This window comes from Mycobacterium adipatum (assembly GCF_001644575.1).
Lineage (GTDB): Bacteria > Actinomycetota > Actinomycetes > Mycobacteriales > Mycobacteriaceae > Mycobacterium > Mycobacterium adipatum.
The window spans coordinates 283,827-341,497 of the sequence record NZ_CP015596.1; the positions used below are offsets into that span (position 1 = coordinate 283,827).

53 protein-coding genes (2 of these 53 cut by a window edge) are annotated in these 57,671 nt (G+C 67.8%); 18 read left to right on the forward strand and 35 right to left on the reverse strand.

Going from position 1 to position 57,671, the window contains the following annotated elements:
• The 3 genes from A7U43_RS01270 to A7U43_RS01280 form a co-directional block, all read right to left on the reverse strand.
• Positions 1–301, reverse strand: the beginning of a protein-coding gene (locus tag A7U43_RS01270) for a phosphoenolpyruvate carboxykinase (GTP) (RefSeq protein ID WP_067990235.1). 1,529 nt of this gene lie to the left of the window's left edge; the window shows 301 of its 1,830 coding nt (coding positions 1–301); its start codon is at positions 299–301; its stop codon lies off the left edge, out of view.
• 175 nt (positions 302–476) lie between these two features.
• Entirely contained in the window at positions 477–1,904 is a 1,428-nt protein-coding gene (locus A7U43_RS01275; protein ID WP_156525808.1) for a hypothetical protein, read from the reverse strand.
• Between the two features lie 11 nt (positions 1,905–1,915).
• A complete protein-coding gene (locus tag A7U43_RS01280) occupies positions 1,916–2,842 on the reverse strand; it encodes a hypothetical protein (protein WP_231963495.1) in 927 nt (308 codons plus the stop codon).
• Positions 2,843–3,009: 167 nt separating this feature from the next.
• Here A7U43_RS01280 and trmB point away from each other — a divergent pair, with 167 nt between their 5' ends.
• From trmB to mmpL3, 3 genes are all read left to right on the forward strand, one after another.
• Positions 3,010–3,804: a tRNA (guanosine(46)-N7)-methyltransferase TrmB gene (trmB, locus tag A7U43_RS01285; RefSeq protein ID WP_067990238.1), complete on the forward strand. Its 795-nt coding sequence runs from the start codon at positions 3,010–3,012 to the stop codon at positions 3,802–3,804.
• The gene (locus A7U43_RS01290) at positions 3,801–4,505 is read left to right on the forward strand and encodes an NYN domain-containing protein (protein ID WP_067990242.1); all 705 of its coding nucleotides are present in this window, start codon (positions 3,801–3,803) and stop codon (positions 4,503–4,505) included. The genes trmB and A7U43_RS01290 overlap by 4 nt, the downstream gene beginning before the upstream one ends.
• A gap of 63 nt (positions 4,506–4,568) precedes the next feature.
• Positions 4,569–7,457 (forward strand): trehalose monomycolate exporter MmpL3, encoded by a 2,889-nt coding sequence (gene mmpL3 / locus A7U43_RS01295; protein ID WP_067990245.1) that lies wholly within the window; start codon positions 4,569–4,571, stop codon positions 7,455–7,457.
• On the opposite strand, the gene A7U43_RS01300 is transcribed toward mmpL3, so the two are convergent.
• Entirely contained in the window at positions 7,417–8,559 is a 1,143-nt protein-coding gene (locus A7U43_RS01300; protein ID WP_067990248.1) for an AI-2E family transporter, read from the reverse strand. The two genes, mmpL3 and A7U43_RS01300, sit on opposite strands and share 41 nt — an antisense overlap.
• Positions 8,560–8,639: 80 nt before the next feature.
• Here A7U43_RS01300 and A7U43_RS01305 point away from each other — a divergent pair, with 80 nt between their 5' ends.
• The 3 genes from A7U43_RS01305 to A7U43_RS01315 are packed head-to-tail and all read left to right on the forward strand — an operon-like array spanning position 8,640 to position 11,333.
• Positions 8,640–9,707, forward strand: coding sequence for a lysylphosphatidylglycerol synthase transmembrane domain-containing protein (locus A7U43_RS01305; protein WP_067990250.1), 1,068 nt, complete (start codon positions 8,640–8,642; stop codon positions 9,705–9,707).
• Positions 9,704–10,978 carry a M23 family metallopeptidase gene (locus tag A7U43_RS01310; RefSeq protein ID WP_067990253.1) on the forward strand — a complete coding sequence of 425 codons (1,275 nt, stop codon included), beginning with the start codon at positions 9,704–9,706 and terminating at the stop codon, positions 10,976–10,978. Before A7U43_RS01305 ends, A7U43_RS01310 begins: the two co-directional genes overlap by 4 nt.
• Complete coding sequence (locus A7U43_RS01315; protein ID WP_067990258.1) at positions 10,971–11,333, forward strand: DUF3054 domain-containing protein; 363 nt, start codon at positions 10,971–10,973, stop codon at positions 11,331–11,333. Before A7U43_RS01310 ends, A7U43_RS01315 begins: the two co-directional genes overlap by 8 nt.
• Here A7U43_RS01315 and A7U43_RS01320 read toward each other — a convergent pair.
• The 3 genes from A7U43_RS01320 to A7U43_RS01330 form a co-directional block, all read right to left on the reverse strand.
• Positions 11,272–12,705 (reverse strand): sensor histidine kinase, encoded by a 1,434-nt coding sequence (locus tag A7U43_RS01320; RefSeq protein WP_082901978.1) that lies wholly within the window; start codon positions 12,703–12,705, stop codon positions 11,272–11,274. The two genes, A7U43_RS01315 and A7U43_RS01320, sit on opposite strands and share 62 nt — an antisense overlap.
• A gap of 16 nt (positions 12,706–12,721) precedes the next feature.
• Positions 12,722–13,390, reverse strand: a complete 669-nt coding sequence (locus tag A7U43_RS01325; RefSeq protein ID WP_082902348.1) for a response regulator transcription factor — start codon at positions 13,388–13,390, stop codon at positions 12,722–12,724.
• A 78-nt stretch (positions 13,391–13,468) separates the two neighbouring features.
• The gene (locus A7U43_RS01330; protein ID WP_068001682.1) at positions 13,469–14,008 is read right to left on the reverse strand and encodes a hemophore; all 540 of its coding nucleotides are present in this window, start codon (positions 14,006–14,008) and stop codon (positions 13,469–13,471) included.
• 298 nt (positions 14,009–14,306) lie between these two features.
• On the opposite strand from A7U43_RS01330, the gene A7U43_RS01335 reads away from it, so the two are divergent.
• On the forward strand, positions 14,307–17,159 hold the full coding sequence (locus tag A7U43_RS01335; RefSeq protein WP_067990264.1) for an MMPL family transporter: 2,853 nt from the start codon (positions 14,307–14,309) through the stop codon (positions 17,157–17,159).
• A complete protein-coding gene (locus A7U43_RS01340; protein WP_067990266.1) occupies positions 17,156–17,644 on the forward strand; it encodes a hypothetical protein in 489 nt (162 codons plus the stop codon). Before A7U43_RS01335 ends, A7U43_RS01340 begins: the two co-directional genes overlap by 4 nt.
• Positions 17,645–17,656: 12 nt before the next feature.
• On the opposite strand, the gene A7U43_RS01345 is transcribed toward A7U43_RS01340, so the two are convergent.
• Both A7U43_RS01345 and A7U43_RS01350 read right to left on the reverse strand, forming a co-directional pair.
• The gene (locus A7U43_RS01345) at positions 17,657–18,346 is read right to left on the reverse strand and encodes a hypothetical protein (RefSeq protein ID WP_067990268.1); all 690 of its coding nucleotides are present in this window, start codon (positions 18,344–18,346) and stop codon (positions 17,657–17,659) included.
• A complete protein-coding gene (locus A7U43_RS01350) occupies positions 18,343–18,912 on the reverse strand; it encodes a hypothetical protein (protein WP_067990271.1) in 570 nt (189 codons plus the stop codon). Before A7U43_RS01350 ends, A7U43_RS01345 begins: the two co-directional genes overlap by 4 nt.
• 50 nt (positions 18,913–18,962) lie before the next feature.
• Between A7U43_RS01350 and A7U43_RS01355 the strand changes: the two genes are divergently transcribed.
• On the forward strand, positions 18,963–20,930 hold the full coding sequence (locus tag A7U43_RS01355) for a M13 family metallopeptidase (RefSeq protein WP_067990275.1): 1,968 nt from the start codon (positions 18,963–18,965) through the stop codon (positions 20,928–20,930).
• A 63-nt stretch (positions 20,931–20,993) separates the two neighbouring features.
• Here the strand turns inward: A7U43_RS01355 and A7U43_RS01360 are convergent, their stop codons facing one another.
• The 3 genes from A7U43_RS01360 to A7U43_RS01370 form a co-directional block, all read right to left on the reverse strand.
• Positions 20,994–21,959: a L,D-transpeptidase gene (locus A7U43_RS01360; protein ID WP_067990278.1), complete on the reverse strand. Its 966-nt coding sequence runs from the start codon at positions 21,957–21,959 to the stop codon at positions 20,994–20,996.
• A gap of 173 nt (positions 21,960–22,132) precedes the next feature.
• Positions 22,133–22,429: a copper-sensing transcriptional repressor RicR gene (gene ricR, locus A7U43_RS01365; protein ID WP_067990280.1), complete on the reverse strand. Its 297-nt coding sequence runs from the start codon at positions 22,427–22,429 to the stop codon at positions 22,133–22,135.
• Positions 22,426–23,013 (reverse strand): DUF305 domain-containing protein, encoded by a 588-nt coding sequence (locus tag A7U43_RS01370; RefSeq protein ID WP_067990282.1) that lies wholly within the window; start codon positions 23,011–23,013, stop codon positions 22,426–22,428. Before A7U43_RS01370 ends, ricR begins: the two co-directional genes overlap by 4 nt.
• An 81-nt stretch (positions 23,014–23,094) precedes the next feature.
• Between A7U43_RS01370 and ilvD the strand changes: the two genes are divergently transcribed.
• Complete coding sequence (gene ilvD / locus A7U43_RS01375) at positions 23,095–24,819, forward strand: dihydroxy-acid dehydratase (RefSeq protein ID WP_067990285.1); 1,725 nt, start codon at positions 23,095–23,097, stop codon at positions 24,817–24,819.
• A gap of 16 nt (positions 24,820–24,835) precedes the next feature.
• Here ilvD and A7U43_RS01380 read toward each other — a convergent pair whose 3' ends face one another.
• The 5 genes from A7U43_RS01380 to A7U43_RS01400 form a co-directional block, all read right to left on the reverse strand.
• The gene (locus A7U43_RS01380; RefSeq protein ID WP_067990288.1) at positions 24,836–27,409 is read right to left on the reverse strand and encodes a diguanylate cyclase domain-containing protein; all 2,574 of its coding nucleotides are present in this window, start codon (positions 27,407–27,409) and stop codon (positions 24,836–24,838) included.
• Between the two features lie 93 nt (positions 27,410–27,502).
• A complete protein-coding gene (locus tag A7U43_RS01385) occupies positions 27,503–27,892 on the reverse strand; it encodes an SRPBCC family protein (protein ID WP_082902349.1) in 390 nt (129 codons plus the stop codon).
• A 57-nt stretch (positions 27,893–27,949) separates the two neighbouring features.
• Positions 27,950–28,456 carry an MBOE_33420 family protein gene (locus A7U43_RS01390; RefSeq protein ID WP_068001685.1) on the reverse strand — a complete coding sequence of 169 codons (507 nt, stop codon included), beginning with the start codon at positions 28,454–28,456 and terminating at the stop codon, positions 27,950–27,952.
• A gap of 193 nt (positions 28,457–28,649) precedes the next feature.
• Positions 28,650–29,438: a DAPG hydrolase family protein gene (locus A7U43_RS01395; RefSeq protein WP_067990292.1), complete on the reverse strand. Its 789-nt coding sequence runs from the start codon at positions 29,436–29,438 to the stop codon at positions 28,650–28,652.
• Positions 29,438–30,766, reverse strand: a complete 1,329-nt coding sequence (locus A7U43_RS01400) for an FAD-binding oxidoreductase (RefSeq protein WP_067990296.1) — start codon at positions 30,764–30,766, stop codon at positions 29,438–29,440. Before A7U43_RS01400 ends, A7U43_RS01395 begins: the two co-directional genes overlap by 1 nt.
• Positions 30,767–30,838: 72 nt before the next feature.
• Between A7U43_RS01400 and A7U43_RS01405 the strand changes: the two genes are divergently transcribed.
• Positions 30,839–31,570, forward strand: a complete 732-nt coding sequence (locus tag A7U43_RS01405) for an IclR family transcriptional regulator (RefSeq protein WP_067990301.1) — start codon at positions 30,839–30,841, stop codon at positions 31,568–31,570.
• Here the strand turns inward: A7U43_RS01405 and A7U43_RS01410 are convergent.
• The 5 genes from A7U43_RS01410 to A7U43_RS01430 all read right to left on the reverse strand — a co-directional run bounded on the left by A7U43_RS01410 (position 31,563) and on the right by A7U43_RS01430 (position 35,404).
• Positions 31,563–32,210, reverse strand: a complete 648-nt coding sequence (locus A7U43_RS01410; RefSeq protein WP_067990303.1) for an O-methyltransferase — start codon at positions 32,208–32,210, stop codon at positions 31,563–31,565. The two genes, A7U43_RS01405 and A7U43_RS01410, sit on opposite strands and share 8 nt — an antisense overlap.
• The gene (locus A7U43_RS01415; RefSeq protein ID WP_067990307.1) at positions 32,207–32,686 is read right to left on the reverse strand and encodes a TIGR04338 family metallohydrolase; all 480 of its coding nucleotides are present in this window, start codon (positions 32,684–32,686) and stop codon (positions 32,207–32,209) included. Before A7U43_RS01415 ends, A7U43_RS01410 begins: the two co-directional genes overlap by 4 nt.
• Positions 32,686–33,435 (reverse strand): DUF2786 domain-containing protein, encoded by a 750-nt coding sequence (locus tag A7U43_RS01420; RefSeq protein WP_067990310.1) that lies wholly within the window; start codon positions 33,433–33,435, stop codon positions 32,686–32,688. The genes A7U43_RS01415 and A7U43_RS01420 overlap by 1 nt, the downstream gene beginning before the upstream one ends.
• Before the next feature lie 86 nt (positions 33,436–33,521).
• A complete protein-coding gene (locus tag A7U43_RS01425; RefSeq protein ID WP_067990313.1) occupies positions 33,522–34,568 on the reverse strand; it encodes an alpha/beta hydrolase family protein in 1,047 nt (348 codons plus the stop codon).
• Positions 34,565–35,404 (reverse strand): alpha/beta hydrolase, encoded by an 840-nt coding sequence (locus tag A7U43_RS01430; protein WP_067990316.1) that lies wholly within the window; start codon positions 35,402–35,404, stop codon positions 34,565–34,567. Before A7U43_RS01430 ends, A7U43_RS01425 begins: the two co-directional genes overlap by 4 nt.
• 36 nt (positions 35,405–35,440) lie before the next feature.
• Between A7U43_RS01430 and A7U43_RS01435 the strand changes: the two genes are divergently transcribed.
• Positions 35,441–36,463: a sigma-70 family RNA polymerase sigma factor gene (locus tag A7U43_RS01435; RefSeq protein WP_067990318.1), complete on the forward strand. Its 1,023-nt coding sequence runs from the start codon at positions 35,441–35,443 to the stop codon at positions 36,461–36,463.
• Here A7U43_RS01435 and A7U43_RS01440 read toward each other — a convergent pair.
• Positions 36,446–36,955, reverse strand: coding sequence for a VOC family protein (locus A7U43_RS01440; RefSeq protein WP_068001688.1), 510 nt, complete (start codon positions 36,953–36,955; stop codon positions 36,446–36,448). The two genes, A7U43_RS01435 and A7U43_RS01440, sit on opposite strands and share 18 nt — an antisense overlap.
• Positions 36,956–37,115: 160 nt before the next feature.
• Here A7U43_RS01440 and A7U43_RS01445 point away from each other — a divergent pair, with 160 nt between their 5' ends.
• A complete protein-coding gene (locus tag A7U43_RS01445) occupies positions 37,116–38,240 on the forward strand; it encodes an NDMA-dependent alcohol dehydrogenase (RefSeq protein ID WP_067990322.1) in 1,125 nt (374 codons plus the stop codon).
• 63 nt (positions 38,241–38,303) lie between these two features.
• Here A7U43_RS01445 and A7U43_RS01450 read toward each other — a convergent pair whose 3' ends face one another.
• The 7 genes from A7U43_RS01450 to A7U43_RS01480 form a co-directional block, all read right to left on the reverse strand.
• A complete protein-coding gene (locus A7U43_RS01450) occupies positions 38,304–40,862 on the reverse strand; it encodes a hypothetical protein (protein ID WP_067990325.1) in 2,559 nt (852 codons plus the stop codon).
• Positions 40,863–41,231: 369 nt separating this feature from the next.
• Entirely contained in the window at positions 41,232–42,008 is a 777-nt protein-coding gene (locus A7U43_RS01455; protein ID WP_067990328.1) for an SDR family NAD(P)-dependent oxidoreductase, read from the reverse strand.
• Between the two features lie 54 nt (positions 42,009–42,062).
• Positions 42,063–42,350, reverse strand: coding sequence for a hypothetical protein (locus tag A7U43_RS01460; RefSeq protein ID WP_067990331.1), 288 nt, complete (start codon positions 42,348–42,350; stop codon positions 42,063–42,065).
• 19 nt (positions 42,351–42,369) lie between these two features.
• The gene (locus A7U43_RS01465; protein WP_418287706.1) at positions 42,370–42,819 is read right to left on the reverse strand and encodes a DUF5078 domain-containing protein; all 450 of its coding nucleotides are present in this window, start codon (positions 42,817–42,819) and stop codon (positions 42,370–42,372) included.
• A 23-nt stretch (positions 42,820–42,842) separates the two neighbouring features.
• Complete coding sequence (locus A7U43_RS01470) at positions 42,843–43,187, reverse strand: DUF732 domain-containing protein (RefSeq protein WP_067990337.1); 345 nt, start codon at positions 43,185–43,187, stop codon at positions 42,843–42,845.
• A complete protein-coding gene (locus A7U43_RS01475; RefSeq protein ID WP_067990341.1) occupies positions 43,184–46,072 on the reverse strand; it encodes an MMPL/RND family transporter in 2,889 nt (962 codons plus the stop codon). Before A7U43_RS01475 ends, A7U43_RS01470 begins: the two co-directional genes overlap by 4 nt.
• The gene (locus tag A7U43_RS01480; RefSeq protein ID WP_067990343.1) at positions 46,069–46,494 is read right to left on the reverse strand and encodes an MmpS family transport accessory protein; all 426 of its coding nucleotides are present in this window, start codon (positions 46,492–46,494) and stop codon (positions 46,069–46,071) included. The genes A7U43_RS01475 and A7U43_RS01480 overlap by 4 nt, the downstream gene beginning before the upstream one ends.
• A gap of 201 nt (positions 46,495–46,695) precedes the next feature.
• Here A7U43_RS01480 and A7U43_RS01485 point away from each other — a divergent pair, with 201 nt between their 5' ends.
• Entirely contained in the window at positions 46,696–47,349 is a 654-nt protein-coding gene (locus A7U43_RS01485) for a TetR/AcrR family transcriptional regulator (RefSeq protein ID WP_068001691.1), read from the forward strand.
• Positions 47,350–47,357: 8 nt separating this feature from the next.
• On the opposite strand, the gene A7U43_RS01490 is transcribed toward A7U43_RS01485, so the two are convergent.
• The gene (locus A7U43_RS01490; protein WP_067990346.1) at positions 47,358–47,801 is read right to left on the reverse strand and encodes a MarR family winged helix-turn-helix transcriptional regulator; all 444 of its coding nucleotides are present in this window, start codon (positions 47,799–47,801) and stop codon (positions 47,358–47,360) included.
• Between the two features lie 68 nt (positions 47,802–47,869).
• Between A7U43_RS01490 and A7U43_RS01495 the strand changes: the two genes are divergently transcribed.
• Both A7U43_RS01495 and A7U43_RS01500 read left to right on the forward strand, forming a co-directional pair.
• Positions 47,870–48,631, forward strand: a complete 762-nt coding sequence (locus A7U43_RS01495; protein ID WP_067990349.1) for a pirin family protein — start codon at positions 47,870–47,872, stop codon at positions 48,629–48,631.
• Positions 48,612–49,904, forward strand: a complete 1,293-nt coding sequence (locus tag A7U43_RS01500) for a PQQ-dependent sugar dehydrogenase family protein (RefSeq protein ID WP_197499941.1) — start codon at positions 48,612–48,614, stop codon at positions 49,902–49,904. Before A7U43_RS01495 ends, A7U43_RS01500 begins: the two co-directional genes overlap by 20 nt.
• Before the next feature lie 5 nt (positions 49,905–49,909).
• On the opposite strand, the gene A7U43_RS01505 is transcribed toward A7U43_RS01500, so the two are convergent.
• Positions 49,910–50,188, reverse strand: coding sequence for a GlsB/YeaQ/YmgE family stress response membrane protein (locus A7U43_RS01505; RefSeq protein ID WP_067990354.1), 279 nt, complete (start codon positions 50,186–50,188; stop codon positions 49,910–49,912).
• Positions 50,189–50,358: 170 nt separating this feature from the next.
• Between A7U43_RS01505 and A7U43_RS01510 the strand changes: the two genes are divergently transcribed.
• Positions 50,359–51,435 carry a phosphodiester glycosidase family protein gene (locus A7U43_RS01510; protein ID WP_067990357.1) on the forward strand — a complete coding sequence of 359 codons (1,077 nt, stop codon included), beginning with the start codon at positions 50,359–50,361 and terminating at the stop codon, positions 51,433–51,435.
• A 333-nt stretch (positions 51,436–51,768) separates the two neighbouring features.
• Here the strand turns inward: A7U43_RS01510 and A7U43_RS01515 are convergent, their stop codons facing one another.
• Positions 51,769–52,983 carry an IS110 family RNA-guided transposase gene (locus A7U43_RS01515; protein ID WP_067990361.1) on the reverse strand — a complete coding sequence of 405 codons (1,215 nt, stop codon included), beginning with the start codon at positions 52,981–52,983 and terminating at the stop codon, positions 51,769–51,771.
• Positions 52,984–53,398: 415 nt separating this feature from the next.
• Here A7U43_RS01515 and A7U43_RS01520 point away from each other — a divergent pair, with 415 nt between their 5' ends.
• Positions 53,399–54,697 carry an HNH endonuclease signature motif containing protein gene (locus A7U43_RS01520; RefSeq protein ID WP_067990364.1) on the forward strand — a complete coding sequence of 433 codons (1,299 nt, stop codon included), beginning with the start codon at positions 53,399–53,401 and terminating at the stop codon, positions 54,695–54,697.
• A gap of 147 nt (positions 54,698–54,844) precedes the next feature.
• On the opposite strand, the gene A7U43_RS01525 is transcribed toward A7U43_RS01520, so the two are convergent.
• Both A7U43_RS01525 and A7U43_RS01530 read right to left on the reverse strand, forming a co-directional pair.
• Entirely contained in the window at positions 54,845–57,244 is a 2,400-nt protein-coding gene (locus tag A7U43_RS01525; protein ID WP_067990367.1) for a hypothetical protein, read from the reverse strand.
• Between the two features lie 125 nt (positions 57,245–57,369).
• Positions 57,370–57,671 carry the 3' end of an SDR family NAD(P)-dependent oxidoreductase gene (locus A7U43_RS01530; RefSeq protein WP_067990370.1) on the reverse strand. It continues 529 nt past the right edge of the window, so 302 of the gene's 831 nt are visible here — the last part of the coding sequence; its start codon lies beyond the right edge, outside the window; its stop codon occupies positions 57,370–57,372.

A 57,671-nucleotide genomic window follows, 5' to 3' on the forward strand; every position in this document is an offset into this window, starting at 1 on the left:
TGTTGGTGGGACCGGCGTCGACCTCACGCTCGGAGCAGATGTAGGTGCGGGATTCGACGCGCGCCACATCGGAGGGATCCGACAGCGCCAGGTAGGAGTTCGGCTGCTTCTCGTCGTTCAGCTTCTGGAAGGTGCCGGCCTCGACCAGCGCAGCCGCCAGGCGCTCGTACTCCTCCTGGGAGCCATCGGCCCACTCGACACGGTCGGGCTGGGTCAACTCGGCGACCTCGCGGACCCAGGACAGCAGCCCCTGATGCGTCGTCGGTGCGGTGTCCAGACCGGGAATGGTCGCTGAGGTCATCAAAGTCTCCTGCGTAGTTTCCGTGAACATGCCGATAACCGGCAGGTCACGATCGTCCCTAATAAGAGGTTAACGCGGGTGACTTTCGTCTGGGGAATCGGGACAATGTCCGATCACTCACAGGAACGATTCAGATAGGCATTCAGGAAACCCTACTGAACGGTAATCGAATTCATCAGATTATTAAATCGGCGCGAACCGCCTCCGCGGCCGCGCGCAGCGCCGGTAATCGGCGTTGCGCCTCGGATCGTGCACGTGCGGCGGCCACCGCGCGTTCCCGCAGTCGGGCGTCGATGTCCGCCACCCGACGGGCGGTGTCGGCGGCCGCCCGTTCGTCGGCCGCCACCGCCGCCGCGGTGAAGGCGGTCTCGGCGGCCAGCACCCGGGTCGCGACCAACGCCTCGGTGTCCTCGCGCAGCACGGCCGCGACGCGACCGACCCACCGGTCCAGCTGCGCCCGGTCGTGCAGCAGCCCCCGAAGCCGCACCACCCACACCGTGAGCAGCACGCCGAGCAGGCCCCCGGCGGTGGCGCCGGCCACCGACAACCCGGGCGCGAGCCCGGTGAACAGCCGGCCCGCCGCCAACGCGACCCCCAGACCGAAACCCGCCCCCAGCACCATCATCAACTGCGTTTCCAGCCGCCGCGACATCAGCCCGGCGGTGCCCAGTTCCGGGACTGCCGCCGCCGGCACAGCGGCCGGTGCGGTGCAGCCCAACTCCCCGGCGATATCCCGGAATTGCTCGGTGACACCGGAATCGACCTCCTCGATGACCTCGGCCGCGCGAGCGGCCACCCGGGCATGGAAATCCCGGGCCCGACGTCGCCTGCCCCAATGCAACGCACCCCAGGTGGCGGCGTCCTCGGAAAGCTCGGAGCGCACCGACGCGCACCGGTTGCGGGCGAAATGCCCCAATTGCACCCGGGCCTGCTGAATTCGGCTGCGCAACACCACGGCGCGCTCCGAACGGGACAGCCGCATATCCCGCAGCAGCTCGTCGCGCTGACGGTGTAATGCCGCGGACTCCCCGTCGGCCGCCACCGCCGCCATCTCGCCGATGTGGTCGTCGAGATGAGCTTCCCACGCCCGCAGTCGATTCCGACGCGGCAACGACTCATCGGCCAAGGCCTCCCGGAGCACCTCGACCAGAACGTCGAGGTGCGCAGCGCCGTGCGCCGGCGCGGCGGCCACCCCCACCCACGGCATGTCGTGCAGGCGCGGCGCATGCAACCCGACGGTACGGGCGTCCACACCAAGGACCGCTCGCCAGTCGCGGTGGACGTCGATCTTGGTCAGCACGCCGATCACGAGGTCGGTATGGCGCGCCGCGTCGTCGAGCACCGCGCAGTCCGATGCGCACAGCGGTGCCACCGCGGATACCGCAAACACCACGGCGGCCGGCGCGAGATCCGCTGGGAGTTCCTCGGATTCGACGAAGCACTGGTGGGGCATGCAGTGCCGCAGCGCCGCCGTCAGGCTGGTCACCCCGGCGAGCCACGGTCCGACCACCAACACCGCCGCACCGGGGCTGCGGCGCGGTGGTGCCAGCCCGGGCACCAGCGCGGACACCGCGGCGTCGACGTCACGGGGGTCCTCGCGCACCAGCCCCGCCCTCAACCAGCCCCCAGCCGCAACGCCGCGCGCGCGATATCCGCACCGCAGCGCCGGTGCAGCGCGTTGACCGGCCCCCGGCTGTAGCGCTGCCAACCCACCGGATCGGCGTCGCCGGCGTCCAGTCCGTCCGCGCGCACCACCGCCAGGGCCGCCGCCATCGCGGCCAGCACCGCGGTGTCCCCGGTCAGTACGGCGTCCAGGCGCTGGTCGGCGGTCCTGGCCGCCAACGCCCGCAGCTGGGTCATCGCCGCACACAGCCGCTGGTACCGCAGCGGCGCGGCGGCGGCACGCACACCGGCCAGCAGGTCGTCGACCGCGCTGCACCGGCGCAGCATCGCGGTCAGGGCGGTCCCGTCGGCGCCCGCCCCGACGGCGGCGACGGCCGCCGCGATCCCGTACAGGTCGAGGGTGTCGAGCAGCCGCGCCCGGGTGCCGGCGTCCACCCGGTGCGGCGCCGCGCGGAACGCATCGACGGAGCTGAGATCGGCCGGATCCTCGGCCAGTGCCCGCACGGCATCGAGCAGCGGGGCATCCAGCACGGCGGTCGCCAGCAGTGCGGACACCCCGAACACCGGCAGGCCGGTGCGGTGCCGGAGCAGCCGGACGCGCTCGGGCAGCGCGGCGCCGAGCAGATCGGCCTTGTTGAGCGCGACGACCACCGGAGCGCGGGCCGCCGCGGCGGACTGTCGATCCTCCGGTTTGGCGGTCTCCGCGATGACCAGCACCTCCACCTCGGCCCGCGCATCCGCCACCGTCAATCCGGCATCGCGCAGAGCGTCGGTCAGTGTGCGCACCCCCACCCCGACCCGTCCCGACGCGCGGACCCGCAGCGGGCGGGTGAGCCGCTCGATGATCGGGCGCAGCGCGGGGCGGGTGGCGTCATCGGCGTGAGCGGTCAGTTCCGCGACAAGGTCGTCGACAGACATCACGCTCCTTTCACTTCTGTTGCACGCTCACCATCGACCACATCAGCGGCTCACATCACATCGTCACACCCCCACGACACCCCGATGAGCAGTGTTTTCCCGCCGGATCGCCGCAAAGACAACTGTTGGGTATCAATCTGCCCCGCGATGCGGGTACACCTGTCTGGATGAGCGACGATGGACCGATGTATGCCCAGCGCGAGGACACCGGGGAGCCCGTCTCCCCGGAACGCGGCGCAGCAACCGGCGCGGACCCCTCCGGCACCCACCACATGCGTCGCGTCACCAGCTTCCGGTCCCGGCGCTCCACCCTGTCCGGCGGCCAGCAGGAGACCTGGGAACGGCTGTGGCCGCGGCTGGGCACCGAGGCCCGCGACGCCGACGGCCGGCCGACGGTGCTGGACAGCGCGGCCTGGTTCGGCCGCCACGCCCCGCTGATCCTGGAGATCGGGTGCGGCACCGGGACCTCGACGGCGGCCATGGCGCTGCAGGAGCCCGACTTCGACGTCATCGCCGTGGAGGTCTACAAGAAGGGTCTGGGCCAGCTGCTCGGCGCGCTCGACCGGGACGGCATCACCAATGTCCGGCTGGTCCGAGGTGACGGTGTGGATGTGCTCGAACACTCGTTGGCCACGGCCTCGCTCACCGGGGTGCGGGTGTTCTTCCCGGACCCGTGGCCCAAGGCCCGCCATCACAAGCGGCGGTTGCTGCAGCCCGCGACGATGGCTTTGATCGCCGACCGCCTGGTGCCCGGCGGGATCTTGCACGCGGCCACCGACCACATGGGTTACGCCGAGCACATCGCCGAGGTCGGTGACGCCGAGCCGCGCCTGCGCCGCGTCAGGCCCAGCTTCGACGGTTCCGACGACCTGCCGATATCGGTGGCCAGGCCGGAGACGAAGTACGAGCGCAAGGCGCTGGCGGGTCCGGTCGTGACCGAACTGCTCTGGGAGCGCATATGACGATGACGACCGACCCCGCCATCCCGGAGGTCCCCTCGAGTGATGCGCAGCCACCGGCCACCCAGCGGGTGCTGCTGGTCTGGGATGCGCCCAATTTGGACATGGGCCTCGGGTCGATCCTCGGCGGCCGCCCCACCGCCGCGCACCGGCCACGATTCGACGCGCTCGGCCGCTGGTTGCTGAGCCGCACCGCCGAACTGTCCAGCCGTCACGACGCCGAGACCGGGGTGCCGGCGGAGATTCACCTCGAGCCGGAAGCCACCGTCTTCACCAACATCGCCCCAGGTAGTGCCGATGTTGTCCGACCGTGGGTGGAAGCTCTGCGTAACGTGGGCTTCGCTGTCTTCGCCAAACCCAAGATCGACGACGACAGTGATGTGGACAGCGACATGCTGGAGCACATCGCCCTGCGCCGCAGCGAAGGTCTGGCCGGAGTTGTGGTGGCCTCGGCGGACGGTCAGGCATTCCGCGCACCGCTGGAAGAGATCGCCCACGAGGGCGTTCCGGTGCAGGTGCTCGGATTTCGCGAACATGCCAGTTGGGCGTTAGCGTCGGATAGCTTGGAGTTCGTCGACCTGGAGGACATCCCTGGTGTCTTCCGGGAACCGCTACCGCGAATCGGCCTTGATTCGCTGCCCGAGCAAGGTGCGTGGCTGCAGCCGTTCCGGCCGTTGTCCGCGCTGCTGACCTCGCGCGTCTGAGCAGGTCAAGTGGCATGTGCGCGCGCAGTGAATCAGATCGACAAGAACAAATAAGGAGCTGACGTGTTCGCCTGGTGGGGTCGAACGGTGTACCAATTCCGATACATAGTGATCGGGGTCATGGTTGCACTGTGCCTTGGTGGCGGCGTTTACGGGGCCAGTTTGGGGTCCCACGTCACCCAGAGTGGTTATTACGATGTGACCAGCGAATCGGTGCAGGCATCGCTGATCGGCGACGAGGTCTACGGCCGCGACCGCACCAGCCACGTCGTCGCCATCCTGACGCCGCCGGATGACAAGTTGGTCACCGACCGGGCCTGGCAGCAAAAGGTCGCCGGGGAACTGGATCAGGTGGTCAAGGATCACCCCGACCAGATCGTCGGCTGGGTCGGCTGGCTGAAGGCGCCCGACACCACCGACCCCACGGTGAATCGGATGAAGACCGAGGATCTGCGCCAGACCTTCGTCAGCATCCCGCTCAAGGGTGATGACGACGACTCCATTTTGAAGAACTACCAGACGGTGCAGCCCGATCTGGAGAAGATCAACGGCGGTGATATCAAGCTCGCCGGCCTCAATCCGCTGGCCAGCGAGCTGACCGGCACCATCGGCACCGATCAGAAACGCGCGGAACTCGTCATCGTCCCGCTGGTGGCGGTGGTGCTGTTCTTCGTGTTCGGCGGCGCCGTCGCGGCGGCGCTGCCCGCGATCATCGGCGGTCTGACCATCGCCGGCGCGCTGGGCATCCTGCGGTTCACCGCCGAGTTCATGCCGGTGCACTTCTTCGCCCAGCCCGTGGTGACGATGATGGGCTTCGGCATCGCCATCGACTACGGCCTGTTCATGGTGAGCCGATTCCGGGAGGAACTGGCCGAGGGCTACGACGTCGAGGCCGCGGTGCGGCGCTCGGTCATGACCTCCGGGCGCACCGTCGCGTTCTCCGCGGTCATCATCGTGGCGTCCTCGCTGCCGCTGCTGCTGATCCCGCTCGGCTTCCTGCAGTCGATCACCTACGCCATCATCGCCTCGGTGCTGCTGGCGGCGTTCCTGTCCATCACCGTGCTGCCCGCGGTGCTGGCCATCCTGGGGCCGAACGTCGATGCCCTTGGCGTGCGCACCCTGCTGCGGGTGCCGTTCCTGGCCAACTGGCCGTTCTCCCGCAAGATCATCGACTGGTTCATCGAGAAGACCCAGAAGACCATGACCCGCGAAGAGGTCGAGAAGGGTTTCTGGGGCAAGCTGGTCAACCAGGTGATGAAACGGCCGATCGCCTTCGCCGCACCGATCCTGGTCATCATGACGCTGCTGGTCATCCCGATCGGCCAGCTCGCGCTCGGCGGCCTCAGCGAGAAGTACCTGCCACCGGACAACTCGGTGCGCATGGCGCAGGAACAGTTCGACCGCGAGTTCTCCGAGTTCCGCACCGAACCGCTGACGATGGTGATCCGCTCCACCGACGGGGAGCCGGTGACCGACCAGCAGGTCGCGGCCCTGCGCGCCGAGGCTCAGACGGTGTCCGGTTTCTCCGGCACCGAGGACCCCTCGAAGATGTGGCAGGAGCGTTCCGCGCAGGAGGGCGGTACCAAGGACCCGTCGGTCCGGGTGCTGCAGAACGGTCTGGTCGACGCCAGCACCGCGCCCAAGAAGCTCGCCGAGCTGCGTGACCTGCAACCGCCGCGGGGCACCGAGGTACTCGTCGGCGGCACCCCCGCCCTGGCCCAGGACAGCATCCACAGCCTGTTCTCCAACCTGCCGATGCTCGGGCTGATCCTGGTCATCACCACCACCATCCTGATGTTCCTGGCATTCGGGTCGCTGGTGCTGCCGATCAAGGCGGCGCTGATGTCGGCCCTCACGTTGGGCTCGACGATGGGCATCCTGACCTGGATGTTCGTCGAGGACGGTCACGGCGACCAGTTGTTCAACTACACGCCGCAGCCGCTGCTCGCCCCGATGATCGGCCTCATCATCGCGGTGATCTGGGGCCTGTCCACCGACTACGAGGTGTTCCTGGTGTCCCGCATGGTCGAGGCCCGCGCACGCGGGCTCTCGACCGCCGAGGCCATCCGCATCGGTACGGCCACCACCGGTCGGCTCATCACCGGTGCCGCGCTGGTGTTGGCCGTGGTGGTCGCGGCCTTCGCGTTCTCCGATCTGGTGGTGATGAAGTACCTCGCCTTCGGTCTGCTGATCGCCCTGCTGCTCGACGCCACCGTCATCCGGATGTTCCTCGTGCCGGCCGTCATGAAGCTGCTCGGCGATGACTGCTGGTGGGCGCCGAAGTGGATGAAGCGGGTCCAGGAACGCATCGGTCTCGGTGAGGTCGAGCTGCCCGATGAGCGCAAGCGTCCGGTGGTCCGCGAGTCCGATGAGGTCGCCGACCCGGCCGCTCTGGTCGGCGCGGGCGCACCCACACCCGCACAGCACGATCCGGGACACCCGGCGATCCCACCGCCCGGGCCGCGCGGCACTCTGCCGCCGCCGCGTCCGTTGGGCTCGTCGGGCGGCCCCTCCACGATGGGCACCACCCGCATCCCGACCGCACCCCCCGGGCCCGCTCCCGAACCGCCCACGACGCGCTTTGCCGCACAACCGGATTCGGCTGCGACATCGGCGATCAACGCCGTGAACGCAGCCCCGGCGGAGCGCGCCCCGCGGGTCGACCCGTCGCCGGCGCGCGAGCGCCGCGAGATCGAGTCGTGGCTGGGCGAATTGCGCGGCGGCAGCACCCCGACAACCGCGATCCCGACCGCGACCCCAGGGCCGCGTCCGTCGGCGGAGTCGACCCGCGCCATCCCCGATGCGGGTGCCGAACCGACGACGGCCATTCCCGCGCAACAGGATCCGGAGTCGACCGAGAAGATCGACACCCGCGACACCGGTGAGACCCCGACCCGCCGCGGCGGTGGCGTCAGCGCGGCGGATCTGTTGCGGCGGGAGGGTCGCCTGTAAGTCCGTCGGGCGCGAGTTCGGCGCTGATCCGTTGTTCCTCGGGTCCCGGGTCGGGAGCCACCAGCACCCGGATGGCGCTGTTGAGCACCGCCACCACCGGAACCGCGAGCAGTGCGCCGACGATGCCGGCGAGCACTCCTCCCCCGGCGATCGCCAGCACCACCGCCAGCGGGTGCACCGCCACCGCGCGGCCCATCACGAGTGGTTGCAGAACATGTGATTCCAGTTGCTGCACCGCCAGGATCAGGCCGAGGGTGATCAGTGCGTAGACCCAGCCCTTGGCGATCAGCGCGACGATGACCGCCACCCCGCCGGCGAAGACCGCGCCGATCAGCGGCACGAAGGCGCCCAGGAACACCAGGGAGGCCAGCGGCAACGCCAACGGCACACCCATGATGGCCAGACCGGCGCCGATTCCGACGGCATCCACCAGCGCGACCAGGCAGGTGGCCCGGACGTAGCCGGTCAGGGTGCGAAAGCCGGCCCGGCCCGCGTCGCGCACCCGGTCGCGCACCGTCACCGGGAAAATCGACGTCACAAAGGCGAAGATGCCGCGGCCGCCGTGCAGCAGGAAGATCAGGGTGAACAGCACCAGCACGGCCCCGGTGACGATCTCGGTGACGGTGCCCGCCGTGGACAGTGCCCCGCTGGTGACCTTGGCCTGGTTCTCCTGCAATGCCTTGATCACCGCGTCACCGGCCTGGTCGATCTGTTCACGACTCAGGTGCACCGGACCTTCGATCAGCCAGGTCCGCAGGCCGTCCACGCTGCGGGTCACCTGCTCCACGAGTCCCGGTGCGCCCGAGACGAATTGGCTGACCACGAAACTGAGGATCCCGCCGACCACGGCGATCGCGCCGAGCATGACCACAGCCACCGCCCAGCCGCGCGGCACACGGCGCTGCACCAAATCCACCGCCGGCAGCAGCATTGCCGCCAGCAGCGACGCCAGTGCCACCGGCACCACGATGAGCATCAGCTTCGACGCCACCCACAGCAGCGCCAGCAGCGCCACACCGAGTACCAACAGCCGCCACGCCCATGCCGCGGCCTTGCGCACCAGGGGACTCACCGCCTGATCGGCGACCGAATCTATCGTCATCGCCGTAGCGTACGACCGCTGCACGGCGCGCCGCCCCAACCAGGGCGATACCCACGGCACAGGCCGTTACCCTGGTACGCGTGTCGCACGACGCGCCGAAGAGCGACGCCCCTGGACAGGACGCGCGCCCGCGGGGCAAATACTGGTGGGTGCGGTGGGCGGTCATCGCGGTCGCCGCTCTGGTGCTGACCGTCGAACTCGTGCTGGTGTGGGACCAATTGGCCAAGGCCTGGATCAGCCTGCTCTCGGCGAACTGGTGGTGGGTGTTGGCCGCGGTGGTCGCGGCGATGGCGTCGATGCACAGCTTCGCGCAGATCCAGCGCACCCTGTTGCGGTCGGCGGGCGTCACCGTGCGCCAGTGGCGGTCCGAAGCGGCCTTCTATGCCGGAAACGCGCTGTCCACCACGCTGCCGGGCGGACCGGTACTCTCGGCCACCTTCGTCTACCGCCAGCAGCGCATCTGGGGTGCGTCGCCGGTGGTGGCCTCCTGGCAGCTGGTGATGTCGGGCGTGCTGCAGGCGGTGGGGCTGGCGCTGCTCGGCCTCGGCGGGGCGTTCCTGCTTGGTGCCAGCAAGAACCCGCTGTCCCTGATCTTCACCCTCGGCGGTTTCTTCCTGCTGCTCGTGCTCGCCCAGTCGGTGGCGTCCAACCCGCAACAACTCGACGGCATCGGGGTCCGGCTGCTGTCGAAGTTCAATTCGCTGCGCGGTAAACCCACCGACACCGGGCTGGACAAGTGGCGCGCCATGTTGCGTCAGCTCGAGTCGGTGCAGTTGAGCCGACGTGCGCTGGGCAACGCCTTCGGGTGGTCGCTGTTCAACTGGATCGCCGACGTGGCCTGCCTGGCGTTCGCCGCGTACGCCGCCGGTGGGCACCCGTCGCTGGCCGCGCTGACGGTCGCCTACGCCGCCGCCCGGGCCGTGGGATCGATCCCCCTGATGCCCGGTGGGTTGCTGGTGGTGGAGGCGGTGCTGGTGCCCGGCCTGGTGTCCAGCGGTATGACGCTCGCCGCGGCCATCTCGGCCATGCTCATCTACCGGTTGGTCAGCTGGATCTTCATCTCCGCGATCGGCTGGGTGGTGTTCTTCTTCATGTTCCGCACCGAGATGGACATCGACCCCGACGCGAACGGCCAGGAGGATCCATGACCCACCGAATCTGTTTCACAGCAATGGTTCTGATCGGTGCGACACTCGTCGCGGGCTGCTCACCCAGCACCGAGCGGCCCGGCACGTCGACCGCCGCGACGGACTCGGCGAGCAGCGCGCCGTCGAGCGCACCGCCGGGCGGCCGGCCGGCGGCCGCCCCGGTTGCCACGCCGCTGCTGGCCCGCGTGCTGGCGGCGCCGGTGCCGGTACCGGCCACCGACGGCCGAACGCATCTGGCCTATGAGCTGCTCCTGACCAACGCGATGGATCAAGAGGTCACCGTGGACGCGGTGACCGTCCGAACGGGTTCGGGCGGGCCCACGCTGCTCACGTTGAACGGGGACGCACTGGCCGACCGCACCAGGGTCATCGGCACCTCCGTCCCCACCGCGCGGCTCGGGCCGTCCCAGTCCGCGTTGGTCTGGATCGATGCCGCCGTCGAAAATGGCTCCGCCCCGGTCGATCTCATTCACACCGTCGATGCGCGGCTGTCCACGCCGATGCCGCCGCTGCTGCCCGAGACGGTACGCGAGACCGTCGCGCCGGTCACGGTGTCGACCCGCGAACCTGTCGTCATCGCACCCCCGCTTCGCGGCCCGCAGTGGTGGGACGCCAACGGATGCTGCGGGATGACCGCGCACCGGATGGCGATCAACCCCATCGACGGCGAACTCTGGGGCGCGGAACGATTCGCGATCGACTATGTGCAACTGATGCCCGACGGGCGACTGTTCGACGGCGACGCCAAGGATCTGAGCAGCTACCCGTACTTCGGTCTCGGCGTGCACGCCGTCGCCGACGGGCCGGTGGTGGCCGTCGTCGATGATCTGCCGGAGCAGGTGCCCGGCGCCAGCCCCACCGGCCTACGACTGCAGGAGTACGGCGGCAACCATGTGGTGCAGGACATCGGTGACGGGAACTACGCCTTCTACGCACACCTGAAGACCGGTTCGGTCGCCGTGCAGCCCGGCGATCGGCTCACCACCGGACAGCTGGTGGGCGACCTCGGCAACAGCGGTAACACCGACGCACCGCACCTGCACTTTCATGTGATGAACGGTCCGGACCCGCTGAAAGCCGACGGTCTGCCGTTCGTGATCGACCGGTTCCGGCTCACCTCACGGACGCTCGAGAACGCGGGCCCCGGAGCGGACGCTGTCGACGCCGTGCTGGCCGGCAAGCCGGCGCCGCTGCAGCCCGGTGTGCAGCCCACCGACGAAACCCGGGTCAGCCCACTGGTTTCCGATGTGATGGACTACCCGGATGGTTGAACGCCCACGGCCCCTGCCTGCGCTGCTCACCGATCTGGCGTGCGTGGTGGTGTTCTGTACCATCGGCAGGCGCAGCCATGCCGAGGGTCTGACCGTCACCGGTATCGCCGAGACGGCGTGGCCCTTTCTGACCGGCACCTTGGCCGGCTGGCTGGCCGCACGGGCCTGGCAGCGCCCCGCGAACCTCTACCCGACCGGACTGATCGTCTGGGCGTGCACCGTGATCGTCGGAATGTTGTTGCGCAAGGCCACTTCCGCGGGCACCGCGAGCAGCTTCATCGTGGTGGCCTCGATCACGACCGCCGTCCTGCTGCTCGGCTGGCGCGCCATCGCGACGGTTCTGGCCCGGCGCTGACCACCGCGGGTTCCGCCTCATCCGCCGGCTGATCCGGCGGCCGGTCGGAGATCGTCAACGTCGCGCGCAGACCGCCCAGCGGGCTGTCGGAGAGCTCAAGGCGCCCGCCGTGCAACGCGGCCTGCTGAGTGACCAATGCCAGCCCCAGACCCGATCCGCCGGGGGCCGCCGTGCTCCCCCTGGCGAACCGGCCGAGCACCGCGGTGCGTTCCTCGGCGGGCAGTCCGCACCCGTCGTCATCGACCACGATGCGCAGCTGTCGGTCCGACTCGCGGATCCCGGACAGCACGATCCGGTGCGCCGCACCGTGCGCGACGGCGTTGCGTACCAGGTTGTCCACCGCCAGCCGCAACCCGCCGGGCCACCCCCAGACCAAGCCCAGATCGTCGCCGGCCTCCACGGTGATCTCCACCGGCGGGTCGGTCCGGGCGTTCTCGCGCGCCACCCGATCCAGCAGATCGGTGATGTCGATGAGTTCGCGATCCTCGGCCTGGGCCAGTTGCCCGGACGCCAGCTGGCCCAGAGCGGTGATGATGGCCTCCACCCGGCGCTGTGCGCGCAGCAGGTCGGCCACCACCTCGTCACGCTCCTCGGTGGGCAACTCGTGGATCCGCAGGGTGTCCAGATCGGCGCGCATCGCGGTCAGCGGGGTGCGCAGTTCGTGCGCGGCATTCGCCGCGAAATCCTGTGCGGCCTGCAAGGACCTGGTCGTCGCCTGCTGAGCGGCGACCAGCCTGCTGAGCATGCCGGCCATCGCGTCGGAGAGTTCCTCGGCTTCGCGGGCACCGGTCACCGCAGGCATCTGCGCGCCCGGCTTGGCGCCGTCACCGAGCTGTTTGGTCTGTTCGGTCAGCCTGCGCAGCGGACGGACCGCGGGCCCGGCCAGCAGCCAGCCGAATCCGGCCGCCACCAGCACGGTCAGCACACCGACCGCGATGTATATCGGAATCCTGGCCTGGCTCAACAGGATACTGTCGGCACGGATACCGATGGACAGCAGCACACCACCGCCCTGCTGATCCATCGGGATGGTGCGGACCCGGTATTCGACGCCGTTGACCTCGACGGTCTCGGTGCCCGGTGGCAGCGCGGGTAGCTGGAATCCACGCTGGAACATCACCTGACCGCTGGACCGGGAACGGCCGGTGGTGAGCACGCCGCGCCGCGGATCGGACAACTGTTCGGGAAACATGCTGGCTTCCACGATCGAGTCCAGTCGCCGATCCAGTTGTGCGGCATCGTTGTTGACGAGGACCACCGTGGTCAGCACGGTGAAGGCGGCGACCACCGCCGAGGCCGCTATCGCGGACGCGACGGCAACCCGGGTGCGCAGTGAGGCCGACCGGCCGATCAGCGGAAGAGATAGGCGCACCGGCGGTCCCTTCTCACTACGCCTCTTCCCGCAGCACGTACCCGATACCGCGGACGGTGTGGATGACCCGGGGCCGATCCTCGCGTTCGAGCTTGCGACGCAGATAGGAGACGAACACGTCGGCCACGTTGGTGTCGACGTCGAAGTCGTAGCCCCACACCAACTCCAGCAGGCGCTGCCGAGTGAGCACCACCCCGGCGTTCTCGGCCAGCACGGCCAGCAGATCGAACTCGCGTTTGGTCAGATCCGCGCGTTCGCCGTCGACGTAGACCAGCCGGCGCGCGGTGTCGATGGTCAGCGGCCCCACGATCATGACGTCGGATTCCTGCTCGGAATGGCTCGACCGGCGCAGTAGGGCATGCAGCCGGGCAACCAGCTCGCCCAGGTCGAACGGTTTGGTCAGGTAATCGTCGGCACCGGCCTCCAGACCGGCGATGCGGTCGTTGACGGTGTCACGCGCCGACAACACGCAGATGGGGATCTCGTTGCCGAGCGCCCGCAGCGCCGTCACCACCGCGACACCGTCCAACTCGGGCATCTGCACATCGAGCACGAGCGCATCGTGGGCCTCATTGGAGAGCAGCCGCAGCGCCTCCTTGCCGTTCGAGGCCACCCGGACGTCGAATCCGGAGTGCCGCAGTCCGCGGGCCACCGACGTCCGCACGTCCGGGTCGTCGTCGACCATCAGGACGGTGCGGCCGGTGTTCTCCGCCGGGGAATGCTCGTGTGTGCGCACTCCTGGATTATGGCCGCTTCCGCGGCGTCACCGCGTGGTAGCGGCGGGAACGGGCAGCGAGCCGGCCGCCGGCGCGGTACCCGCGGACACCACCTCGGCGGCACCCTGCGCGCCGACGGTCGCCAGCGTGTCCAGCCCGCCGGGCAGGTTCGCGGCCGGCGTTTGGGCGGCCTGCATCAGGCCGAGCAGCTGGGGCAGCGTCACCGGCAGCTTGCACTGGGCCGACAACCGCACCAGGGGTGCCTGCAGTTGCTGCAGGTCCTTGGCGGTCCCGGGGTTGGTGTCCAGGTAGTTCTTGGTGGCGACCAGCGACTGCGGACCCGCCGGCTGTGCCGCGATGGCGGTGAGCGACTGGTTGGCCGCCGGGTGCGCGTCCAAGTAGGTGCCCATCGAGGTGGCCACCGAACCGACGGTCTTGGCGATCTGGCTGGCCGCGCACGGATCGGGTGCGGCCTCGGCCGCCGGTGTGCCCACGGCCGACGCACCGAGCAGCGCGGCCCCGCCGATCGTGGATCCAGCGAACACGGCGAACAGTCCGCGGCGTAGCGGCGCAGTGCTGACAGTCATGGGCAACTCCTTCGAGTAATGCACGTGGTACCGGCCCGCGAACAGTCGCGATCGGCGGTGCTCGAATCCCCGACCCAGACAACGATCAGGCGCCATCATGCCACCCACGCCATCCGGCGACTAATCACGCAGCAAACTCGCAGGTCGCCCGGGGTGCACCCGCGGCGACGCCCGGCACGGTCAACATTCCGGCCTGGTCACAACTGCCAACGACCCCCCGTCGACGCACAGACTGCTGCGGTACGCTCTGGCTACCAGCCAAGCGGGGAGAAAGGCAGAGGGCGCCATCCAGCAGTTCATGATGCGCTTGAGCAGCAACCTGCGCAGATATCGCTGGGCGGTGTTTGTGGTCTGGGTGCTGCTTTTGGTGCCGTCGGTCTACCTGGCGATGAACCAGTCCGACCAGCTCACCGGCGGCGGTTTCGAGGTCGCCGGATCGCAGTCGCTGCACGTCCAGCACCAGATCGAGCAGCAGTTCGCCGAGCAGGGCGCCTCCCCGCTGGCCTTGGTGGCCGTCCCGCGCGCCGATGCGTCGTTCGAGGACATGAACGCCGCCGTCGCGCAGTTGCAACGGATCGCCGGCCAGGTACCCAGCGTCAAAGAGGTACCGAATCCGCAGCAGCCGCCCCCGGCCCCGGACCGTCCCTATGTCGTGCAGCTGCAGATGGACTTCAACAACAGCGGCGCCGTGGACATCGCCAATCAGCTCCGCGACAAGGTGGGCATCCACGGGGACACGGCGGGCGAATCCGAGAATGGCAAGGTCCGGCTCTACGTCATCGGGCAGGGCGCGCTCGGCGCCGCGGCGCAGTACGCCACCAAGCACGACATCGCGCAGGCCGAGAAGTGGAACCTGCCGGTTGTCCTGATCATCCTGCTCGCGGTGTTCGGCTCGCTGGCCGCCGCGGCCATGCCGCTGCTGCTCGGCATGTGCACCGTGGTGGTGACGATGGGCGTGGTATTCCTGTTGTCGTCGGTGACCACCATGAGCGTGTTCGCGACGTCCACGGTGTCGATGTTCGGGATCGCGCTGGCGGTCGACTATTCGCTGTTCATCCTGATGCGATACCGCGAGGAACTGCGGGCCGGCCGTGACTCCGCGCAGGCCATCGACGCGGCGATGGCCACCTCCGGGCTGGCCGTGGTGCTGTCCGGGCTCACCGTCATCGCCTCGGTCACCGGCATCTACCTGATCAACACCCCGGTGCTGCAGTCCATGGCGACCGGCGCCATTCTCGCCGTCGCCGTCGCGGTGCTGACCTCCACGACGCTGACACCGGCGGTGCTGGCCACGTTCGGACGCTCGGCGGCCAAACGATCACGGCTGCTGCACTGGTCGCGGCGCCCGGACACCACCCAATCCCGGTTCTGGACGCGCTGGATCGGGGCCGTCATGCGCCGCCCCTGGCTGTCGGCGTCACTGGCGGCGGTCTTCCTGCTCACCATGGCCGCACCCGCCTTCGCGATGACGCTCGGCAACAGCATGCTGCGTCAGTTCGACCCCAGCCACGAGATCCGCGGCGGCGTCAACGCGGCATCGGAGGCGCTGGGACCCGGCGCGCTGGGGCCCGTCCGGGTGCTGGTGACATTCCCCGACGGCGCAGCGGACAGCCCGGCCTCGCGTGCAACGCTGGACACCATCGGGCTGCGGATGGCGCAAGGCCCCAATGTCGCGACGGTGTCCCCGCCGGTGATCGGCAAGGACAACGACAGCGCGCTCATGTCGGCGGTGCTGTCGGTGGACCCCGAGGACTTCCGGGCCCGTGAGTCCGTCGACTGGCTGCGCGCCGAGCTGCCCCGGGTCGACGGTGACCTACGCATCGACGTCGGCGGTCCCACGGCACTGATCAAGGATTTCGACGATCAGGTGTCCAACGTCCAACCGCTGGTCTTCCTGTTCGTCTCGGTGATCGCCTTCGTGATGCTGCTGATCGCGATCCGGTCGGTGTTCCTCGCCCTCAAGGGCGTGCTGATGACGGTGCTGTCGGTGGCGGCCGCCTACGGCAGCCTGGTGGTGGTGTTCCAGTGGGGCTGGCTGGAGGATCTGGGGTTCGCGCCACTCGAATCGCTGGACAGCACGGTCCCGCCGCTGGTGCTGGCGATGACCTTCGGCCTGTCGATGGACTACGAGATCTTCCTGCTGACCAGGATCCGGGAGCGGTACCTGATCACCAACAACACCCGCGACGCCGTCACCTACGGGGTGTCCACCAGCGCCCGCACCATCACCAGCGCGGCGCTGATCATGATCGCGGTGTTCATCGGATTCGCCTTTGCGGGGATGCCGCTGGTCGCCCAGATCGGGGTGGCCTGCGCAACCGCCATCGCCGTCGACGCCACCATCGTGCGCCTGGTCCTGGTGCCGGCGCTGATGGCGATGTTCGACCAGTGGAACTGGTGGCTGCCGCGCTGGCTGGACAAGATCCTGCCGTCGGTCGACTTCGAGAAGCCGCTGCCCAAGGTCGACATCACCGACCTGGTGATGGTCCCCGAATCCGCGGCCGCCGCACCCGGGGCGGATCTGCGGATGGTGGTCAAGTCCGCCGCCAAGTTGAAGAGCCTCGCCCCGCATACCGTGGTGGTGCCCGACCCGCTGGCGTTCAGCGGTTGCGGCCCGGCACCCGATGTCGTCGGGGCGCGACGCTTCAGCGGGCGCATCCCGACCAACGGCGCGCCCCGGCCGGTGCATCCGATCACCATGTGGCGCGGACGGCTCAACGTCGCCCTCGACGCGTTGGCCACCGCCTCGGATTCGGAGCGGCTGCCGGTGCAGCGCCGCGGCCCGATGGAGGCCACCAACGTGCAGCTGCCCACCGGGGACCGGCTGCTCATCCCGACCGGGGCCGAAACCCTGCGGCTGAAGAGCTATCTGCTGATGTGCCGCAACAGCACCCAGGACTACACCGAGTTCGCCAAGCTGGTGGATTCTATGGAAACTCACACCGCGGCCCGTGTCCTCACCGGTATGGACCGGTACTACTGTGGACAACGCCCACGGGCGCAATGGGTGGCCACCCAACTGGTTCGACGTCTGGCCGACCCGCGCCCATCGGACGAGCCGGAAACACCGGCACAGACCGATGCCGATTGGGCCACCGTGCGACAGCGCTGCCTGTCGGTGGCCGTAGCGATGCTGGAGGAGGCGAAGTGAGTTTGGCCGCCAAGCCTTCGCCGACCGAGGGCCAGTTCAGCCGCCCGGACGACCGGCCGGTCGAATTCTGGCCGACGTCGGCGATCCGGTCGGCACTGGACAACGACGATCTGGACGTGTGGCAGCGGATCGTCGCCGCGATCAAGCGGGACCCGTTCGGCAGGACCGCCCGGCAGGTCGAGGAGGTGCTGGAGACCGAGCAGCCCTACGGTGTGTCGGCCGCGCTGACCGAGGTCCTGGAGAAGGCCCGGGAACACCTGGAAGCCAATGAGCGCGCCGAGGTGTCCCGCCACGTGCGTCAACTGCTGGAACGCTCGGGGCTCGGCGCTCCGGAGTTCGCGTCCCGCATCGGCGTGCCCGGCGAGGAGCTCACCGGTTTCCTGGACGCCGTGACGACACCGTCGGCCACGATGATGATCCGCATGCGTCGGCTCTCGGACCGCTTCGCGCGGATCCGCGCCCAGCGGGCGGCCAATTCCGGCTGACCGCGCCGCCGCTCAGCGGGCGTTGATCGGTGCCACGTCGGTCACCAGCCACTTGCCCGCTTCTTTCTCCAGCGTCACCCGCAGGGCGAGCACCGCGATATCCGCGGGCTTGCCCGGTGCGTTCTGGGTACCGCGCATGACGACGGCGACGCTGGCCACCGCGGGCCCGATGGCCTCCACCCCGGCCGAGATGGTCTGCGCCTGACCGGAGATGTTGCGGCTGGTCAAATCCTTTGCCACAGCGGCGAATTCGTTGCGGTACGCCTCGGCCCGCCGGGGCGACATCAGCGCGGTGGCCCGGTCGATGGACGCATTGGGGCTGCTCGGCGAGAAGGTCGCCGAGGCCTCCGAGACACTGCTGGCGATGCCCACCACCTCAGCGCTGTCCCGGTTGAGGTCGCGGTCGGGCAACGTCCACTGCGTGTAGCCGACGAACACCCCAGCGGCCAGTGCCGCCGCGGCGACGGCGATGACGCCGCAGCGCAGCTCCGGCCCGTCGTCATCGGTGCCGACGGTGACACCGTCGCGCCGGTAGAGCACCAGGTTGACCACGACGCCCTGCACGACCAGCAGGCACAGCGCCGTGCACACCGCCACCCACCAGCGTGGCCAGGCCAGCGACGCACCGATGAACACCAGCGCCGCGATAGCGGCCAACGGCGCGAGGATATCGACGGCGAGTACCCGCAGCCGGTTCCTCATCGGATCGTCTCCAGGTGCGACACCAGCAGTTTGCCGTCCACGTCGGAGACATCCAGGCGCAGATTCCAGCGCACGGTCGTCGGCTGCGCACCGGCGTTCTGGTTCACCGAGGTGGCCACCACCAGCACCGTGTCGGTGCGCGCGGCCACCGACGCGAGCTCGGGTTGCGGATCCTCCTGCGGCCGGCCCTGGGCGTCCCCGGGCTGGTGGTGCAGCGTCTCGATGGACACCGACTCCACCTGACCGACAGTCTTGGAATCGAGCTTGGCCACCAGGCTGGTGAACGGCGCCATGGTGTTGTCGAACTCGACGTTGAGCTGGCCGACGGTACCGTCGCGTAGCTGCTGAAGGTTCTCCGCGGCCGAGTCCTTGTTCAGGTTGATCAGCAGCCCGGTCCACTGCGCCGCCGTCTGCAGCACCTCGGTCTGGTGCGACCGCTCGGTGACCTCGCTGCGGTGCCCGGACCAGATCAGCGCTGCCAGGACTGCGGCTGCGACACCGATCACCCCGAACACGATGGCGGCGATGCCATAGACGGACCGCCCCCGGGTTTGCTCTTCAGGCATGGCCGTGAGGCTACCGGTGCCGATGTCACGCGCTCTGGCAGGATGTGAGAGTGACTCTGGATAGTGATATTCGTTCCGGTATCGACCTGAGCTTCGTCGACTCCGATGTGCGCCCGCAGGACGATCTGTTCGGCCATGTCAACGGCCGCTGGCTCGACGAATACGACATTCCCGCCGACCGGGCCACCGACGGTGCGTTCCGCACGCTGGCCGACCGGGCCGAGGAGCAGGTCCGCGACATCATCACCTCGGCGTCGTCGGAGGATGGCCCGGACGCGGCCCGCATCGGCGACCTGTACGCCAGCTTCATGGATACCGAGACCGTCGCCCGGGTGGGGGTGGCCCCGCTGCTGGCGGAACTGCAGAGCATTGCGGCCGCCGAGGACCGTGCGGCGCTCGCCGTGGTGCTGGGACGATTGCAGCGGACCGGGATCGGCGGCGGTACCGGGGTCTACGTCGACACCGATTCCAAGGACTCGACCCGCTATCTGTTGCACATGTCGCAGTCCGGCCTCGGTCTGCCCGACGAGTCCTACTACCGCGACGCCGCGCACGCCGAGATCCTGGCCGCCTACCCGGGCCACATCGCCCGGATGCTGGGGCTGGTGCACGGGGGTGAAGGTGACCACACGGCGACAGCCGAGCGCATCGTGGCCTTGGAGACCAAGCTGGCGGCCGCGCACTGGGATGTGGTCAAGCGCCGCGACGCCGACCTCACCTACAACCTGCGCGCCTTCGCCGAATTATCCCGGGACGCACCGGGATTCGACTGGTCCGGCTGGGTCGGCGCACTCGGCGCGGACCCCGAGGAAGTGGTGGTGCGCCAGCCCGACTATCTGACCGCCTTCGCGGCGTTGTGGTCCGGCGAGTCGCTGGAGGACTGGAAGCACTGGCTGAGTTGGCGGGTGATCAGCTCACGGGCCTCGCTGCTCACCGACGACCTGGTGGCCGAGAACTTCGCGTTCTACGGGAAGACGCTCAGTGGCACCGAGGCGATCCGCGATCGCTGGAAGCGCGGTGTGGGCCTGGTGGAGAGCCTGATGGGTGACGCCGTCGGAAAGCTCTACGTGGCGCGCCACTTCCCGCCCGAGGCCAAGACCCGGATGGACGAGTTGGTGGCCAACCTGCGGGAGGCCTACCGGGTGAGCATCACCAACCTGGCCTGGATGACGCCCGAGACCCGGGAACGTGCGTTGGCCAAGCTGGACAAGTTCACCCCGAAGATCGGCTATCCCGCTCGCTGGCGCGACTATTCGGCGCTCGTCGTCGACCGCACCGATCTGTACGGCAACTATCAGCGCGGGTACGCCCTCGAGTACGACCGCGATCTGGCCAAGCTCGGCGGCCCGGTCGACCATGACGAATGGTTCATGACACCGCAGACCGTGAACGCCTACTACAACCCCGGGATGAACGAGATCGTGTTCCCGGCGGCGATCCTGCAGCCGCCGTTCTTCGATGCCGGGGCCGACGATGCCGCCAACTACGGCGGGATCGGAGCCGTGATCGGGCACGAGATCGGGCACGGCTTCGACGATCAGGGTGCCAAGTACGACGGTGACGGCAACCTGGTGGACTGGTGGACCGATGCTGACCGGGCCGAGTTCGGGCACCGCACAACGGCATTGATCAACCAGTACGAAGCCTTCAGTCCGCGCGGCCTGGACGACTCCCACCATGTCAATGGCGCGTTCACCGTCGGGGAGAACATCGGCGATCTGGGCGGACTGTCCATCGCGCTGCTGGCCTATGAGCTGTCACTCGACGGCGAGGAGCCGCCGGTGATCGACGGGCTGACCGGGGTGCAACGGGTGCTGTTCGGCTGGGCGCAGGTGTGGCGTACGAAATCCCGTGAAGCCGAGGCGATCCGCCGGTTGGCGACCGATCCGCATTCGCCGCCGGAGTTCCGCTGCAACGGCGTCATCCGCAATCTCGATGCGTTCTACGACGCGTTCGAGGTCGGCACCGACGATGCGCTGTACCTGGAGCCGGAGCGCCGGGTTCGCATCTGGAACTGAGACTCCATCGAAAAATCCCCCGGACCTACCGGCTCCGGGGGATTTTCGCGTTTTGGGCGTCGGTCAGAACATCTGCCAGTCCGACGCGCCGTCTGGCTGGTTGTAGAGCCCGCCGTCGGTGTTCTTGATGACAACTGCGTCACCGCTGCCGAAGTTGTCGAAGAACCACTTCGCGTCGGCCGGGGCGAGGTTGATGCAGCCGTGGCTGACGTTCTCCTCGCCCTGCGAGGCCACCGACCACGGGGCGCCGTGCACGAAGATGCCGCTGTTGTCGATGCGCACGGCGTCCTTGACCCGGGTCCGGTAGCCGTCCGCGGAATCCACCGGTACCCCGTAGGTGGAGGAGTCCATCACCATGTCGGCGAACTTCTCCAGCACGTAGTAGGTGCCGTTCTTGGTGTCGTTGCCCGCCTTGCCCATCGACACCGGGAACTCTTTCTCGACCTCGCCGTTGCGCACCACGGTCATCGTCTTGGTGTTGTCGTCGATCGTGGCGACGAGCTGCTCGGGGACGGTGAACGTCGACTTGGTGCCTGCGGCGTCGATGCTGACCACGGTGCCCTTGGGCCAGAAGTCCTGCGGCCGCCAGCGCAGCTGGGTGTCGGTGACCCAGTAGAACCGGCCCGGTACCGGCGGGTTCGAGGTGATATGCACCGCGTCCTGGGCCATCTGCCGATTGGCGATCGGGCGCTGGAAGTTGATGTAGATCGGCTTCGCCGCACCGGCAATCGACCCGTTGACCGGGTTGAAGGACGGCGGGACGAACGGGGGCATCCCGATGAACGGGTTGGGGTTCTGCCCACCCGGGGTGCCCTCCGGGATCGGCAGGGGCTGCGCGCCGGGTCCCCCCACCGGTGCGAACGGATCCGGTTCAGCCGCCGGCGGCGGCGCGAACGGGTCGGGGAACGCCGGTGCCGGCGGTGGCACCGGGGGTTCCGCCGTGGCAGTCGGGCTGCCGATACCAAGACCGGCAACCAGTCCGGCCGCCAAGATCGCGCTGGCGAGTCTGCTCCTCGTCCGCTGCGACATCTGTCACCTCCACAGGCATATTTGCAGTCCAGTGTGTCATAGCAGGGGAACGAGCTAACCCCTGGCGAGACCGGACGGACCCCTCATCGCCGCCCGGCCTGCACCACTGACCTGGGGGTTCATCGTCGGCCGGCGGCGGTTCGTTACAGCTGTGAGGTCTCTCAGAGAATCCGTCAGGAACGCACCAGGCGGGCGATCGCGGCGGACGCCTCGGCGAGTTTGGCGTCGGCCTGCTCGCCCCCCTCGGCGACGGCCTGGGTGACGCAGTGGCCCAGATGCTCGTCGAGCAGCCCCAGCGCCACCGATTGCAGCGCACTGTTGACGGCGCTGATCTGGGTCAGGATGTCGATGCAGTACTTGTCGTCATCGATCATCTTGGCGATCCCCCGGACCTGGCCCTCGATCCTGCGCAGCCGTTTGGCGTAGTTCTCCTTCAGCGGCGAATAGCCGTGTTCTGCTGCATCGCTCATCGCGGACCGCCTCCCATCAACTGCTGCATGTGCACGATCTCCTCCTGCCGGGTGGTGATGATCGCCTGCGCCAGTGTCTTGGCGTTGACGTCCTCGCCCTCCTTGATCTCGGAGGAGGCCATGGTCAACACGGCCTGGTGGTGGTTGAGCATGACCTGAAGCCACAGTTTGTCGAACTCCGGGCCCTGCAGCGACCCGAGCCGCTCGACGGCGCCGCGGTCGAACAGAGCCGGCCCCGCCGGCGGCGGGCCCTGTCCGCCCTCCTGCCCGTCGGTCCACTGCACCAGCAACGCATTGATCGTCTCGCTCTGCTGTTGTTCGCTGACGGCCAGCGTCTCGGCCATCGCCACCATCGACGGATTACCCGAGTTGCTCCGTGCCAGCGCGACCAGCTGGTCCACCTGCGGCCGCTGGGCGAGCATCCCGTACGCGAACGCGCGGTCGGCGGCGTTGACCCCGGGAGCCAGGGTGACCGCTTCCGATGTCGTCGAGCTCGAGGTGGCGGCCGAGGTGGATTCCTGACCGCCGCAGCCGGAGATCAGCGCGGCAACGGTCAGCGCTGCCAGCAATCCCGTTCGGCTCATGCGCCCAGGGTACCGGTACCCCAGAGGGGTATTGCCAATGTGTGTTGGGTCGGCGACGAGACCGAATGCATACTTGCTTTCATGCCCTCAGCTCCCGATTCTCTTCCCACCGCGGCCGACGTCGACATCAAGCCACGCAGTCGCGATGTCACCGACGGCCTGGAGAAGACCGCCGCCCGCGGCATGCTGCGCGCGGTCGGCATGGGCGATGACGACTGGGCCAAGCCCCAGATCGGCGTCGGCTCGTCGTGGAACGAGATCACCCCGTGCAACATGTCCCTGCAGCGGCTCGCTCAGGCCGTCAAGGAAGGCGTGCACGCCGGCGGGGGTTACCCGCTGGAGTTCGGGACCATCTCGGTGTCCGACGGCATCTCCATGGGGCACGAGGGGATGCACTTCTCCCTGGTCTCGCGCGAGGTGATCGCCGACAGCGTGGAGACCGTCATGCAGGCCGAACGCCTCGACGGCTCGGTCCTGCTGGCCGGCTGCGACAAGTCGATCCCCGGGATGCTGATGGCGGCGGCCCGACTGAACCTGGCGAGCGTTTTCCTCTACAACGGCTCGATCATGCCGGGTGTCGCCCGGCTCACCGACGGGAGCGAGAAGGAAGTCACCATCATCGACGCCTTCGAGGCGGTCGGCGCGTGCGCGCGCGGGCTGATGTCACGCGAGGACGTCGACATCATCGAGCGCGCGATCTGCCCGGGGGAGGGCGCCTGCGGTGGCATGTACACCGCGAACACGATGGCCTCGGCGGCCGAGGCACTCGGCATGTCGTTGCCGGGCAGCGCCTCACCGGTTGCCATCGACAAGCGTCGCGACGAGTACGCCCGCCGTTCCGGTGAGGCTGTGGTGGGACTGCTGCGTCGCGGGATCACCACCCGCGACATCCTCACCAAGGAGGCCTTCGAGAACGCCATCGCCGTGGTGATGGCGTTCGGTGGCTCCACCAACGCGGTGCTGCACCTGCTGGCCATCGCATGGGAGGCGGGCGTCGAACTGACGCTGGCGGACTTCACCCGGGTCGGGCAGCGGGTTCCGCACCTCGCCGACGTCAAACCCTTCGGCGCCTACGTCATGAAGCACGTCGACGAGATCGGCGGTGTGCCCGTGGTGATGCGTGCACTGCTGGACGCCGGCCTGCTGCACGGCGACTGCCTGACCGTCACCGGCAAGACGATGGCGGAGAACCTGGCCCACATCGAGCCGCCCGACCCGGACGGCAAGGTGTTGCGGGCGATGAACAACCCGATCCATCCCACCGGCGGCATCACGATCCTGCACGGCTCGCTGGCGCCGGAGGGCGCGGTGGTGAAGTCCGCGGGCTTCGACTCGGATGTGTTCGAGGGAACGGCACGGGTTTTCGAGCGCGAGCGGGCGGCACTGGATGCCCTCGAGGATGGCACCATCACGCACGGCGATGTCGTGGTGATCCGCTACGAGGGGCCCAAGGGCGGACCGGGGATGCGCGAGATGCTGGCCATCACCGGCGCCATCAAGGGCGCGGGGCTGGGCAAGGACGTGCTGCTGATGACCGACGGCCGGTTTTCCGGCGGCACCACCGGCCTGTGCGTGGGGCATATCGCCCCGGAGGCGGTGGACGGCGGCCCGATCGCCTTCGTGCGGGACGGGGACCGCATTCGCCTGGACGTGGCCAACGGCACCCTCGACCTGCTGGTCGACGACGCCGAATTCGAGTCCCGCAAGGCCGGTTTCGAGCCACTGCCCCCGGTGTACACGACCGGCGTGCTGGCCAAGTACACCAAGCTGGTCGGTTCCGCGGCCGTCGGCGCGGTCTGCAGCTGAGGTCGCGCCGCCAGACCTATTGTCGTGAAGCAGGTCTCATCGGTTCCACGGCCGGGTCTCCGGTGCTGACCCGATTCTTGCCGCGCCTTTTGGCCTGATACATCGTGCGGTCGGCATGGTGCAGGAAGGCCGCGGCGGTGGATCCCGGCTGCCAGATGACCACGCCGGCGCTCACCGACAGCTGGTCATAGGTGTGGCCATCCGACAGCACGACCGGACCTCGCAGTTCCACCCGTAGCCGCTCCGCGAGGCCCTTGAGTTGGTCGATACCGGCGAGGTGGGGACACAACACCGCGAACTCGTCGCCACCCAGCCGGGCCGCGGTGTCGGTCGATCGGATCGCGGCCAGAATCCGCCGGGCCACTCCCGCGAGGACCAGATCTCCCTCGGCATGCCCCCAGGTGTCGTTGACGGTCTTGAACCCGTCGAGGTCCAGGAGGATCAGGCCCACGCCGGCGCCGTCTCCGTCTGCCGCGGCGGCCACCGCCTGCTCGACCCGGTCGGTGAACAGCGCCCGGTTGGCCAGTCCGGTCAACGGATCGTGGGAAGCGAGATACTGCAGTTCCGCTTCGACCCGCTTGCGGCCGGTGACATCCTCGACCAGACAGATGCCGTAGGGATCCGAGCCCGGCGGAGCCACGACCGATGCCGACACCGCACCCCAGACCACCGCACCGTCGGCGCGCGTGAAGGAGGTCTCGGTTTCCGCGGACCGTCCTTCCTCAAGGTCCATCAGGTACCCCAAGCCCCCAGCAGCGGTGCGTCCCTGATCGTCGCCGAGGTCGGTCACCCTGGTGCCGAGCAACTCCCCCGTCGAGCACCCCAGGAGCTCGGCCATCGCCCGGTTACACCGGGTGATCAGCCCCCGTCGTGGTGGGGCGAGCCCGAACATGAACATTCCCATCGGGGCGGTGTCAAAGGCCAACCGGAACCGCTCTTCGCTCTCGGCCAGAGCCTGTTGGGCCGCCTTGCGGTCGGTGATGTCCGAGGCGACGCCGATATAGCCCGCGCACGTGCCGTGTTCATCGGTCATCTCCGACACCGCCAGACTCACCGCCGCACGGCTACCGTCACGGCGCACGTACGTCCACTCGCGAACCTCGGCGTTGCCCGGGGTGACGTTGTGCACGAAGACCTCGAACCCCTCGGGCACACCCAGCTCGGCAGCCCGTGCCAACACTTCGGGGCGGTGGTGGAACGTCAACGGTGTGCGGCCGAGCATCTCGTCCTGCGACCATCCCAGCAGTCGCTCCGCGCCATGGTTGAAGACCGTGATGCGCCCACTGGGGTCGGTGCCGATGATCGCCTGCTCGGATGCGGCTTTCAGCACGCCGGCGAAGAGGTCGCGTGCCTCACGCAGAGCACGGGCGTTCTGACGTTGCTCGGTGACATCGCGGAACGCCAGGACGTCCAGGCCGTCCTGACGCGCCAGCGGGGCCGTGGCCAGTTCGATGACGCGGTGGTCGTGCGCTTCGATGACGATGTCGCTGGGCTGGTGGCCGTCCTCGCCATCGACAGACGACGTGGACGTGCGGGCCATCGAGGCCGCCACGACATCGTCGACCAGCCCGGAGCCCGCCGAACGGGCGTTCTGCAGGATCACCGCACCGTGCGCGTCGATGACGACGACGCTGTCGTGGATGCTGTCGAGCACGGCGCCCAGCAGTTCGGAGTCGCGGTCCGCCCGATCCCGGGCCTGTTTCAGTTGTCTGATCAGACGCGTGCGGGAATCTCGGTACAGCGACAGGGTCAGCACGATCAGCGTCAGGCTGCCCACCATCGCCTGCGCCAGCAGAGCCCGCACCTGCATATCGGGCACGATCAGCGGTCCCCTGTCGGCCAGCGTTGCGTAGATGATCCAGATGCCCGCCAGCGTGAGGAATACGGTGCTCACCGTGGTGCTGTAGCGCAGCGTCAGCCAGATGGCGGGAACGAGCGCGATGAACGCCATCGGTATGCCGTGGTTCGGCCAGAAGGTCCACACGAACACACACCCGACGGCGACCATCGCCAACAGGGCCTCCAGCACCGCACCCACCGGGGTCCTCGGGCGCTTCCAGCTGACATCGCGCAAGCGCAGCCAGATGGCCACCCCGAGCAGCGCGGTGACGCCGTTGCGGACCGCGAACAGTGCGAATGTTTCGAACATGTCCGCGCCCTTGGCGACCGCGAAGTAGCCGGTCGCCAGCACGGCTGCGCTGCAGGTCCCGACCGCCACCGCGGCGGCGAGACGGGCAAGGTCGGCGGGGTCACGAAGCACGACCTCGTTGCGCCGATAGCGCAACACGGCCACCGTCACCAGCGACAGCACGATGTTGACGAGCACGAACCAGGCGCTGAGGATGGGCGTGGCGCCGGTCGCGACGTTCGTCGAATAGGCCACCAGCCCCAGCAGGACCACGTGGGTGATGCGTTCCCGGGTGCCGCGGGTGGACGTGGCGAGCATCCAGATGACGCCGACGGCCGCCGCCGGCCACACCAGGGAGACCTCGCTGCCGGCCAGCCGAGTGGCGCGGCCGGCGACCACGGACAGCGCATAAAGAAGCGGGAATGCGACAAAGTACGTCGCAGCACCCACGATTCGAGCCATCGCACCACCGTTCTTGCGCCTACCCCGTCAAGGATGCGCCCGGAAAGGGTGCGCGCGGACGCCAACACGCAAACTGACGTCAGCGCGGTTGCCCTACGCCACGGGCCCGGGTGGGCTACCGGCCATTTCGGCAATACGCTGCACCGCGATCTGCAGTACCGGAAGATACACCGGCGCCCACACCGGGGCGCTCATCCAGACCCGGCACCCACCGCGGTCGAGGTGCTCCACCCCGTGCCGGGTGGCCGGTACCCCGGCGACGTCCCATCCCCAGGTCCGCCCGGGATCGAACTCCGAGATCACGAACGGCAACCGAACACCGACCGGGGTCCAGACCCGGCCGGTCGCACCCAGCAGCAGGGCGGTGCCGTCGAGTTCGGCCTTGCGGACCGTGAGCCCCCAGCGCGGCCAGGCCTGCAGGTCCGTCAGGATCTGCCACACCGTATCCGCGGGTGCCGCGACGTCCCGGCTCGCCGTCCACATGCCGATGGCATACCCACGCGGCGATCCGCCGAACCGCATCCGGCGAGCGGGGGTCGTTCAGCTCGGCGGAGGGTCGATCGGCTTCAGGCTGATCGGCACCCAATGCGTGCCCGGGCCCTCACCCGGACACCCGGTTCCGGCAACGACGAGTGTGCGCTCACCGTGGAAACCGCCGTCAGCATCCGGGATCCAGTAGTCCGAGCGGATGGCGGGCACGCCACTGGTGGGGTTCGTGCGGTCACACAGGTACGGCTGCTCACCGCTGGTCTCCCACCGTGCGTTGTTCCACCGATACTCGAACTCCAAGGGAGCGGCGGGATTGCGGGCCTGATCGTCGCTGTTGTCCATCCGCGCCACGCACCCGTCGACGTCACACTGCGTGACGAACACGGTCGGATAGGTGACCGGTTTCATCGGCGTCGGGACGCCGTTGAACGTCTGTTTCGCGAAATCGATGAGGACGTCGTAGTAACCGTAGATCGGCACGGGTTCGACCCGATCGGCCTGAGCCGACGGCGCACCGGGCACCATGGCGCAGACGACGGCCACACCACCCGCCAGCATCTTGTACACCGTTGTCGTACTACACGCCCGGACGTCCCTTCGTCGGCGAATGCCCAAACCGATCCGCGATGGCGACCGCGAACCCTGCGCGGCCACACCGCCAACGGGGCCTACCAACTGCGCCTGGAACAGCGCACCGGCACCCTCAAGGCCGGCCTGGCCGCAGGCCCAAATCGAGATGGCGACTTGGCTTCTAGACAGAAAGCGGCGGATCCGTCTGCGTCATCCGGGCGTACAACTGCGGCAGGAACGCGGCCAGATGGTTCATCTCCTGCGCGCAGTGCACCAGCAGATCGCGCGGGTCGGGGAGTTGGCGCGCGGCGATCGGGGCCACCGCCCGGTCGGTGATCCCGAAACCGCGGCGCACCGCCACAAACCGGCCACCCATCCAGAATCGGGACCGCATCTGGGCACCGTCAGCTGTGGGCCGGACGTGGTGGATCAGCCAACCCACATCGACGGGGAGATCGGCCGATCCCAGCCGCGCGCAGATGGCCACATCGGTTTCGGGTACCACCAAGCCCAGCAGCGACGGCTCCACGAACTGGATCGCCGCCCTGGTATCAGCAGACCCGAGATACTCACGCACCAAGGAGGTTCGACCGACGTAGCGGACATCCGCGCCGCCATCGCGCCACTGCGCGCAGACATGGGCGCGCGGATGCCACAGTTTGTAACGCCGTGAGTCCGATCCGTGCCAGCCGAACCACCAGTCCCACATCGGCGGTGTCACACCCGGCATATCGGTGCGCACAGACACCTGGAAAGCGCCACCGGCCAGCCTGCCGTAACCGTTCTCGGTCTGTTGTACCGTCGAATCCATCAGTGCGGCAACATCATCGAACCCGGGAAGGACCGGTTCGGCCTGCGGTCCGTGCTCCAGCGCCTCGACGACATGGGCGGGCAGCGGCGCCATCTGCGGATCGAAGAACTCACCGAACGGGGTGTTCTCGTCACCGTCGCGATAACCCAGATACGACATCAGACGCGACCCATCCAGCTGTGGAAAAGCCCCGCCGGATCGTACCGGGCGCGAACCCGGTCCAGGGTGTCCATCGCCTCCGGGGTGGCGAATGCCGCGGGCCGCTGGCCCAGGTTCTCGTCGGCCAGCTGGATGCCGGTCTGCAGATGCTGCATGGCCGCCATGTTTGATCGAGCCCAATCGCCGTACTTCTCGTCGTCGGCCGGATCTTCCCAGACACCGTAGAGCGCAAGGTAAATCTCGTCTTCCAAGCTGTAGGCCATGCCCTGCCGTTGTGGTGACGGCCCCCAGTTGAGCCAGAGGAAGTGTGCCGGATGCGGAGGCATCGTCGACAGTATGCGCCGGATACCGGGCATCAAGTCTTCGGCCGGCGCCGAGGTCCACATGTTGTCGACGCCGTAGCGGTATCCCGTGGGGTAGTTGGTCATGACGCCCGCATACCAGGTCTGCAGGTCCGTCGGCGCATAGGGCACCGCGACGAGCGCCTTACTTCGCGCCGGGCAGGTCTCCAGCACCGCGAGCGCATCGATCGCCTCCTGCTCGGTATCGGCGAAAACCGGTGAGGCCATCACGATCCCGGGGGTATCCAGGCCCGCACCCGGCACGGAGCGGGAGGCCACGATCTGCAGTTCGACGCGTCGGTCCACCGCGGCGCTGATCGACCGCGCCCACGGATAGATGTCCTCGGCCGCCTCCAGCGGGTAGACGAACAGGCTGCTGCCGCAGACCGCAGGCCGGGCATGCAGCTTGAGGTGGAAGGCCGTGACCACCGCGAAGAACCCGGGGCCGGAACCCCGCGCGGCCCAGTAGAGGTCGGCGTGGTGCTCGGCATCGATGTAGCGGCGCTCACCGTCGGCGGTGACCACATCGAGGCCGAGCACGCTCTCGCACGCCGGTCCGAGCACCCGGCTGTTCCAGCCGTAGCCACCCTGCAACAGGTATCCGCCGATGCACACCCCCTTGCAGTGCCCGGCAGGGAAGAACAGATCCTGCTCGGCGAGTAGTTCCGCCAGCACGCTGCCGCCCATTCCCGGGCCGACCACCGCGGTGCGGGCGCCGGTGTCGATCGCGCAGTGGTCCAGCCCCTTGACGTCGAGCAGCATCCCGCCGTCGCGGACATGGTTACCGGCCCAGCTGTGCCCACCGGATCGCACGCCGACCGTCAACCCGCGTTGCCTGGCGTAGCCGATGGCGTCGACGACATCATCGGCGTCCGCAGCCTGAACGATGACCTCGGGGTAGCGCTCCGGGGTGCGGGCATTCCAGACGGTCCGGGTTCGGGCGTGCTCGTAACCTTCGTCGCCGCGAAAGAAGTATCGACCGGTCATGGTTCCGCCCTCAACGAGAGATCCGTAATGCGAATCTTGATGATCCGTATAGCGGATCAATATAGTGACACCATGGCGCCGACGGAAGAGCAACCGAGCACGAAAATTGACGGGCGCGATGACGGCCTGCAGGTGCTGCGCCGCGCCGCCGCGGCGCTGGACGAGATCGCGACGGCGCCGGGCCTCCTGCGGCCGGCCGATCTCGGAGCCAACCTCGGCCTGGCCAAGTCCACCGCACGCAGGCTGCTGGTCGCCCTCGTCGATATCGGCTTCGCCGCCGTCGACGATGCCGGCCGCTACCACCTCGGCGACCGCCTCCTGGGACTGACCAGCGCCGATGGCTCGAATCTGGCCGCAACCCTGCGACCGGTCATCGAGCGGGTCGCGAAGGCGACCGGAGAGACCGTCGACCTCTCGGTCCTGCGCGGACACCAGATGTGGTTCATCGACCAGATCGAGTCCGGGCACCGACTACGCGCCGTGTCTGCGATCGGCGAACGCTTCCCGCTGACCGACACCGCCAACGGCAAGGCCGCACTGGCACTGCTGGACGATGAGCAGATCCCCAGTTCGCTGCTGCCCGAGATCCGTGGCATCCGCGAGTCCGGGATCGCCTACGACCGCGATGAGCACACCGGCGGAATCTCGGCGGCGGGTATCGCCGGAAGACTGCCGGGTGGGCATATCGTGGCGATCTCGGTGCCGACCCCCACCGAACGGTTCGCGCAACGCGAGCCCGTCATCGTCGATGCGCTCCGGGCCGCACGGTCGGCGCCGGAGTGGACGCCGGGATTGCTCAGGTGACGATGGCGACGGCGAACCCGTCCCAGCCCTTGGCGCCGACGGTCTGGATGGCCGCCGTGTCCAGACGCGGATGGTTGCCCATCATCGCCAGGGTGTCGCGGACCGCGATGGCCTGCGCATCCTCGGGCGCCGGCTCGAGCACCCGGCCACCGCGAGCGATGTTGTCGACCACGATGAGTGCACCCGGAGCGGCCAGCCCGATCGCCGCCTCCACATAGGCCGGGTTGTTCTCCTTGTCCGCGTCGATGAAGAACAGATCGAACGGGCCGGTCAGGGTGGGCAGGGTGTCCAGTGCGGACCCGACGATCACCTCGACGCGGTCCGCCAGACCCGCTCGCGCCAGGTTGGCCGTGGCCACCTCGGCGTGCCGGGGCTCGTACTCGCACGTGGTCACCCGGCCCTGCGCACCGACGCCGCGGGCCAGACATATCGTGGAATAGCCTGCCAGCGTCCCTATTTCGAGCACACGTCGGGCGCCGGTCATCTTCGCGAACAATGTCAGCAGGTGGCCGTGCTGCGCGGACACCTCGATGGCCGGCATTCCCGCCGCCTCGGTCGACGCGCGCGCCGCGCGCAGCGCGTCATCCTCGGTGTGCAACAACTCGCCGAGCAATCTGTCCACATCCGCCGGTTCGGTCATCCGGCCACCCCCTCTTTCGAGTAGATCACCCGCAGCACGTGCCGCGCCTCGGGTCCCATCACCGAGCCTGCCAGTTCGGTCATCGTGGCGACGAACTCGGCACCGTGTGGGGCGCCGGCCGCCGTGAGATGGTGGGCCATCTCATGCAGGACCACCAGTTCGCGCAGCGCCCAGGTGCCGTGCCGGTCGGGTACCGCGATCGTCCCGGATTCGTAGTGTGCCGCGGTCTCGCCGCGCCGCGACCGCACCTCCAGCGGTGCCGCGCCGGGCCATCGTTCGCGCACGGCGGGCATGTTCAGCACATCGGTGACGTAGCGGCGCACGGACTCGACCGACCCGAACCGCGCCTCCGGCGGCAGCGTCAACGCCGTGCCGAAGAAGTCGATGGCGCCGGTGCCGTGCTGGGCGGCGCGGTCGAACAGGGTGCGTACGAATTCCTCTGCCGCATAGACCTTTGCCCGCTGGGTGTCCCGCACTAGCGCTCCAGCGGTGCCCGTGCCCCGGAGATCTCCTGGCTCGGACCCAGCCGGGCCCGCCGGCCGGCCCGGTCCCCGGCGCGGCGCGCCGCAGACGAGTACCCGGCCGATGCGCTGGTGGCCCGCCAGGTGCCCCGGGCCGCGGAGGACTGCCGGTAGAACGAGGTCAGTTCCAGGTCCTTGTTACGCAGCGCGAGTGCGGTGCCCGGCGCCCGCGTGGTGTCCTGGGTTGCCGCGCGACGAGCTTCGTCACGCGCCTCGGCCAGCCGCTGGCCCACCCGCGCGCCGAAGGCCAGCTGAAAGTTGAGCCGGGCGGTGATCGTCGGGGTGGGACGATGTGCACCGGTGGCGATATAGCTGTCGGATGCCCGCACCATCTGCACCAACAGCCCGGCATACAGCGCATGGCTGGCGTCGATGTCCTCGCCGAAGCCGTAGGCGTACACATACGTGGAATTGGACGCCACATCGCATTTCACGTCATTGGCCATGGCGATCACCACGAACAGTTGCACGTAGGTGCGCAGCCCGCGGGTGCCGGGGTCACCGATGGTGATGGTGCGCTGCAGTGGCGCCTGCGCCGCGGTGCGTTGCGCGGAATGCGCGCGGGCCACCGCGAGATCGATCGATGTCGCGGTGGCCAGCCGCTGCGCGGCGGTCATGAACGCCTCGGCCTCATGGACGTTGTCGGTGCCCTCGGCCTGGCGCAGCAGAGCCGCGATCCGGGCCAGCATCTTGTCGTTGCTCATGCGACCACGCTAGGGACGGGATCCGACAGGATCGCCTCCGTCGGTGCACTTGTCCACATAACCGAATTCATCCACAACCCTGTGCGCTATTTGGTGACGAAGGTGTCCAGCGCGGTGACCAGCTGCGCAGACAACGGACCAGGTTTGGCGTAGTTGGCGACATTGTCGGACGGATCGTCGCGCAACACATGGTTGACGCCCTTGAGTTCGACCACGGTCAGCGCGGTGTGCTTGAGCGAAGCCGTCAGCGGCCGGACCGATTCACAGCTGGCCTGGCCGTCGGAGTCCGAGCAGGTGAGCAGCACCGGTGTGCCGGTCGGTAGCTTCGCTGCGAGCGCGAGCGGGTCGATACCGTCGGCCTCGACCACGGCTTTGACATTACCCGCGTTGAGAATTGCACCGAGACCATCGGGCAGCTTCGCCGGCGCGGTGCCACGGGTGCGCGCCTCGGCGACCGCTGCGGCCCACGCGTCGAGCACCGTCTTGGCCTGTTCGGGCGTCTTTGCACCGCCTTGCACCGCGGCGTCCACGTCGACCCGCACCCGGGCACTGATGATGTCCAGGTAGCGGCCCGGCAGCGGCTGAAACAACCCGAGCGAGTGGATCTTCGGGGCGTCGGGCTCGATATCGTCGGCCAGCGTCATCGCGTGGACGGTGCCCTCGCCCAGAGCGTAGACCGAGATACGCGCGCCGTCGGTGCCCGGCCGCCCGGCCAGGTACCGCACCGCGGCCCGGGCACCCGCCGAGTAGGCGGCGCTACCGACATCGGCCGGGCGTTGGGCGTAGGGGCCCAGACCGGTCTTTCCGGTGCCGACCTTGTCATAGCGCAGCGATGCGATCCCCTTGTCGGACAGGTACTCCGCGAGTTGGCGCATATTGCCCACCGGGCCGGCCACCGCGTTGTCACCATTGCGGTCGGTCTGCCCACTCTCGGAGATCAGCAGGGCGGCCGGACCGGGGTCATCACCGTGGTGGCGGTAGGTGCCGTGCAGCGTCAATCCGGACGAATCGGTGAACGACACCTCGTCCTCCACCCAGCCCCGCTGCTCGGCCGACTGTTGCCCGGAGGAACAGCCGGCGACCAACGCGGTGGCCAGCAGCACGGTGAACAGATGACGGACAGGGCTTTTCACAGTCTGGTCTCGATCCACGAGGTGACATCGTCAAGCACCACGGCGCGCTCGGGTTCGTTGAACACCTCGTGATACAGCTCCGGGTAGACCTTGAGCGACACATCGGCGGACCCGACGCATTCGGTCAGCCGTTCGCTGCCGGCCACCGGAATCAGCTTGTCCTGTCCACCGTGCACCACCAGCAGCGGTGCGGTCAGCGCGGCCGCCCGCTGCGGCATGGTCTCGCCGACACCGATCAACGCCTTGGCGACACCGGCCGGCAGCTTGCCGTGATGCACCAGCGGGTCGGCTTCGTAGGCCGCCACCACCTCGGGGTCGCGCGACACGGCATCGGCGGGCAGATCCTGCACCGGCAGCCCGGGCGCCAGGCCACCGAGCACCTTGGCCACCACGGTCATCAGCGGAGACACCCCGTCCTGCGCGTACACCGCCGGACCCGACAGCACCATGGCGGCGTAATCGTCGGGGTGCTCGACGCCGTAGCTGAACACCACCCCGCCGCCCATGCTGTGGCCGAGCACCACCCGTTTGAGCTCGGGGTGCGCGGCGGTGGCGAGCCCGACCAGGTGGTGGAAGTCCGCGGTGTACTCGGAGATGCTCCTGAGGTAGACGCGCTTGCCACCGGACCGGCCGTGCCCGCGCAGATCCAGCGCGTAGGTGATCAGGCCGGCTTCGCCGAATCGCTGCGCCACGTGGTCGTAGCGGCGGGCGTGCTCGGCGTAGCCGTGGCAGATGATGACGACACCGTTGGGATCGACGCCGGGGGTCCACACGTCATAGACGATCGGCACGGCGCCGACACCATCGAAACTGCGCTCACTGCGGGTTGTCGCCACCCGACGAGCCTATCTGCAACGGCCGCTGCATCCCGCTTGTCGGTGGGGGTCGGTAAGCTCGCCATCGTGAGCGTCCTCACAGCAGTAGATGGCCGGTTCGACTCCAAAGATGCGTTCCTCGCCGATGCGCAGCGATATCGCCGCGAGCTGCTGGCGCACTGCTACCGGATGACCGGATCGGTGCACGACGCCGAGGATCTGGTCCAGGAGACGTTCCTGCGCGCCTGGAAGTCCTACGACCGCTTCGAAGGCAAGTCCTCGGTGCGCACCTGGCTGTACCGCATCGCCACCAATACCTCGTTGACCGCGCTGGAGGGTAAGCAACGCCGCCCGCTGCCCTCGGGGCTGGGCACCCAGAGTTCCGATCCGCACGCGGACATCCATGAGCGACACGAGGTTCCGTGGTTGGAGCCGTTGCCCGATGCCGATGATCCGGCCGATCCGCAGGCGGTGGTCGGCACCCGGGAGTCGGTACGACTGGCGTTCGTGGCCGCGCTGCAGCACCTCTCCCCGCGCCAACGTGCGGTGCTGGTGCTGCGGGATGTCCTGCAGTGGCGAGCCGCCGAGGTGGCCGATGCCGTCGGTTCATCCACCGCGGCGATCAACAGCCTGCTGCAGCGGGCCCGCGCCCAGCTCGATGCCGTCGGCCCCAGCCAGGACCAGGCGCTCGTCGCCCCCGAGTCCCCCGAGGCCCAGGAGCTCCTGACCCGCTACATCTCGGCCTTCGAGGCCTATGACATCGAGAAGCTGGAGAAGCTGTTCACCGACGACGCCATCTGGGAGATGCCGCCGTTCGACAGCTGGTACGTCGGGCCGGCCGCCATCGGCGCCCTGTCCCGCGACAAGTGCCCGGCCGAACGGGCCGGCGACATGCGGTTCGTCTCCACCACCGCCAACGGCCAGACGGCCGCGGGGATGTACCTGCGCAATCCGCAGACCGGCGTGCACGAGGCATTCCAACTGCATGTCCTCGACATCACCGAGGCCGGGATCACGCACGTCGTCGCGTTCCTGGACACCCGGTTGTTCGAGAAGTTCGGGCTACCGGCCGTCCTCTGATCGGTAGGCGGCCTCCAGCGCGGCCACGTCGAACTTGCCGAAGGTGGCCAGTACCGCCGTCATCAACCGCTCATTGGCTTCGGCGTCGCCGCGCGCCATCAGTTCGTGGTACGCCGCCGGGGTGATCTGCCAGGACAATCCGTACTTGTCCTTGAGCCACCCACACGGTTGCTCCTCCCCGCCCGCGACCAGAGCGGTCCAGATCCGGTCGAGTTCCTCCTGATTCTTCACCCGCACCTCGAGCGACACGGCCTCGCTGAAGGTGAACTGCGGACCGCCGTTGATCCCGACGAATGACTGTCCGTCGAGTTCGAACTCGACGACCATCGGCACATCCTGCGGGGATGGCGCACCGGGATGCGCAGGGGTGGTGCTCACGATCCGTCCGTTGCCCCCGAAGGCATCGATGTAGTGCTCGGCGGCCTCCAGCGCCTGGGTGTCAAACCACAGGTTGGGGACGATGCGGGCGTGGATCTGGGTTGTGGACGTCATCTCGTGCACCTTTCGGATGGGTTCCGGCCTCTGAGTGGTTGGACCGGCGACCGAACGGCAATTCATCGCGAGCCGCGTCAACGACGAGAGAAAGCTCGTATACCCGCTGTTCACAGGCTCGCTATTGCCGTATTTGAAACGTGTTCTATTATCGGCACCCATGAAGACCAAAGGTGCCCTGCTGTGGGAACTCAATTCGCCGTTCACGGTCGACGAGATCGATCTGGGTGACCCGGTGGCCGACGAGGTGCAGATCCAGATGCACGCCGCCGGCATGTGCCACTCCGACTACCACATCACCACCGGTGCGACCCCGATCGGACTGCCGGCGCTCGGCGGCCACGAGGGCGCGGGTGTCATCACCAAGGTCGGCAAGAATGTCACCGGCCTGGCCGAGGGCGATCACGTCATCCTCGCGTTCATTCCCGCCTGTGGCGCGTGCCCGCCCTGCCTGAAGGGCTTCCGGTCGCTGTGTGACCGCGGTGCGGTGCTGCTCGGTGGCAAGGCCATCGCCGACGGCACCAGCCGCATCCATGCCGGCACCCATGAGGTGTCCCCGATGAACCTGCTCGGCACCTTCGCCCCGTACATGACGGTGCACAAGGATTCGGTCGTCAAGATCGACGACGACATCCCGTTCGAGACCGCGGCGATCATGGGCTGCGCGGTGCCGACCGGCTTCGGCTCGGCCACCAACGTCGCCGACGTCAAACCCGGCGAAACCGTCATCATCGTCGGTGTCGGCGGTATCGGTATGAGCGCGCTGCAGGGTGCGGTGATCTCCGGTGCCAAGCAGGTCATCGCGATCGATCCCAACGAGTGGAAGCGCGATCAGGCCATCAAGTTCGGCGCCACCCATGTGTACCCGACGATGGCCGAGGCCATCGCTCCCGTCATCGACGTCACGTACGGGCTGATGGCGGACAAGGTGATCATCGCGGTGGGCGAGATGAAGGGCGAGTACATCGAAGAGGCGATGATCCTCACCGCCAAGACCGGCACCTGCGTGGTCACCGGCATGGGGTCGATGCTCGACGCCGATGTGAAGCTGAACCTGTTTCTGTTCACCATGCTGCAGAAGACGTTGAAGGGCAACATCTTCGGCGGTGGCAGCTCTCACGTGGAGACACCGCGGCTGACCGCGCTGTACAAATCGGGCCTGCTGAACATCGACGATATGATCACGCGCACCTATCGCCTGGAAGACATCAACGCCGGCTACCAGGACATGCTGGACGGCAACAACATCCGCGGCGTCATCCGTTTCGACGAGGCCGACTGGTAACGGCCCCGCACGGCAGAACCGCCCAACTCCGTTCGGGGTTGGGCGGTTCTGTTTTTCGGACACTCAGGCGGCGTCGGCTCCGGTGTCGTCGCTGCCACTCGGTTCGGACTTCTTCGGCGCCTTGGCCGCGGCGGACTGCTTGGCCGCGGCGATTTCGGCGCCGGTCCTGGCGGCCTGCCGCACCCGTTTCGGCGCCTTCGGCAACCGCTTGACCTCAGGTTCGGCCACCTCGACGGGTTCCTCGGTGACCGGTTCGGCAGACTGCTGCACGGTCTGCGCGACCGGCGGCGTGTCCGCGGCCGCCGGGGTGGCATCGACCGCATCTCCCGATGCGTCGGTGGTGATCTGGATATCGGCCACCGCGTCGTCGACCGACCCGGTCAATCCGGACAGCACCTCTGCGACGTTGCCGTTGAGCAGATCACCGACCGACGACAGCGCGTTCGGACCGGTGTTGTTGTCCGTCGTCATCGCGGTCCGGAATCCGGTTCCCAGCTGCCGGAGCACATTCGGTAGCACCTCACCCCAGTTGACGTTCGGCAGCGTGCCGAACTGCACCCGGGTGGCCGCGGAGTCGAGGGTGCGCTCGTAGGCCCCGGTCTCGGGGTTCCAGAACGCATCCGAGTACCCCAGATTCGTCAGGCTGCGCAACGCCGGGGACAGGGCATTGGCCAGTCCGTTCACCAGGTTGGCCACCGGCGCCAGGCCCGCCAGCCGCATGACGTCACCGATCAGGTAGAGCGGTTCCAGCATCGGCAGGCTGTTGGCTCGCACCGTCAGGTAGATGTTCGTGTCGGCGGCGTTCTGGTCGGCCAGACTCGCGACCATTTCCTCCAACTCCGTGGTCAATTGACCGGCCGCTGCGGTGACGTCCAGGCCGCGCAGCATGTAGGTCGGGAGCAGGCCCGCGACCATATTGTTGACCAGCGTGACCGGGTTGGACCACGCCGCGAAGTCCGACATCAACTGGTACTCGACGGTGGCGTCGATCTTGACCGGCACCAGATTTGCCCCACCAAGGGCCAAGCCGGTGTCGCCGATCGGCGTGCCACCGCTGCTACTGATCGCGACATCCGGTGTGACGGCGTCGATTCCGAGCATCGCGAACAGATCCGCGAACCTGGCCATGATCCCGCCGTTGGCGCGTCCCGCGTTGTTCAGCAGGATCGCCGGCAAGATCGTCAGGCTGCCCAGCAGCGGATTCTCGCCGACATAGTCCACCCCGCCGGGCTGAGATGACAGCTGCGCCAGTACATCTCGATAGGCGGCACCGGCGGAGAACGCCCCCATTCCGGTACCGATCACGATCGGGATGCGCACCGACGCGATCTCCTGATCGGGGATGGCGTCGATGGCTCCGGTGACGGCGTCGTTCAGGGCGTCACCGATGCTGCCCGTTCCACTTTCCACCACACCGTCGACGAGTTCGGCGACGTTGCCCGACACTTGCCCGTTCAGGTTGTCGGCGAGATCGCCGATGAGCGGGCTCAGCGCACCGAAGAGCAGGTTCCCCGCCGGAACGCTCACCCCCAGCACGTTGAAGTTCAACCCGCTGAGCGCGCCTTCGATGCTGCTCCTCAGGTCGGCTTCCAGCGTGTCGGTCGCGTTGTCCACGATCTGGTTGACGATATTGTTCAACGCCGGCGTCAGCACGGTGCCCAGGTCCGCCGCCAGCGAACCATCCGCCAGCGAGTCAGCAAGCGCGGCAGCCAGATTCGCCTTCAGGGTCGACGTCCCGAGATCCAGGTAGCCGGTCCCGTTGACCGAGTCGGCGATGGCCGACTGCGTGCCCGGCACCCACCCCAGATCCACCCCACCCAGCAGGCGCGCCATGGTGAACAGCGGACCGGCCGAGGTGATGCTGAGCGCACCGCTGTCCACGAGGCTCGCGAGATCGAGTCCGACCAACTCCACCAGATTGCCCAGCTGGAAGTTGCCGTTCGCATCGGTCAGATCGGCGTTGTCGAACAACGTGGTGAGCAGATCGGGGAGCACTGCGGTGATCTCGGCGGTCAGCTCGTCGGCGGTCGGCACGATATCGGTCAGGTTGTCCATGATGCTGCCCGCGACGGTTCCGGCCACACCGTTGGCCAGATCGGTGACACCCGCGGAGCCGAGGACATCCGTCAGTCTGATCGTGACCGCCGGGAGGAATCTGACGGGTTTGACCGAGACGCTGACCGCGCGCAGCTGGGCGTCCACCGCCGCGGCGATCGCCGTCCGCAACTCGGCCTCCAGCGCGGCGGCATTCTCACCGGTGGTCGCCGAGGTGAGGAAGTCGGTCAGTGCCGAGCTGATCGCCGCGGTGACCGCCGTGTTCAGGTCGGAGCCCGCGTCGTTCAACCCGAGCGTGGCGAGCAACGCTGCCACATTGATGGTGTTGCCGTTGGCATTCAGCAGGTCGGTCAGTAGGCCGTCCGGAACCTGGGCCAACAACGTGTCCAGGGTGACCCGGGGCTGCGCGCCGAAGGTGTTGACCAATGCCGGCAGCAGCGTGTTGATGACGTTCTGCACCTGCTGGTAGGGCGTGCTGGCGGCGGTCAGGCTGACGTTGTGCTGTTCCTGGGCGAGCAGCGCCGGCGGTGTCGGCAGCGGCGCGGAGACTGCGACGGTTGCAGCCACCGCCGTAGCCGTAGCGGCGCTCAGCAACGCTGAACGAACGGTGTAGCTACTACGCCTGCGATGCTTCTGGCTCACGTTGATCCCCGATCCCACCATGCGAACAGTTGACAGCAATGGTGACTGAACGCATGACTTGCCCGCGTTAAGCGCCTTTTCAGATCGAATTACCGCGATGGGCCGTTATTTGCTGTTTCCGGCCGTCGCGCCAAAGAGGGTGACCCGCCAAATCGCGTTCGACGCGAAATTTGCATACGTGGCAAATTCTTCTGCAACGTAGTTCGGCTATCGAAATGTGCGCGGCGGACCGAACGGAGACAGCGAAAGGCCCCCTCACCGGGGCCGGTGAGGGGGCCTTTCGGGGTGCAGAATCTACTTCGGGGGCATCCGGATGCCACCGTCGACGCGGACGACCTCGGCGTTCATGTAGGAGTTGGTGAGCAGCTCCAGCACCATCGAGGCCAGTTCCTCCGGCTTGCCGAGGCGGTGCGGGAACAGCACCGACTCGCCGAGCTTGGCCTTGAATGCCTCCGAGGCCTCGCCCTCGCCGTAGATCGGCGTGTCGATCAGGCCCGGGGCCACCGTGTTGACCCGGATACCCGCCGCGGACAGATCTCGCGCGACCGGCAGCGTCAGACCCACGACGCCGCCCTTGGACGACGAGTACGCGGCCTGCCCGATCTGACCGTCGAAGGCCGCCACGCTGGTCAGGTTGACGATCGCGCCGCGCTCACCGGTGTCGGTGAACTCGTTGCGGCTCATCGCGGTCGCGGCCAGCCGGATGCAGTCGAAGGTGCCGACCAGGTTGATGGCGAGCACCTTCTTGTAGGCGTCCAGGTTGTGCGCCGAGGCGAACTCGCCGTCCTTGCCGATGGTGCGCTGGGCCCAGCCGATACCGGCCGAGTTCACCAGGGCACGCAGCGGGCCCAGATCGACCGCGGTGTTGACCGCGTCCAGGATCTGATCGGTGTTGGTGACGTCGACGGTGACGAAGACACCGCCGATCTCCTGCGCGAGTTCCTGCCCGCGTTCGGCGTTGAGGTCGGCGACGACGACCCTGGCGCCCTTGGCGGCCAGCTGGCGGGCCGAGGCCGCACCGATGCCGGACGCGCCACCGGTGACGATTGCGCTAGCTCCATTGATATCCACGTCGACAGACTAAGCCCGGCGGCCACCCTCCCGACCAGTGGGTTGGCTCGCCGGCTAGAAGTTCTTGACCACCCGGACCACCGCCGCCACGAAGACGGCGATGAACAGCAGCGTCACCAGGCCGGCGACCTCGAACCAGGGGCTCTGCAGGTCGCTGAGCAGAACACCTGCCGTCGGCAGGAAGAGCCACCCGAGCAGGAAGATCCCGACGGCACCGCGGTTGCTGGGACGCGGGGTGATCTCGTCGTCTTCGTCGACATGGTCTTGGTCGACATCGTCTTGACCGACATGGTCTTGGTCGACATCGTCGCTGAAGTAATCGTCCGGGTAGGACTGGCCCATACCGGCCAGCGTAGGCAGTTCAGCGCGCGACCGGCCAGTCCCAGACCGAGAGGTCACCGCGCGGATAGTTCATGCACACGGCGGTCGCCTTGGCCACCACGCCCTTGTTGTTGAAGAACACCTTCGCCCAGTTCCCCCAGCGGGTCGCGACCTGCTCGTAGTAGATGTTCGTGGCGGTGTCCTCGGAGTACTGGCGGCGCCCGGCGGCGTCCAACGAGTAGAACCAGTGGATGCGATCCTCGGCGGCCTGCTGCACATCGAGCGGGCGGTTGCTCTTGTCCAGCATGTACCGCTCGAAGTAGATCGGACTGGTGTCGCGCGCCGCGGCCAGATACTGCTCGGCGTCGCATAGCGTTTCGATCTGCTTGCTGGGGATCGGATATTCGTCGGTGGCGTCGGCGAAGGCCTGCGGCGACGCGAGTAGGCCGGCTGCTGCCGACGCGGTCACGATCAGCAGCAGTGCCCGCATGATCCATCGGAAGCGCGACGAGCTCATGCGTGATCACCGGCCAGTGCGGTCAGCGCCGCGGTGTGCTCCGGGCAGTACAGCGGGATGCCGGCACCCAGGAACTGCCACACCTGCTCGGTGGTCGTGGTGCGGGCGAGGTTCTGCGACAGGAACACCGCAGACTCGCGGGCATCGGCGTCCACCCCGGTCGTCAACCGCTTACAGGTGATCTTGGCCAGCCAGGCGTTGAAATCACGCTGGCCGTAGATCCCGAAACCGTGCAGCTGCGCCGCGAAATCGGTGTCCCGGTCGGCCGACGCCACCGGCGCCGCCGCGATGGGCAGGGCGACCAGCGCCGAGACCAGCCCGGCAATCAGTCGTGATTTCATGCAGACACCTCCTGGGTGGCCTTGGGCCAGGGTTGCGGCTTCGGACGCGGACGCACGTGCAGCGGCCACCAGAACCACCGGCCCATCAGCGCGGCGATCGACGGCGTCATCAGCGAGCGCACGACCAGGGTGTCGAAGAGCAGGCCAAGGCCGATGGTGGAGCCCACCTGTCCGATCACGATCATGTCGCTGACCAGCATGCCGATCATGGTGAAGGCGAACACGAATCCCGCTGCGGTGACCACTGATCCGGTGCCGGCCATGGAGCGGACGATCCCGGTGTTGATCCCGGCGTTGATCTCCTCCTTCATCCGCGACACCAGCAGCAGGTTGTAGTCCGCGCCGACGGCGAGCAACACGATCACCGACATCGGCAGCACCATCCAGCCCAACGGTATTCCGACGATGTGCTGCCACAGCAGCACCGAAAGACCGAACGACGTTCCCAGACTGAGTACCACCGTGCCGACGATGACGGCGGCGGCGGCGATGGCCCGGGTGAGAATCACCATGATCAGGAAGATGAGGATCAGCGATGCGACGGCGGCGATCAGCAGGTCGTAGTCCGCACCCTGCTGCATGTCCTTGTACATCGCGGCGCTGCCGCCCACATAGACGGTCGAGCCCTCCAATGGTGTGCCCTTGATCGCGTCGGCAGCGGCGATCCGCAACGGGTCGATGCGCGCGGTGCCGTCTTCGGTCAGCGGGTCTCCTTGGTGGAAGACGGTGAACCGCACAGCTTTTCCGTCGGGCGACATCATGAGTTTCATACCGCGCTGGAAATCCGCGGTCTCGAAGGCTTCCGGCGGCAGGTAGAAGGTGTCGTCATTGCGGGCGGTGTCGTACGCCTCGCCCATCGCCGTGTTGTCCTCCTGCATGGCGATGTTCTGATCCTGCTGCATCTTCTGCGCCTGATACTGATTCAGCATCATCTGCTTCTGATTCTTCAGCGTCTGGATCTGCGCCGGCAGCACCGCGGCCATCTGCGGGGTGAGCGTGGCCATCTCCTCCAGGTCGGGAACCAGCTCGGTGAAGTCGTCGGACATCGTGCTGATGCCGTCCAGGCTGTCGAACACCGATCGCATCGACCAGCACAGCGGGATGTTGAAACAGTGCGGCTCCCAGTAGAAGTAGTTGCGCAGCGGCCGGAACTGGTCGTCGAAGTCGGCCAGGTGATCGCGCACCTCGTTGAGGTTGTCCGATGTGTTGGCCATCTTGTCGGCCATCCGGCGGGTCACGGTGGCGAGCTGCAAGGTGACGCGGTACATCTCTTCCATCGAATCGATGCTCGTCTGCAGGTCGTCGGCCTGTTTCAGGGTGTTCTCCAGCACCGTCTGCTGGAAATCATTGTTCATGATCTGGCCGTTGCCGCTCTGGCTCATCGTGTAGGCCAGCGAGGCGTGTTCGATCGGTTTGCCGTCCGGGCGGGTGATCGTGGTGACCGACGCGATTCCGTGCACGCGCACCAACGCCTTGGCGATCTTCTCGATGACCAGGAAGTCGGCGGGATTGCGCATGTCGTGGTCGGACTCGACCATCACCAGATCGGGGTTCATCTTGGCATCGGAGAAGTGCCGGTCCGATGCGGCGTAACCGACATTGGCGGGCACATCGCTGGGCAGATAGATGCGGTCGTTGTAGATGGTGTGGTAGCCGGGCAGTGCCAGCAGGCCGACCATGCACAGCACGATGGCCATCACCAGGATGGCACCCGGCCAGCGGACCGTGGCCGTACCGAGCCGGCGCCACCCGCGGGCACGGCCATCGCCCTTGGGCTCCAGCACCTTTCCGAATCGGGTGACGATCGAGATCAAGGCCGGCCCGAGGGTGAGCGCGGCGGCCACCACGATCGTCATGCCGATCGCGAGCGGGAATCCCATGCTCTGGAAGTACGGCAGTCGGGTGAAGTGCAGGCAGGCCGTCGCCCCGGCGATCGTCAGACCGGATGCGAGCACCACGTGCGCGGTGCCGTGGAACATGTCGTAGTAGGCCGATTCCCGGTCCATGCCCGAGCGCCGGGCCTCTTGATATCGCCCGATCAAGAAGATCGCGTAGTCGGTGGCGGCGGCGATCGCCAGCGTCACGACCATGCTGGTCGCGAAGGTGGTGAGTCCGAAAACCTGGTAGTAGCCCAGGAAACTCACGATTCCGCGGGCGGACAGCAGCCCCACGAACACCATCGTCATCGTCACGAGCATCGTGATGACCGACCGGTAGATGATCAGCAGCATCACGATGATGATGACGATCGTCACGCTCTCGATGGTTTTCATGCTGGCGTCGCCGACGATGTTCTGGTCGGTGGTCAGCGCCGCGGGCCCGGTGACGTAGGCCTTCACCCCTGGCGGCGGTTGGGTGCCCTCGACGGTGTCGCGGACGACCCGCACCGACTCGTTGGCCAGCGCCTCGCCCTGGTCACCGGCGATATAGACCTGCACATAGGCGGCCTTGCCGTCGATGCTCTGCGCACCGGCAGCGGTCAGCGTGTCACCCCAGAAGTCCTGCACGTGCTGGACATGCTTGGTGTCCGCGTTGAGCTTTCGAACCACCTCGTCGTAGAACGCATGGGCGTCCGGGCCCAGCGGCTCGTCACCCTCCAAGACGATCATCACCGAGCTGGAGGTGTCGTACTCTTCGAACTTCTGCCCGACGTGCTTGGTGGCGATCAGCGCGGGCGCGTCGTTGGGGCTCATCGAGACGGCACGGAGCTTGCCGACCTCTTCGAGCTGCGGCACCACCGTGTTGAGCAGCGCGACGATGACGACCCAGGCCAGCACGATCGGCACGGCGAAGGTTCTGATGAAGCGGGGCAATTTCGGGCGGGCCGCGTGCCGCGCCGGCGGCATCGCGTCGGTGGGCGTGTCGTCGGCGAACAGCGTGGTCATGCTGCCTTCACCAGGCAGTAGGTGGCGGCGTTCATTCCCTCGGCCGTCCTTTCGTCTTTCACCTCGTCATCGACCGTGACGCGGCAGCTGATGGTCGATCCGTCGCCCTGGGCCATGATGTTCGGCATGACCGACGGCAGCGTCGTCTCCAGGGTCAGCGTCCAGGGCAGGCTGACCTCGCCCGTGCGCTGCGGTTTGCCGTCCAGGTCGGCGTAGTTGATGTTGGCGTAGGACCCGGTCCCGAAGATCTCGTATGTGACGACCTTGGGGTTGAAGTTCTCGGCGGTGTCCGCGTCGATCGGGGTCACGATGGCACCGTCGGAACCGAAGACCGAACGCAGGTTCGAGACCGCGACCAGCCCGATGACCACCGCGAACACCACCAGGACGGGCAGCCAGACCCGTTTGACGAGAGTCATCACCGTTGCCGACCACCGTTGTCGGCCAAGGGTTTCGCGGCCGTGAGAGCGCGCGCGAATACTGCAGGCATGGTCGTGCCTTTCGGTGAGGGACGCCGCGAGCCACCGTCGGCATGCGATCTGATCTTGGAATCTAAACCCGTAAGTGGATAGAGTCAATCCGGTTATAGCGTTTAGGTAAGGGACATCACTAAAGTGGGCTCCGTGATTGACAAACCGTGCCGCGGCCTGCGCAAGGACGCCGAGCGCAACCGGCAGCGCGTGCTCACCGCCGCACGCGAGCTGTTCGCCATCAAGGGCATGGAGGCCACCCTCAACGATGTGGCCCATCACGCCGGCGTGGGTGTCGGGACCGTGTACCGGCGCTTCGCGACCAAGGAAGACCTCGTCGAGGCAATCTTCGAAGAAGGCGTTGCCGAGATCGTCTGTCTCGCGGAAACCGCGCTACAGCACGAGAATTCGTGGGATGGCTTCGTGTGGTTCATGGAACGGCACTGCGAGCTGTCTGCCACCGACCGCGGACTGCGCGAGATCGTCTACAGCAAGGCCTACGGCGGTGACCGAGTCGAGTGCGCCCGCGAAGCGCTGGTGCCGCTGCTGTCCAAGCTCGTCGAGCGGGCCCGCCGGGATGGCCATCTACGCGCCGATATCGAGCACACCGACACCCCGATCATCGGCCTACTGGCCGGCACCGTGAGCGAGTGGGCCGGCCACGTCGATCCAGATCTCTGGCGCCGCTATGTCGCCCTCCTACTGGAGGGCATGCGGTATCACCCGGATCAGAAGCCGCTCGGCACCGCCGCGCTCGACGGCGATCAGATGCACGCCGCGATGCACGGCTGGGACCCGGCCGGCTGACCGCGACGTCAGCCGAGCCGGTCCAGCACCTCGGTCACCCATCGACCGACCGCCCGCAACTGGGCCGCACTCATGCCGTCGAACACCACCGCGCGCACCAATTCGACATGCGCCGGCGCGGCGGCGGCCAGCGCGGCGCGGCCCTGCTCGCTCAGGCCGACGATCACACTCCGGCGATCGTCGTCGGCGTTGCGACGATCGATCAATCCGCGCTCGCCCATCCGGCGCAGCTGGTGCGACACCCGGCTCTGCTCCCAGCCCAGTCGCTCCCCCAGCTCGCTCATCCGGCACCCCGGCGATTCGTCGAGCGCCACCAGCACGTCGTAGTCGGCCAGCGACAATCCGCAGTCCTGCTGCAACTGACGGTTCATCACCGCCTGCAGACGTCCCGTCATCGTCAGGTACCCCCGCCACAGCGCCTGTTCGCGCGCGTCCAGCCACATGGAATACATGACACATCATTTAAGTTGTGCTGTCCATCGCCCGCGCCTAGGCTGGGCCCTGATCTCGAGGAGCATCGATGACCCGAAGCGCATCCGTGGACATCCGGCCCGCGGCCGACCGCCCGGCGACCAGGATCTCCTGGCTCGATTCCAAGCATTCCTTCTCGTTCGGCGGCCACTACGAACCGGACAACACCCATCACGGCCTGCTGCTGGTCAACAACGACGACCGGGTGGCGCCGGGAAGCGGCTTCGAAACCCACCCGCACCGCGATATGGAGATCGTGACCTGGGTGATGCAGGGCTCCCTGGTCCACCAGGACTCCACCGGAAACAACGGCGTCATCTATCCGGGCCTGGCCCAGCGCATGTCGGCCGGCCGCGGCATCCTGCACTCGGAGAAGAACGACTCCTGGACCCTGACCGGCGGCGAAACGCACAGCGAACCAGTACATTTCGTGCAGATGTGGGTGGTCCCGGACGAGTCCGGCCGCGACCCCGGCTACCAACAGCTCGAGATCGACGACGAACTGCTGCGGGGCGGCCTGATCACCATCGCATCCGGTATGCCCGAGCATCGGGACCAGTCGGCCATCACCATCGGCAACAAATACGCCGCCCTGCACGGCGCGCGGCTGCAGGCCGGTGAGTCGGTGCAACTGCCGCAGGCGCCCTATCTACACCTGTTCGTGCCCCGCGGCGCGGTGAGTCTGGAAGGCGCGGGCGAACTCCTTGAGGGCGATGCGGCGCGGCTGACCGCGACCGGCGGGCAGCGGGTCACCGCGACCGAACCGTCCGAGATCCTGCTGTGGGAGATGCATGCCGGCCTGGGCCGATAGTCACAAGATCGTCGGCGGCCTGGCCTTCGCCGCGATGCTGGTCGGCTGTGCGGCGGGCACCCCGGCCGGGCCGCCGCCCAGCGGCACGGTCAGCTCCCCGAGCCCTGGAGCGCCCGCCGCCACCGGCCTCGCCGAGGTCACGGTGTCCGTGCCCGACGGTCTGGCTCAGGCACCGTTCGACGTGCCCCGCCGGGCGCTGGTCCCGGCGGGCTGGACGCTGTCGGTGTGGGCCAGGACCTCCAAGCCGCGGCTGGCCGCGTGGGCGCCCGACGGCGCGATGCTGGTGTCGGTCCCCAGTGCGGGACAGGTACTTTCGCTGCGCACAGGGCAGGTCGAGGTACTGCTGGCCGGTCTCAACCAACCGCACGGGCTCAGCTTCGCCGGCGACTCCCTCTACATCGCCGAGAGCGACCGCGTGGACGTCTACACCTACCGCGACGGCTCCGCCACCGATCGCCGCACCATCGTTGACGGCCTACCCGATGCCCGCAGCCCCGACCTGCGGGGCGCCTACTCGCACGCATTGAAGAGCGTCGCCGTCGACACCGAGGGTGATGTCTATTTCTCGATCGGCTCCACCGGCAACATCTCTGTCGAGGATCGCACCGCCACGCCGCCACGCGCCACCATCATGCGGGTACCCGCCGGAGGCGGTGCGATGCAGCCGTTCGCCACCGGTGTCCGCAATGGCACCGGCCTGGCCATCGCACCCGATGGTGCGGTGTGGACAGCGGTGAACAATCGCGACAACGTCGCGGACCCGGCCACCGGCACCGTCGATCCCGCCTACGTCGACGATCACCCACCCGAGTCGGTCGCCCGGCTCACTCCCGGTCGCGAATTGGGCTGGCCCTATTGCAATCCCGACGGTGGCCCTGCCGATCTCGCCCTGATCCGCGATGTCCAGACCAACCCCGACGGCGAGGCGATGGACTGCGCTGCGTTACCCCGCATCGAACAGAGTCTCGGGGCACACTCCGCACCGCTCGGCATGAGCTTCACGAACGGGCAGCTACCGGCGCCCTACGCCAGCGGCGCGCTGATCGGTGTGCACGGGTCCTGGAACAGACAGCACCCGCAGGAACCCGAGGTGTCGTTTTTCCCTTGGCAGGACGGCACTCTGGGTGACCAGCAGACCCTCGTGGGGGGCTTCCAGGCGCCCGACGGAAGTCGTTGGGGCAGACCGGTTGCCGCCGTGCCCGGCCCCGACGGTGCGGTGTACATCACCGACGACTATGCCGATGCGGTGTATCGGCTCGCGCCGCCGGGTTAGCCGGGTCAGGCGACCGGGGTGCCCTTCCGCCCGGTGACAGCGGCATAGAGACCGATCAGGATGACGGCCACTCCGACGCCCACCAGGAACGGGATGATGGCGAAGCCCCCGTTGGCGTTCGCGTACCCGAGTTGGTAGGTCACCCAACTTCCCAGCACCGATCCGAGTGCGCCCAGCAGAATGGTCATCACGATGCCGATGCCTTGTTTGCCGGGCAGGATCATGCGCGCCAACACGCCGACGATCAGACCGACGAACAGGGCGCTGACGATGGTTCCGATCATGATTGCTCCTCAACTAACGCAGTGGTCCTGCCCGATTACCCGATCCCGGTGATCTTCAAGCGCATGACCGATGCGCAACCGAGATGCAGTTGTGACGAAAGTTGACAGTGTTGCTGGTGTGATTAATCTGAGTCGTCCGCCCACACCATGCCGAAGGGATCGCCGTGCCGATGGTTGCCGCCCGCTTCCGGGGGATCGCCTCCGGAATCGCCACCCTCGCGGTCACCGCGGCGCTGGCGACGGGCACTGGCGCGCCGATCGCCGCCGCCGCCGACGGGCGAGCGTTGCTGGCCACCGCGATCGCCAACACCCGCGGGTCCTATCTGGTGTACAACTTCGGCGGCGGCAACCCGACCCCGCTGCTCAACGCCGCGGGCACCTGGTACGAGAGCGGTGGCGGCGGCCACCTGATGATCATCAAGAGCGCCTCCCAACGACTGGCACCCCGATTGCTCGCCGATACCCACAACGGCTATCAGTCCCGGTGCGAACGCACGCCGGGTGCCCGCACCGGCGACGGTCTGGTGCAAGCATCGGAGCTCTACACCCCGATCGCGGCGTGGCAAGCGCTGGGGCAACCCACCATTGCCATCAACGCCAACTTCTTCGACATCCGGGGCCAACAGCGCGGATCGTGGAAGACCACGGGGTGCAGCTCACCGTTGGGCGCCTATGTCGACAACACCCGCGGACTCGGTCGCGTCAACGTACCGGTCACCGGCACCGTCGCCTACGCCGGAAAACAGGGCCTGTCCGGAGGTGACGAAGTCTGGACCCCGCTGGCCACGATGATCCTGCCGGTCGCGGGGGCACCCTTCATGGTGATGCCGCGCTCCGGTGACGATTTCGACGCCGCCGGCCCGGTGATCAACGATCTGATCAACAAGGGCACCCGGTTTGTCGCGGTGAGCGGTCTCGGATTGCTCGCCCCCGGCGATACCGGCCAGATGAACGATCCCGGCCCCTCGGCCGCCCGTACCGCACTGGCCTACGCGCGCGATCGCGACGAGATGTATGTGTTCCAGGGCGGCAGCTACACCCCCGATCAGATCCAGGATCTGTTCCGCGGCTTGGGAAGTGACACCGCACTACTGCTCGACGGGGGCGGCTCGTCGGCGATCGTGCTGCGCCGCGATACCGGCGGCATGTGGGCGGGCGCGGGCGTACCCAAGGGGTCGTGCGATACCTATCAGGTGCTGTGCGACTCCCGGGAACGCGCGCTGCCCAGCTGGCTCGCGTTCAACTAGCTGGCTGTAGGTCGAGTCAAGGGGTGTGGAGGCCGTAGTGGGCCGACGCCCGGGGCGGGGCGTGATGTCTGTGGTCGGTGGTGCTGCCGAGTTGAGGGCGGGTGCCTGGCGCCCACGCTGACTTATGCAACCTCGGTGTGGGTTATCTGGCGTCGTTCGGGCTGCCGTGGAGGCGAAGGGCCGGGTGCCAAGCTAGCGTCGGCGTGACCGGTGGGGGCCCGCCATAGCGGATACGGCATCTGATCCGGCCCTTCGTCCCGTCCTTCTAGCGTGGCACTACTGACGGGGTTGTGGAAGGGTCTGGTCGGTCCTTTCGCGTTGAGTGTGCGGGGTCTAGGCCCAGCGGGCTGCCTCGTAGGTGGCGTGGTCGCGGACGAGTGCATGGGCGATGCGGTTGGCGCGATGGGCCAACGCGCAGGCGACGATGCCGCCGGGCTTGCCGCGATCTTTGAGCCCCTGGGCGTAGTTCTTGGCGGCCGGCTCGTTGAGCCACAGGCCGATGCCTAGGTCGATCAGGGCGCGGCGCAGTGCGACGCTGCCTTCGCGGCTGATACCGCCGTCGCGGCGCTTGTGGGCGGATTCGTATTGCATGGGGGACAACCCCGACGCACGGTAGATCTGCTGGGGTCCCGGCCAGCGTTTCGGATCACCCAGAGCGGCAGCGTAATTGGATGCCCGCACCACTGCCCAGCCTGGCACCGAGGTCAACGTTGCATATGGGCTGCGCGGTAACAGTGATCCCAGCGCGGTCTCCGCGGACTGAATCTGGTCGTCAAGATCGCCCAGCAACACCAGATCGGCGGCCAGTATCCGACGCGCGATCACGGCGTCGCGGGTCGGCAAGGCGTCATGGGCCGCAGCGACCAAGCGCTCGGCGACGGGGCGGCGCAGTTGCAGGTCGCGGGTCGCGGCGAAGCGGATCAACCGGTTGACCCCGAGCCCGGCCAGGCGTGCCGGGTCGGTGAACTCGGCGGCCATCAGCCGGCCGATCTTGGTGGCCAGCACGTCGGGCAGAGCCAGGGTCAGCCCGGGAAAGGCCCGGTCGAGCTGGCCGAGCAGCTGATTCTTCGTCGCGGTACGCGTGGCGACCCGCCGGCTCCGATGCACTGCCCAGGCGCTGATCTCACCGATCACGACATCGCGATCGGTGACCGGACGCCCGTAGCCGGCCAGCACCAGCTCGGTGATCGCTTCCAGGTCGATGACATCGGTCTTGATCCGGCGCCGTCCCTGCACGCGGCGCTGCTCAGCGACCTGAGCGGGGTTGAGTTCCAACACTTCCCACCCATCGGGCCATTGATGGTCGAGCACCGGTCGGTGATAGTGGCCGGCCGCCTCCACGCCCACCTTGACCTGCACCGCGGCAGGTGCGACAGCCATCGCGCGAGCCGCCGCGGCGGTCAGGCCCGATCCGGTCATCGCGAATTCCGACGGCGCGAGCAGCCGATGGCGAGCCGCGTCGGTCACCGAAAGCACAGCTGAGGTCTTGCCGACATCGACGGCAACGACGATCGTGGACGACGTGACTGGCGCTACATGCACAGACACAACAACACCTCCGGGGTGTGTCAGGAGGTCCGCGTGCGTCAACACACGGACCCCGAAAAGGAATCAGTTACAGATCCCTTCCTGACACCTCCGGAGGCATTTGAGAAGGACTAACTCGATCTATATCAGCTGGTCATCAGGATCGACGGGTTCGCCGACTGCCACCCCCGCAGCTTCGGTGCAGAACTGTCACCGATCTCCTGATACATAACCCCTTGCGCGGCACGGTTTGGCGGCGTTGTATCGAACATACGTTCGAAACATAGAGCTTCCGGTATGCACCCGTGGAGCAGTTGACCGCGACGGATGTCGCTACAGAGAGAGGTTCGGCGGCCCTGGGGCTTTCCGAGCCGTGTTGCCCATTCGGACTGTTGTTGCCTGCCCGTGTGCACCTCTGTGAAAGCCGGTATCCACTGTGGACGCCACCCATCTCGATACGTTTGTTGATGCGTTGATCGATGACCTCACCCCTGCCGCCGCGCGGGAGGGGGATCGCACCCTGTTCCATCTGCTGGACGCTCCCCGCCGCGGTGTTGACGATCAGGCGGTGGTGGCGGTGCTGGCCGCCGCGGTCACCCTGCGCAATCTGGCCGATCATGTCATCGCTTCGGCGGTCGCGGCCGCGGAACGGGCCGGGATGCCCGCCCGGCGGCACCTACGCACGGGGGCCGATCTGCTCACCGCCCTAGGCGTGGCCCCGGGTGCGGCCTATCGAGCGGCCCGGGTGGGGCGGGCCGCGGCCGCTCTGCCGGCGCTCACCCGGGCTCAGCGACTCGGTGGGATCGGGATCGAATTCGCCGACGCCGTCGGCAAGGGCGTCAGCCACATCGAATCCCGGGTGGCGTTGGCCGATGACGAGCGCGCCGCAGTGATCACCACCCTGATGGTTCAGAGCACCCCGTCGGGGGTGGACAAGAAGGCCCGCGGGATCGCCATCGCCAAAGCCACGACCCAACCGGTCGACAACACGGTGCCGGTGGCGGAGAACACCGACCTCAACGACATGAACGTGGCGCAAACCGGTGACGGGCGGGTGGCGGCCACCCTGGACCTCGACATCCTCACCGGCGAAGAACTGCTCGCCGCCCTCGACCCGCTATGCCGACCCGTCCCGCTGCCCGACGGATCCCCGGACCCCCGCCCAGCCGGGCGGCGCCGCGCCGACGCCTTCGGGCAGATACTGCGCACCTACCTATCCAGCTCGGGGCGCCCGACGAGCGGTGGGGTCCTCCCGCACGTCACCCTCATCCGCCCCACCACAGCCGGTGTGGACTGCCTCGGGTTCGGCGGGCCCATCACCACCTCGACCGCCGAGCTGATCGTCTGCGACAGCACCCTGACCGCGGTGACCGTCGACCACTCGGGCGCACCCCTGGATGTCGGGCGCAGCGAACGACTCTTCACCCCCGCGATCCGCAAAGGCCTAGCGGTCCGCGACGGCGGCTGCGCACACCCCGGCTGCGGGCGACCGGTGTCCTGGTGCGACGCCCACCACATCACCCCCTGGGAACACGGCGGCACCACCAGCCTCGACAACGGCGTCCTGCTCTGCCGGCTGCACCACACCGCCATCCACCACGGCGGCTGGCAGGTCTACCTCGGCCCCGACCGCCACCCCTGGTTCATCCCACCCCATGCCCCGGGCACACCCGAACCCGAGCATCTGCGATCACACGCCCGACGCACCATGACCTACCTACCCACCGCCGCATAACCACACCTGCACCGCACCTTGACAACTGGACAGAGAAAACCGCCCGCACAGCGGGTCCGGCGGCACAACACCCCGCCGGACCCGCCACCACGGATCGCGCCCCTACGCCGCAGGGTGAAAACTAGGCCGCCGCTTGCCGCGGGGTGACTAGGCCGCCGCTTTGTCTGCCTTCTTGGTGTCGGACTTCTTGGTCTCGGACTTCTTGGTCTCGGACTTCTTCTCAGTGTCCGGCTTCTTGGCCTCCGAGGTCTCGGACTTCGTCGCGTCGGCCTCGGCGTCGGCGGCGCCCGATGTGGTGGGCGCCGGCTTCTTCTTGGGCGTGAGTGCATTCGTGATGTCACGCACCACGTTCATCAAGGGGTTCTTCTTGACCGTGGGCTTCTTCACCGCCGGGGCCTCGTCCTCGCCCTCGGGTGCAGTCTCGGCCGGGGTCTCCGCGGGGGTCTCCACGGCAGGCTCTGCGGCAGGCTCTGCGTCAGGCTCTGCGGCAGTGGGAGCTTCGTCGTCGGCGGCTGCCTCCGAGGTCTGCTCGGCCTCTTCGGTGTCCGGCGCCGCGTGCTTGGGCGCCAGCCCGGAGTCCTCGGGGATCGCTGCGCTCGGGTTGGCGGCGTGCTTGCCGGTCGGGACGTCACCCTCAGGATCCACCGACAGCGTGACCAGCTTGGCGTCGGGGTCCGGCAGATCGCCCGCCGCGGCCGCGAGGGTGCGCGCCGCATTGGGTGCCTGCCGACTCGACTGGCCGGTGAGGCCGGCCGCCAGGTTGTCCAATCCGGCCTGCAGACCCGCGGTGAGTCCCCCGAGATTCAGTCCCTTGGTGAGGGTTTGGATCAGCTTGCCCAGGTTCTCCAGGACGTTGGGCGGCGCCGCGGTCGGCTTGCCGCTGATGAACTCCTTGTGGAATCCGTTCACCAGTGAGGTCATGACGTCGTTGAGGGCGCGCCCCCAGTTGACGTCCGGGAAGGACATGAACGGCGTGGCCGTGTCCGGATCGTCCAGGGTGCGGGTGTAGGTACCGTCCGGGTTGCGCACCACATCGGTGTAGCCGAGGTTGACCAGACTGGTGAGGGCGGGCGCCAGAGCATTGGCCAGCCGGATGGGCAGGGTGCCCAGCGTTCCGAAGCTCACCATGTTCAGCAGATCACCGGCCAGGTACAGCGGTTCCAGCAGTGGCAGCGTCTTGGTGGCCAGGGTCAGGTAGACGTTGACATCCAGCGGGCTGCCGAGATCGAGTGCTCCGCTGACGGTTTCCCCGACCTCCTCGAGGATCTGGTCCAGCGCACTGTCCAATTCCACGCCGCGCAGAATGTAGGACGCCCCGATGGTGCCGGCCAGCAGGTTGTTGAACAACGTGAACGGATTGGGCCAGGCCGCGAAATCCGAATACGGCTGGTACTGGACGGTCGCATCGACCTTGATCGGGACGAGGTTCGCCGCACCGAGCTCGATTCCGGTGCCCAGCACCGGGATTCCGGTGCCGGCGTTGGTGGCCTTCACATCTGGGGTGATCATGTCGATACCGAGCAGATCGAACAGCGGGTAGAACCGGGCAAGCATGCCACCGTTGGCCCGGCCGACATTGTTGGCCAGGATCATCGGCAGCAAGGTCAGGCTGCCGAGTGGACCCCCGCCGTTGGCACCGACCCGAGGCTGGTTGCCGAGGTCGGCGAGCGCCTGCTGGTACGCCGAACCGGCCGCCATCGCGCCGAACCCGTACCCGATCACGATCGGGATGCGGACATCGATGACGTTGAGGTCCGGCAGATTGATGTCCTCGACACCCTGCAGCACCGCGGAGATCAGCGGGCCGAGCAGCGGGATGTTCCCGACCGCGTCACCTGCCAGATCGAGCACCGCGTCCAACAGGTTCTCGACGCCGACCTCCAGGTAGGGGGTCTGGTTGATGGCGTCGGCCACGGCATTGGCTGTGCCGGGCGTCCACCCCAGGTCGAGCCCGGCCAGCATCTTGAGCAGCAGGAACGGCTCACCCGGGGTGATGATGTTGACACCGGGGATGTCCAGGCCGGCCAGGTTCAGCGGATCCGACAGGTCAAGTCCGACCAGCCCCAGCACCGCCGACAAGGTGATGTTGCCCTGGGCATCCGTGATGTTCAGCAGGTCGAGGATGTTGATCAGCAGCGGGGTGACCAACCCGCCCAGGATCGGTGTGAGCACCGACCCCAGATCGATCGGGATGGCACCCAGTATGTCGTCGAGAAACGCCGTCGGTATCTGACTGAGCAGGTTCTCGATGTTCAGGCCGAAACCGCCGGCCAGGTTGACGCCGGCCAGCGCCCGCTCGTAGGCGGCAATGAATTCCTGGAAGGTGTTGTACGCGGTCTGCCCCGAGCCCGCGGTGACATCGGGCAGGGTGCCGGGTGGACCGAACGGGCTGACCGAGGCGCTCAGGTCGACCGGCTGCTCGACCACCCGCAGGTAGTGCTGCTCCGGGCGAGGCAACGGGGTCGGCGCTGCCGCACCGACGGTCAGCGCTGTCGCGGTCGCCGTCGCCGCCGTGACGACAGCCAGCCTCCTGGTGTGCTCCGCCACGTTCCGGTGTTTTCCAGCCATCAGCCCCACGCCTCCCCCGCCTGCCCCGTGCAGTTCCCTGCCGAAACTTAACATTCAAGATCGCGGGGCTGGGGCGTTTGGTCGGTAATCGCCGAATGGCTAGGTCAGGGCTGGCGCATGACGGCTCGCAGCACCCGGTCCCTCACGCGCACAGGCAGGTTCGTCATCAACGCGATCTGCAGGCGCGGCCCGGCCCCGACAACGTAGCGGGCGCGCGGACGTTTCGCGGTCAGTGCCGCCCGCACCACGTCGGATACCTTTTCCGGTGCCACCGCCAACCTTTGCGAGATCGGCACGGCCTTGCGCATTCCGCTCACATGCCTGCCGTAGAGATCCCGCTCGGCGGGCGTGAGTGCGGCGTCGACATCATCGACCATGCTGCCCGCCGTTCGCCACATGTCGGTGT

Coding starts and splice junctions, on each gene's coding strand:
- A7U43_RS01280 (WP_231963495.1), bottom strand. CDS start 2,842: ATGTCTGTCGACGACCTTGTCGCGGAACTGACCGCTCACGCCGATGAC.
- trmB (WP_067990238.1), top strand. CDS start 3,010: ATGAGCGACGATGGACCGATGTATGCCCAGCGCGAGGACACCGGGGAG.
- A7U43_RS01290 (WP_067990242.1), top strand. CDS start 3,801: ATGACGATGACGACCGACCCCGCCATCCCGGAGGTCCCCTCGAGTGAT.
- A7U43_RS01300 (WP_067990248.1), bottom strand. CDS start 8,559: ATGACGATAGATTCGGTCGCCGATCAGGCGGTGAGTCCCCTGGTGCGC.
- A7U43_RS01310 (WP_067990253.1), top strand. CDS start 9,704: ATGACCCACCGAATCTGTTTCACAGCAATGGTTCTGATCGGTGCGACA.
- A7U43_RS01315 (WP_067990258.1), top strand. CDS start 10,971: ATGGTTGAACGCCCACGGCCCCTGCCTGCGCTGCTCACCGATCTGGCG.
- A7U43_RS01325 (WP_082902348.1), bottom strand. CDS start 13,390: ATGGTCGACGACGACCCGGACGTGCGGACGTCGGTGGCCCGCGGACTG.
- A7U43_RS01330 (WP_068001682.1), bottom strand. CDS start 14,008: ATGACTGTCAGCACTGCGCCGCTACGCCGCGGACTGTTCGCCGTGTTC.
- A7U43_RS01335 (WP_067990264.1), top strand. CDS start 14,307: ATGATGCGCTTGAGCAGCAACCTGCGCAGATATCGCTGGGCGGTGTTT.
- A7U43_RS01345 (WP_067990268.1), bottom strand. CDS start 18,346: ATGAGGAACCGGCTGCGGGTACTCGCCGTCGATATCCTCGCGCCGTTG.
- A7U43_RS01350 (WP_067990271.1), bottom strand. CDS start 18,912: ATGCCTGAAGAGCAAACCCGGGGGCGGTCCGTCTATGGCATCGCCGCC.
- A7U43_RS01360 (WP_067990278.1), bottom strand. CDS start 21,959: ATGTCGCAGCGGACGAGGAGCAGACTCGCCAGCGCGATCTTGGCGGCC.
- ricR (WP_067990280.1), bottom strand. CDS start 22,429: ATGAGCGATGCAGCAGAACACGGCTATTCGCCGCTGAAGGAGAACTAC.
- A7U43_RS01370 (WP_067990282.1), bottom strand. CDS start 23,013: ATGAGCCGAACGGGATTGCTGGCAGCGCTGACCGTTGCCGCGCTGATC.
- ilvD (WP_067990285.1), top strand. CDS start 23,095: ATGCCCTCAGCTCCCGATTCTCTTCCCACCGCGGCCGACGTCGACATC.
- A7U43_RS01380 (WP_067990288.1), bottom strand. CDS start 27,409: ATGGCTCGAATCGTGGGTGCTGCGACGTACTTTGTCGCATTCCCGCTT.
- A7U43_RS01385 (WP_082902349.1), bottom strand. CDS start 27,892: ATGTGGACGGCGAGCCGGGACGTCGCGGCACCCGCGGATACGGTGTGG.
- A7U43_RS01390 (WP_068001685.1), bottom strand. CDS start 28,456: ATGCTGGCGGGTGGTGTGGCCGTCGTCTGCGCCATGGTGCCCGGTGCG.
- A7U43_RS01395 (WP_067990292.1), bottom strand. CDS start 29,438: ATGTCGTATCTGGGTTATCGCGACGGTGACGAGAACACCCCGTTCGGT.
- A7U43_RS01400 (WP_067990296.1), bottom strand. CDS start 30,766: ATGACCGGTCGATACTTCTTTCGCGGCGACGAAGGTTACGAGCACGCC.
- A7U43_RS01405 (WP_067990301.1), top strand. CDS start 30,839: ATGGCGCCGACGGAAGAGCAACCGAGCACGAAAATTGACGGGCGCGAT.
- A7U43_RS01410 (WP_067990303.1), bottom strand. CDS start 32,210: ATGACCGAACCGGCGGATGTGGACAGATTGCTCGGCGAGTTGTTGCAC.
- A7U43_RS01420 (WP_067990310.1), bottom strand. CDS start 33,435: ATGAGCAACGACAAGATGCTGGCCCGGATCGCGGCTCTGCTGCGCCAG.
- A7U43_RS01440 (WP_068001688.1), bottom strand. CDS start 36,955: ATGACGTCCACAACCCAGATCCACGCCCGCATCGTCCCCAACCTGTGG.
- A7U43_RS01445 (WP_067990322.1), top strand. CDS start 37,116: ATGAAGACCAAAGGTGCCCTGCTGTGGGAACTCAATTCGCCGTTCACG.
- A7U43_RS01460 (WP_067990331.1), bottom strand. CDS start 42,350: ATGGGCCAGTCCTACCCGGACGATTACTTCAGCGACGATGTCGACCAA.
- A7U43_RS01465 (WP_418287706.1), bottom strand. CDS start 42,819: ATGCGGGCACTGCTGCTGATCGTGACCGCGTCGGCAGCAGCCGGCCTA.
- A7U43_RS01470 (WP_067990337.1), bottom strand. CDS start 43,187: ATGAAATCACGACTGATTGCCGGGCTGGTCTCGGCGCTGGTCGCCCTG.
- A7U43_RS01475 (WP_067990341.1), bottom strand. CDS start 46,072: ATGACCACGCTGTTCGCCGACGACACGCCCACCGACGCGATGCCGCCG.
- A7U43_RS01490 (WP_067990346.1), bottom strand. CDS start 47,801: ATGTATTCCATGTGGCTGGACGCGCGCGAACAGGCGCTGTGGCGGGGG.
- A7U43_RS01495 (WP_067990349.1), top strand. CDS start 47,870: ATGACCCGAAGCGCATCCGTGGACATCCGGCCCGCGGCCGACCGCCCG.
- A7U43_RS01500 (WP_197499941.1), top strand. CDS start 48,612: ATGCCGGCCTGGGCCGATAGTCACAAGATCGTCGGCGGCCTGGCCTTC.
- A7U43_RS01505 (WP_067990354.1), bottom strand. CDS start 50,188: ATGATCGGAACCATCGTCAGCGCCCTGTTCGTCGGTCTGATCGTCGGC.
- A7U43_RS01510 (WP_067990357.1), top strand. CDS start 50,359: ATGGTTGCCGCCCGCTTCCGGGGGATCGCCTCCGGAATCGCCACCCTC.